42 protein-coding genes and 6 pseudogenes (1 of these 48 running past the window's edge) are annotated in these 57,671 nt (G+C 53.9%); 25 read left to right on the top strand and 23 right to left on the bottom strand.

All coding sequences use genetic code 11. The annotated features are described in order from the left end of the window. Nucleotides 1-861: 861 nt before the first annotated feature. The 5 genes from hyoA to ACMTA2_RS12990 all read right to left on the bottom strand — a co-directional run bounded on the left by hyoA (nt 862) and on the right by ACMTA2_RS12990 (nt 12,892). The gene (gene hyoA, locus ACMTA2_RS13010) at nt 862-5,226 is read right to left on the bottom strand and encodes an NACHT domain-containing antiphage protein HyoA (RefSeq protein WP_413795159.1); all 4,365 of its coding nucleotides are present in this window, start codon (nt 5,224-5,226) and stop codon (nt 862-864) included. A gap of 262 nt (nt 5,227-5,488) precedes the next feature. Further along, complete coding sequence (locus tag ACMTA2_RS13005) at nt 5,489-6,502, bottom strand: HNH endonuclease family protein (protein WP_003200332.1); 1,014 nt, start codon at nt 6,500-6,502, stop codon at nt 5,489-5,491. Between the two features lie 3 nt (nt 6,503-6,505). Then, on the bottom strand, nt 6,506-8,524 hold the full coding sequence (locus ACMTA2_RS13000) for an AAA family ATPase (RefSeq protein ID WP_413795158.1): 2,019 nt from the start codon (nt 8,522-8,524) through the stop codon (nt 6,506-6,508). A gap of 750 nt (nt 8,525-9,274) precedes the next feature. Continuing rightward, on the bottom strand, nt 9,275-12,154 hold the full coding sequence (locus ACMTA2_RS12995) for a UvrD-helicase domain-containing protein (RefSeq protein WP_413795157.1): 2,880 nt from the start codon (nt 12,152-12,154) through the stop codon (nt 9,275-9,277). Nucleotides 12,155-12,475: 321 nt separating this feature from the next. Beyond that, nucleotides 12,476-12,892 carry a hypothetical protein gene (locus ACMTA2_RS12990; RefSeq protein WP_413795156.1) on the bottom strand — a complete coding sequence of 139 codons (417 nt, stop codon included), beginning with the start codon at nt 12,890-12,892 and terminating at the stop codon, nt 12,476-12,478. A gap of 284 nt (nt 12,893-13,176) precedes the next feature. Here ACMTA2_RS12990 and ACMTA2_RS12985 point away from each other — a divergent pair, with 284 nt between their 5' ends. Further along, the gene (locus tag ACMTA2_RS12985; RefSeq protein WP_413795155.1) at nt 13,177-13,431 is read left to right on the top strand and encodes a DUF7660 family protein; all 255 of its coding nucleotides are present in this window, start codon (nt 13,177-13,179) and stop codon (nt 13,429-13,431) included. Next, the gene (locus ACMTA2_RS12980; protein ID WP_413795154.1) at nt 13,424-14,260 is read left to right on the top strand and encodes an SEL1-like repeat protein; all 837 of its coding nucleotides are present in this window, start codon (nt 13,424-13,426) and stop codon (nt 14,258-14,260) included. The genes ACMTA2_RS12985 and ACMTA2_RS12980 overlap by 8 nt, the downstream gene beginning before the upstream one ends. A gap of 108 nt (nt 14,261-14,368) precedes the next feature. Here ACMTA2_RS12980 and ACMTA2_RS12975 read toward each other — a convergent pair whose 3' ends face one another. Next, on the bottom strand, nt 14,369-15,088 hold the full coding sequence (locus tag ACMTA2_RS12975; protein WP_413795153.1) for a hypothetical protein: 720 nt from the start codon (nt 15,086-15,088) through the stop codon (nt 14,369-14,371). Between the two features lie 313 nt (nt 15,089-15,401). Between ACMTA2_RS12975 and ACMTA2_RS12970 the strand changes: the two are divergent. The 3 genes and pseudogenes from ACMTA2_RS12970 to ACMTA2_RS12960 all read left to right on the top strand — a co-directional run. Continuing rightward, a pseudogene (locus tag ACMTA2_RS12970) lies at nt 15,402-15,764 on the top strand (type II toxin-antitoxin system RelE/ParE family toxin). A 103-nt stretch (nt 15,765-15,867) separates the two neighbouring features. Further along, nucleotides 15,868-17,058 carry a hypothetical protein gene (locus tag ACMTA2_RS12965; protein WP_413795152.1) on the top strand — a complete coding sequence of 397 codons (1,191 nt, stop codon included), beginning with the start codon at nt 15,868-15,870 and terminating at the stop codon, nt 17,056-17,058. A gap of 160 nt (nt 17,059-17,218) precedes the next feature. Further along, nucleotides 17,219-17,291, top strand: a pseudogene (locus tag ACMTA2_RS12960) (hypothetical protein); the annotation flags it as partial. Nucleotides 17,292-17,624: 333 nt separating this feature from the next. Here ACMTA2_RS12960 and ACMTA2_RS12955 read toward each other — a convergent pair. Further along, on the bottom strand, nt 17,625-18,998 hold the full coding sequence (locus ACMTA2_RS12955) for a transposase (RefSeq protein WP_413794108.1): 1,374 nt from the start codon (nt 18,996-18,998) through the stop codon (nt 17,625-17,627). Nucleotides 18,999-19,338: 340 nt separating this feature from the next. Between ACMTA2_RS12955 and ACMTA2_RS12950 the strand changes: the two genes are divergently transcribed. After that, a complete protein-coding gene (locus ACMTA2_RS12950; protein ID WP_413795151.1) occupies nt 19,339-21,003 on the top strand; it encodes a TIGR04141 family sporadically distributed protein in 1,665 nt (554 codons plus the stop codon). A 255-nt stretch (nt 21,004-21,258) separates the two neighbouring features. On the opposite strand, the gene ACMTA2_RS12945 is transcribed toward ACMTA2_RS12950, so the two are convergent. The 3 genes from ACMTA2_RS12945 to ACMTA2_RS12935 form a co-directional block, all read right to left on the bottom strand. Further along, nucleotides 21,259-22,101, bottom strand: coding sequence for an HNH endonuclease (locus tag ACMTA2_RS12945; RefSeq protein WP_165887832.1), 843 nt, complete (start codon nt 22,099-22,101; stop codon nt 21,259-21,261). Between the two features lie 145 nt (nt 22,102-22,246). After that, nucleotides 22,247-22,786 (bottom strand): hypothetical protein, encoded by a 540-nt coding sequence (locus ACMTA2_RS12940; RefSeq protein ID WP_413795150.1) that lies wholly within the window; start codon nt 22,784-22,786, stop codon nt 22,247-22,249. 283 nt (nt 22,787-23,069) lie between these two features. Then, complete coding sequence (locus ACMTA2_RS12935) at nt 23,070-24,140, bottom strand: hypothetical protein (protein WP_413795642.1); 1,071 nt, start codon at nt 24,138-24,140, stop codon at nt 23,070-23,072. Between the two features lie 593 nt (nt 24,141-24,733). Here ACMTA2_RS12935 and ACMTA2_RS12930 point away from each other — a divergent pair. Together ACMTA2_RS12930 and ACMTA2_RS12925 are read left to right on the top strand one after the other, a co-directional pair. After that, nucleotides 24,734-25,576 carry a hypothetical protein gene (locus ACMTA2_RS12930; protein WP_413795149.1) on the top strand — a complete coding sequence of 281 codons (843 nt, stop codon included), beginning with the start codon at nt 24,734-24,736 and terminating at the stop codon, nt 25,574-25,576. 201 nt (nt 25,577-25,777) lie between these two features. Beyond that, nucleotides 25,778-25,990 carry a hypothetical protein gene (locus ACMTA2_RS12925; RefSeq protein WP_039011490.1) on the top strand — a complete coding sequence of 71 codons (213 nt, stop codon included), beginning with the start codon at nt 25,778-25,780 and terminating at the stop codon, nt 25,988-25,990. Between the two features lie 130 nt (nt 25,991-26,120). Here the strand turns inward: ACMTA2_RS12925 and ACMTA2_RS12920 are convergent, their stop codons facing one another. From ACMTA2_RS12920 to ACMTA2_RS12910, 3 genes are all read right to left on the bottom strand, one after another. Beyond that, complete coding sequence (locus tag ACMTA2_RS12920; protein ID WP_413795148.1) at nt 26,121-26,369, bottom strand: hypothetical protein; 249 nt, start codon at nt 26,367-26,369, stop codon at nt 26,121-26,123. Nucleotides 26,370-26,615: 246 nt separating this feature from the next. Further along, the gene (locus ACMTA2_RS12915) at nt 26,616-27,323 is read right to left on the bottom strand and encodes an RES family NAD+ phosphorylase (protein ID WP_413795147.1); all 708 of its coding nucleotides are present in this window, start codon (nt 27,321-27,323) and stop codon (nt 26,616-26,618) included. Continuing rightward, nucleotides 27,316-27,987: a hypothetical protein gene (locus tag ACMTA2_RS12910; RefSeq protein ID WP_047882825.1), complete on the bottom strand. Its 672-nt coding sequence runs from the start codon at nt 27,985-27,987 to the stop codon at nt 27,316-27,318. Before ACMTA2_RS12910 ends, ACMTA2_RS12915 begins: the two co-directional genes overlap by 8 nt. Before the next feature lie 173 nt (nt 27,988-28,160). Between ACMTA2_RS12910 and ACMTA2_RS12905 the strand changes: the two are divergent. Then, nucleotides 28,161-29,126 (top strand): annotated as a pseudogene (locus ACMTA2_RS12905) (AAA family ATPase); the annotation flags it as partial. Here ACMTA2_RS12905 and ACMTA2_RS12900 read toward each other — a convergent pair. Next, nucleotides 29,113-29,679 carry a LysR family transcriptional regulator gene (locus ACMTA2_RS12900; protein ID WP_413795146.1) on the bottom strand — a complete coding sequence of 189 codons (567 nt, stop codon included), beginning with the start codon at nt 29,677-29,679 and terminating at the stop codon, nt 29,113-29,115. The pseudogene ACMTA2_RS12905 and the gene ACMTA2_RS12900 sit on opposite strands and share 14 nt — an antisense overlap. A 318-nt stretch (nt 29,680-29,997) precedes the next feature. On the opposite strand from ACMTA2_RS12900, the gene ACMTA2_RS12895 reads away from it, so the two are divergent. Beyond that, a complete protein-coding gene (locus ACMTA2_RS12895; RefSeq protein WP_413795145.1) occupies nt 29,998-30,774 on the top strand; it encodes a substrate binding domain-containing protein in 777 nt (258 codons plus the stop codon). 58 nt (nt 30,775-30,832) lie between these two features. On the opposite strand, the pseudogene ACMTA2_RS12890 reads toward ACMTA2_RS12895, so the two are convergent. From ACMTA2_RS12890 to ACMTA2_RS12870, 5 genes and pseudogenes are all read right to left on the bottom strand, one after another. Then, nucleotides 30,833-31,745 (bottom strand): annotated as a pseudogene (locus tag ACMTA2_RS12890) (glutamate synthase-related protein); the annotation flags it as partial. Between the two features lie 154 nt (nt 31,746-31,899). Further along, on the bottom strand, nt 31,900-32,835 hold the full coding sequence (locus ACMTA2_RS12885; RefSeq protein ID WP_413795144.1) for an ornithine cyclodeaminase family protein: 936 nt from the start codon (nt 32,833-32,835) through the stop codon (nt 31,900-31,902). 123 nt (nt 32,836-32,958) lie between these two features. Beyond that, nucleotides 32,959-33,108, bottom strand: a complete 150-nt coding sequence (locus ACMTA2_RS12880; RefSeq protein ID WP_413795143.1) for a hypothetical protein — start codon at nt 33,106-33,108, stop codon at nt 32,959-32,961. A gap of 133 nt (nt 33,109-33,241) precedes the next feature. Further along, nucleotides 33,242-34,348 (bottom strand): mandelate racemase/muconate lactonizing enzyme family protein, encoded by a 1,107-nt coding sequence (locus ACMTA2_RS12875; RefSeq protein WP_413795142.1) that lies wholly within the window; start codon nt 34,346-34,348, stop codon nt 33,242-33,244. A 173-nt stretch (nt 34,349-34,521) separates the two neighbouring features. After that, nucleotides 34,522-35,625 (bottom strand): cis-3-hydroxy-L-proline dehydratase, encoded by a 1,104-nt coding sequence (locus ACMTA2_RS12870; protein ID WP_413795141.1) that lies wholly within the window; start codon nt 35,623-35,625, stop codon nt 34,522-34,524. Between the two features lie 119 nt (nt 35,626-35,744). Here ACMTA2_RS12870 and ACMTA2_RS12865 point away from each other — a divergent pair, with 119 nt between their 5' ends. The 6 genes and pseudogenes from ACMTA2_RS12865 to ACMTA2_RS12840 all read left to right on the top strand — a co-directional run bounded on the left by ACMTA2_RS12865 (nt 35,745) and on the right by ACMTA2_RS12840 (nt 42,598). Further along, entirely contained in the window at nt 35,745-36,773 is a 1,029-nt protein-coding gene (locus ACMTA2_RS12865) for a GlxA family transcriptional regulator (protein WP_413795140.1), read from the top strand. Nucleotides 36,774-36,926: 153 nt separating this feature from the next. Continuing rightward, a pseudogene (locus tag ACMTA2_RS12860) lies at nt 36,927-37,664 on the top strand (aldehyde dehydrogenase family protein); the annotation flags it as partial. A 586-nt stretch (nt 37,665-38,250) separates the two neighbouring features. Further along, the gene (locus ACMTA2_RS12855) at nt 38,251-39,369 is read left to right on the top strand and encodes an alcohol dehydrogenase family protein (protein ID WP_413795139.1); all 1,119 of its coding nucleotides are present in this window, start codon (nt 38,251-38,253) and stop codon (nt 39,367-39,369) included. Next, on the top strand, nt 39,356-40,477 hold the full coding sequence (locus ACMTA2_RS12850; RefSeq protein ID WP_413795138.1) for a mandelate racemase/muconate lactonizing enzyme family protein: 1,122 nt from the start codon (nt 39,356-39,358) through the stop codon (nt 40,475-40,477). Before ACMTA2_RS12855 ends, ACMTA2_RS12850 begins: the two co-directional genes overlap by 14 nt. A gap of 144 nt (nt 40,478-40,621) precedes the next feature. Then, nucleotides 40,622-41,632, top strand: a complete 1,011-nt coding sequence (proX, locus tag ACMTA2_RS12845) for a glycine betaine/L-proline ABC transporter substrate-binding protein ProX (RefSeq protein WP_413795137.1) — start codon at nt 40,622-40,624, stop codon at nt 41,630-41,632. 81 nt (nt 41,633-41,713) lie between these two features. Next, a complete protein-coding gene (locus ACMTA2_RS12840) occupies nt 41,714-42,598 on the top strand; it encodes a DMT family transporter (protein WP_413795136.1) in 885 nt (294 codons plus the stop codon). 331 nt (nt 42,599-42,929) lie between these two features. Here the strand turns inward: ACMTA2_RS12840 and ACMTA2_RS12835 are convergent. Further along, nucleotides 42,930-43,084 (bottom strand): annotated as a pseudogene (locus ACMTA2_RS12835) (helix-turn-helix domain-containing protein); the annotation flags it as partial. 378 nt (nt 43,085-43,462) lie between these two features. Here ACMTA2_RS12835 and ACMTA2_RS12830 point away from each other — a divergent pair. The 4 genes from ACMTA2_RS12830 (at nt 43,463) to ACMTA2_RS12815 (ending at nt 47,442) form a co-directional block, all read left to right on the top strand. Further along, entirely contained in the window at nt 43,463-44,239 is a 777-nt protein-coding gene (locus tag ACMTA2_RS12830) for an SDR family NAD(P)-dependent oxidoreductase (protein ID WP_413795135.1), read from the top strand. A 3-nt stretch (nt 44,240-44,242) separates the two neighbouring features. Beyond that, a complete protein-coding gene (locus tag ACMTA2_RS12825) occupies nt 44,243-44,944 on the top strand; it encodes a FadR/GntR family transcriptional regulator (protein ID WP_413795134.1) in 702 nt (233 codons plus the stop codon). Between the two features lie 207 nt (nt 44,945-45,151). Beyond that, nucleotides 45,152-45,928 (top strand): SDR family NAD(P)-dependent oxidoreductase, encoded by a 777-nt coding sequence (locus ACMTA2_RS12820; protein ID WP_413795133.1) that lies wholly within the window; start codon nt 45,152-45,154, stop codon nt 45,926-45,928. Between the two features lie 44 nt (nt 45,929-45,972). Next, nucleotides 45,973-47,442, top strand: a complete 1,470-nt coding sequence (locus ACMTA2_RS12815; protein WP_413795132.1) for an amino acid permease — start codon at nt 45,973-45,975, stop codon at nt 47,440-47,442. 186 nt (nt 47,443-47,628) lie between these two features. Here ACMTA2_RS12815 and ACMTA2_RS12810 read toward each other — a convergent pair whose 3' ends face one another. The 3 genes from ACMTA2_RS12810 to ACMTA2_RS12800 all read right to left on the bottom strand — a co-directional run bounded on the left by ACMTA2_RS12810 (nt 47,629) and on the right by ACMTA2_RS12800 (nt 51,600). Continuing rightward, a complete protein-coding gene (locus tag ACMTA2_RS12810) occupies nt 47,629-48,672 on the bottom strand; it encodes a GlxA family transcriptional regulator (protein WP_413795131.1) in 1,044 nt (347 codons plus the stop codon). Nucleotides 48,673-49,124: 452 nt separating this feature from the next. Beyond that, entirely contained in the window at nt 49,125-50,360 is a 1,236-nt protein-coding gene (locus ACMTA2_RS12805; RefSeq protein ID WP_413795130.1) for an aromatic ring-hydroxylating oxygenase subunit alpha, read from the bottom strand. Between the two features lie 271 nt (nt 50,361-50,631). Then, complete coding sequence (locus tag ACMTA2_RS12800) at nt 50,632-51,600, bottom strand: LysR family transcriptional regulator (RefSeq protein ID WP_413795129.1); 969 nt, start codon at nt 51,598-51,600, stop codon at nt 50,632-50,634. Nucleotides 51,601-51,932: 332 nt separating this feature from the next. Here ACMTA2_RS12800 and ACMTA2_RS12795 point away from each other — a divergent pair, with 332 nt between their 5' ends. From ACMTA2_RS12795 to ACMTA2_RS12775, 5 genes are all read left to right on the top strand, one after another. After that, the gene (locus ACMTA2_RS12795) at nt 51,933-53,093 is read left to right on the top strand and encodes a quaternary amine ABC transporter ATP-binding protein (RefSeq protein WP_413795128.1); all 1,161 of its coding nucleotides are present in this window, start codon (nt 51,933-51,935) and stop codon (nt 53,091-53,093) included. A 91-nt stretch (nt 53,094-53,184) separates the two neighbouring features. Then, nucleotides 53,185-54,138 (top strand): glycine betaine/L-proline ABC transporter permease ProW, encoded by a 954-nt coding sequence (proW, locus tag ACMTA2_RS12790; RefSeq protein WP_413795127.1) that lies wholly within the window; start codon nt 53,185-53,187, stop codon nt 54,136-54,138. 56 nt (nt 54,139-54,194) lie between these two features. Continuing rightward, complete coding sequence (proX, locus tag ACMTA2_RS12785; RefSeq protein WP_413795126.1) at nt 54,195-55,211, top strand: glycine betaine/L-proline ABC transporter substrate-binding protein ProX; 1,017 nt, start codon at nt 54,195-54,197, stop codon at nt 55,209-55,211. A gap of 519 nt (nt 55,212-55,730) precedes the next feature. Continuing rightward, nucleotides 55,731-57,050: an NAD(P)/FAD-dependent oxidoreductase gene (locus tag ACMTA2_RS12780; RefSeq protein WP_413795125.1), complete on the top strand. Its 1,320-nt coding sequence runs from the start codon at nt 55,731-55,733 to the stop codon at nt 57,048-57,050. Nucleotides 57,051-57,173: 123 nt separating this feature from the next. After that, on the top strand, nt 57,174-57,671 hold the 5' portion of the coding sequence (locus ACMTA2_RS12775) for a dihydrodipicolinate synthase family protein (protein WP_413795124.1). It continues 405 nt past the right edge of the window; only the first 498 of its 903 coding nucleotides appear in the window; its start codon is at nt 57,174-57,176; the stop codon falls past the right edge of the window.

Below are 57,671 nucleotides of genomic sequence, written 5' to 3'. Positions count from 1 at the left end.
TACGGTTTTGCCGGATTGAACGATCATCGAATCATCGCGACGACGGTTATGGCCCAACAGACCTGACAGTAAAACGCACAGAAATCTTGGCGCTGGTCGAGGCACGGACTCACCTGTGTGAACCTCGACCAAGCCAACGCAAATACTTCATGCGGGATCGCTAAGGGCCATCCGGTGTATCCGGTTTTTGGATTTTTTTCTTCGATATCCACGCCCATGGAAAATGACGGATTCTGACCAGTTGTGGAGGCGACCGGCCAAGCTTCACCACTACCAACGGTTCGCCACGGCAGCGGCGATAAGCGCGAAAAATCAAATCCCGGTACGCCGGACCGTTCAACCTACACAACCTTGCTGAATCAAATCGGACCGACAAAGCCTCGAAAATCTCTGTTCCTCACGAATGACCACCACCCATCGCCCACAAATTGAAAACCTTCGCTTGCACATATGCTGTATTTGTACAGCATATGGTGTGACGGCAGTGCAAGACAATTTAATTGATGACACCGGGTTTGAGCTGGGACCGCCTACCCGTGAGGAAATGCTTAAGCATCAATACGACCTTCTATGCAGCGACCTGGAGGTGACCCGCCGTAACCTCAGAACGGCCCCCAGGGAGCTTGCCGGGCTTATCGTGATGTACCGGAGTGCGTTGAAGAAGGTTGGCGCGCTTAAGACTGAGGTGCACCGGTTGAAATGGACCCTCAGTGACATCTATCTCAGACAGAGCCAAGAAGCGAACCAGAGGATGATCTACGCCTACGGAGATCATCCTCTGAAGCCTCATCACACACCGTGAGATAAAATGAAAAAACAAAGCGGAGCAGCACTGGCATCCGCTAAGTCCGGTAAGCAACGTCATTTCAAAGGTGCGTCCGTGGTCGTTTTCTTCTTGCGAGGTGTTCTCTCCTTAGTATTTTTTTCAGACTTGACCGCGCCAGCACCTCTTCGCTTAGTAAGGTCGATGCCGATGACCTGTATATCTTCAACGTTGGGGTACTTAGAGGCCAGGAACAGCCAGTGTTGCTGCAGTGCAGTGACGAGATTATTAAAGGCTACCCGTTGCTTACCAGGAAGTGCCCAGGCCTTTTTGCCGCCGTGGTTGACCAACAAGAAGATGCCGCAACTGGATCGAACGTCGCGCAGATAGTCACCACACAACTGATTCTCAAGGCGTTCGAAAAGCTGCAGTCCAGTCCATTTATCAGCAAGCTTCAGTTCTACAGGTACGGGCCCATCAAATATACTGCTCTGGACTCTGAAATCTGGACGCTTGTCGTCCGCAAGCTGCTCCTCTTGCGGAATGACGTATCTCCCTGCAGCGCGATCACGGCACCAATTACCTATGAATTTGCGGATAGAGGTTTCTTGGCTAAAAGGTATCAGAATTTCTGCAATGCTTGAGTCGCCATCCTCCAGGTCGTGTTTCAGGTCACACAGCCGATCAATGGCAAGGCTCCAGAGATCACGATGATTGGATGGCGTGCTTTCCAGAGCTTCGTGAAACTCTACGACTTTCGCTGGTTCCCATGGAGGTGTCCGAGCATCAGCTGTAGCTTTTTGCTCAGCGTAAAAGGCGCTCCAGGGCCGAAGGCGTTCTGCGGGGTGCTCACGAGCAATTTCTCCTAAGGCGAGAAATGCTTCCTTGCCCGGTGTTTCTCGAATGAAAGCTAGAAGTGCGTCTCGAGCATGCTGAGCATCGTCTCTAAGGCCTGGTGAGTAGACTCCTTTGCCAGCACGGTCGATATCATCAGCCAAACGAACGTGGGTGTGGATCAGCAGATACAGAGACTTCGCATGCTCGACCGTTTTGTAGTTCTGCCGACAGCGGCTGGCAAACCGGTTGCCCACGATAACGGTTAAGCAAAGCATGGCGAATTTCGCCTTATCCTCGTCACAGGAAATCGTGTCGAGGCGTGCTGCCAGTGCTGGGATAGCAAGGGCAGGATCCGTTCCTATCCACGCTGCGTACCATGTGGGAGCTAACTCAGGATTGGTTTCCTCAATAGCTCGCTTACTCGCTAACTTGGCCAGAACTTCATCGCCGATAGGAGAGTCCTGCACGATGCTCACCGCTAGCTGAAGGGCCTCCAGGCTTTTCGTGGGTCTTTCGAGGCGTGCCAGAAGCGGCATTGCGAGCGACTCGTACATCCAGCCCCCACCCCAGCGCGCTTTTCGCAATATGTAGTAAGCGGAGGACTCCGTATGCTCCGTATCGAGCTCGTACTCGATTTCACGCAGCACAATCCTCAGTACGGACTCTCGGAAGCGTCCAAACAACGTCGTAATCCACTCAGGGAAACCGTTGAGCTCAAGTAGGCCGTAACGAGCCGCAAATTCAGCGTTTTCGGCAGACATTTGCAAGAAGCGCGAGGGATCTTCTTTGGCTTCGATGGCAATTCCTGTCAGTCCGAAGATCACTTCATACGGCGTCGAATTGACGGCTGCGCCCTCAGAGGGCAGCGTTGGGCGGCAACCACGCCAAAAACTGAGGGCGCCTTCGCGAAACGCTTGAGCGACGGGTAAGCCGAACTCTTCTATTAGCGATTGCCAATCATCACTGCCCCAGGTGTTTGATGTCGACGAGCCCTCTCGCATCCGATCCATCAAATAAGCTTGGCTGCGAGTCATCACGCCTGGCTTACTGCTGTTTAATCGCTCTAGGTCTACAGCGAGCCCTTCCCTCCAAGATCGACGGCGATCTTCTTCTAGAGCTTGACGCTGAGCCGCTTCCTCTTTCCATTGGGCCTGTTTGAGCTCCCATTCCTGGACTATTCGCTCCGGTGGGTTTCTGAGCATCTCTAACTTTTCGACCAGAAGCGGATCGAGCCCGACTGCCTTCTCCAGCCGTTTCTTCCAAGAGATCGGACGATCATTTTCCTTATAGATTTGGAATGCCAGGCTGAGCGCCATGAGACGATCTTCCGTGATCAGGCGACTGACGATGTCATCGCAGATGAGATCGAAATTCTCTTTGTTCAATGTCCAGAATGGGTGGAAGCCGGTCAACTGCCAGACGTTAACCACTGACTCTCCGCGATGGACTCTACTTTTACGAGCCAATGCAACGTCATGCCAGAACAATTGATAGTCGAGCTGCGGCCAGGTCGGCACGATTTTCCTGATACTGTCGAACAGTTCCCGAGCGTTCAGCTCATCAAAAATATGTGCTTGAGGGAGCACGCACAAAATCGACAGCACGGATGAGTCGAGCGCAAAGGCATCTCTCGCTTCAAGGATACGAAGTATCGCCATCCCAGTCAGTTCCGCAAGCCAGCCATATTTTTTGGAGATGGTACAGATACCGCGTTCAACAACAGGTGGCTTACCCAAAAGTATGCTGAGCCCGGAGATTAAGGTTGGAAGGCCTCCCTGTGGACATTCCGTGACCAAAGTGGAAAGTTGAGATGCCAACTTATCACCACTACTGTAGCGCGGTTTCTCTGCGGATCGCTCCACTGCCTCCAACAACCATCGGATCCATTGCTCGTCGAACGGAAGCTTATCCAGCATTTCGGCTAGCCAGTCGCGATTAACTTCGCCGGTTCCTGCTAACAATGCTTCACGTACGTGTGCAATATCCTGAGGCGTTCCTAAGTCCATTACTGCGCAGATTGCTGCAGAGCGGGTGTGCTTATTCTGTGCGTTGAGGGCGAATTTTTTCGCCTCTTGCAAGGCGCCCACGACCTCCCCCTGCCATACCATTCTAAGCAGGAACCAAACAATGTCGTCATTGGTGCAGTAGTGCTCCAGCAGCTCTTTGATGTCTTGGGTGAGGTCGGTATGAGCGAATCGCTGAACGGCGGAGTAGTCAGTCAGCCCCCAGCTATGTGCTGGCTGTGCCAATTGCTCGCATGCTCTACGTAACACCCCGCGCCTCGTACTCAGATGGAGCTGAGCAGGATCGCCACCTTCAAAAAATACTTCCGGGGCGACTCGTGCCACTCGGGCGCAAAGTCGCTCGTCCAGTAGCGCGAGCCACGGCAATATCGGGCGCATCGTTGGGTCGATGACCTCAAGTCCGTACTGCGTCCTGAAAAACAGATTCTCGATCCTGACACGAGATGCTTCGTCGAGAATTAACTGATGCAACCACTCCGCTGTCAGATACTCGCGTACTGAACGGTGATGGAAGCGAACCGTGCCGTAGATACCTTCGTCGAAAACCGGACGACTTAGCAACGCCGCACATTCTCCGTCATTCCAGTGTTTGAGCACCGCTCGAATGGGAATTCCTTTCTTGTTGTCCTCACCGTCAGGGACGCAAATGGCGGATGTCTGCCCTAGCGTTGTCGCCGCTGCAATGAGTCGTACGCCTTCCCTCAGCTTCTCCGCAGAAATGGGCCGAAGCTCAGAACGATTCTGGTCCCTCTCTTCAAGGCGACGATCAATACTACTCTTCATCAGTTCGAAACGCGTGCCGATACGGTGGTGTTTGTGCCAGAAGTCGACCAGCTCCAAAAAATCCTGTGGCCGCGTGGTAAGCGACCATGCCTCCTTTCGCTCTACTGCGGCTCGAAAGGCTTTGATGTCTTGGACACCAGCAGCATTCAAAAAGCGATCGATCTGCCCACCATGGATATCATCCAAGGTGACAAGGAGGAACGGGTCGTCTGGCTCAACCTTGCTTTGAGCTCTCTGAGAAGTGCCCTTAGTGGGCGCGTCTTGCATCTCAACTACCTGCCGGTTGTCTGGCTCGTAGGGAAACGCCTGCTTACAGAGCAGAAGATCCGTTCTAGCCCTCCATGCTGTACTCCGACCCGTAATAAGAATGTGTGCCTGGGCGCCAACGCTCCTAGTCATCAAACCAAGTTTCCGAATCGCCAGATCGAAATCTCGAGGATCACGGAGTCGAGCTTCATCTACTGAATCCATAAGAAGCCAGCCCTCCGTGCCGGAGGCGCACCAGCTCTGGAACTCCTCGAACGTACCTTCTTCGAAAGCACCCTCTAAGAACTCCATGACGTATTCGATCCGCAGGAAGAAAGCTGATTTACCTTCACTACGAAGCTGTCGGGCGACATTTCGGATTTCCGCAGTCTTACCTGAACCCGCCTCTGAGAGCACAATCACTCGATGATGTCTAAGCAAATCAGGCCATTGCAGTACCCCCTGCCTGCCCGGCCCAGCACTTAGATCCGCATCGTCGTTGGCGTCGGAGTCGATAATGATTTTGGAAAAGGTGCGCTCGAGGGAAATGAAGGCGTCCAGGTGCCCGGTCATAGCAGAATCTCAAGAGTATGAAGAGGAGCCACGAGTGGCCCGCCGTAGCCTACCCCATCCTACATGAGCCACCTCTTGCTCGCGGTACAACAGCCGTGTTTTTACTCGGTGGTAGCGGGGTTGCCTCAGTGGGAGACTGGCCAATTTCACCAATGCCTGCGCTTGCGACAACCTACGCCATATAGCAGAGGCGCAGACATGGCTAACAAAACGTTCCTGATTCACTTAAGTCAACGCTTGGCTTTGCAGATTCGCTCAGTAGTCAGCCAAGCAGGCGCGCTTTGAATCCTTCAATCCAAGTCCGCACCATGGCCGAATATGGTGCTTCCGGATTCGCCATGCGTTTCATTTCTCGCAGAACTTGCTCCTGCAGCAAATTTAGTCGCCGGACAATACCCTCATCACGGGCATCAGTAGACTTGGGCTGAGCCGGATCAGGCTTGAGCTCTTGAGCCATAACACCGACATCCAGAGCCAACGTTTCTAGGAACTCCAATTGACGTAACAGGCGCGTTCGCTCCTGTACGAGCCCAAGACGATTGAGTCCATAGACGTGAATTGACACTACCCCCTTCAGACTCAGCCCAATCTCTAGAGCTTCGTCGATCACGGCCCTAGTCGCCTCATCTGCCCCGTTAACGCCCATCACCGGAAGGTCTGCCCCTGCATGAGCCTGGGGAAGGACCAAGCTAATAAGGTTGGTTCGATCAATGTGGAATCGCAGGTGCTCGTCCGGCTTGTCGCGACAGGGATCAAGGAGCAAGGGATACTCGTTGGCGATAGCCGAGGCTTCGGTCATTGCACGCGTTCCCAACACCGGAAAGCTATCTTTCTTTCCGCTAGACATCAGCACGCCTTGGCTGAAGCCGCGCCCCACCTCCTGCAGGGTCAGTAGCTTGGCCGATAGCTTTGGCATCATTTGCTTGCGTTTGCGGTTGCAGTCTATGCAGCTAGGCAAAAGGTTGTCCCAGTCCATACCAAGCCACCAGTAACCTTGGTGCGTCGCGTCTTCATGGACTGCACCCTTCGGTCTGTAGTGCTCGACGTCCACGGGGGCTGTAGAGGCATAGAAGCTTTCGCAGTAGGCACATTTACCGTGGAATAGCTCATCGAGCCGTTTCTTTACACTGTCGGACTTGTACACCGCGAACGACGGAGCCTTGTCATCCGGCGCCTCGAAATATCGTCTGAACTTGTCCAATTCACGTGCGGCCGGTGAATCGTCCCCAGTCATCGCGTCAGGCTTTTGGGCTTTTTTACGGATGACGAAACGCATTCTCTAGAGCGCCTCCAAGATAGCGACAATGTCCCGTCGGGACTGCTCCCGCAACTTCCCGAGATTTTCGGTAGACATCTGCCGACGATTCCTCAGATATTCCGTCACTGCTTCTTGCACCAGGCGCTGCACTTCAGTAGCTCCCACCGGCAAGGCCTCGCGGATATCCTGCTCAAAGCGTGTCCAAGCCAGTTGCTGGTCCGCGGTGAGCGGTTCACCCCTCTCTTTTGCTGCCAGCAGGTCGGCAAACATGGCCAGCTCGCGTTCGGTACCCGGCTGATCCGTAGACGCTAGACCGAAGAAGTCCGAAGTCAGCAGCTGCTCAATGGTCAGTTGGCTTAGGTCCGGCAAACTTACCACCTGCTCCACCATCACAGGCCACTCGCTGTCGACGCCTTGCTGGCTAGCAACCCGCTGTATGACAATTACCTCGCCAGGCTCCATACCTCGTAGGCACAGAGGATCGTGAGTCGTAACAATAAAGGTGACATTCGGCAGGGCACTGCGTAAGGCCTGCATAATTTGAATCTTCCAACGAGGGTGAAGATGCGCTTCCACTTCGTCGATCAGCACAACCGCCCTCGCCGTTTCCAGGCTCTCGACAAACGTATGAAGGTGCGGGCTCATCAGGCCTTGGATGATGTCGCAGACCATCGCCAACATCGATCGGTAGCCCGAGGATGCGAGGCTCAGAGGCGTCCGATTATGCGTATGATGGCCAGGGGCAGCAGTGACGATCAGGCACCGTTGGTTGTTGAAATCACGCTCCATCACCTCAAACTCGCCCTCAATGGAGAGGATGACGCGCAGCGCCCGCACCACATTGTTGAAATTTTCCTGGTCCAACCCCAACAACCATTTTTCGGGATTGGAAAGCAGTTTGTCAGACTGGAACAGGTTCGAGATCGACTTACCATAACTGTAGCGCCGTATCTGCTTCTGATATTGCCGGAAGGCACCATAGGCGAACACAGGGGGCACCTCAGAACCACCCTCCATCGAGAAGCGCGCATCGGAGATGGTCAACGTTCGGCTCGAACCGTCGTCGAATCTGAGATCCACTGTGGCCAACCCGCGCCGGGCAGCCGAACGCTCACCCAACAGTTCTGGGTCAAGCGGCAAAGCCGACACATCAAGTTTCAACTCGGCGCGCGCCTCATCGCTCGACAATGCTAAAGCGATGGCTTCCAGGATGGAGCTTTTGCCTGCGGCATTTTCCCCCAAAATCAGCAAGCCGGGTTTGAGCGGGGCTGCCTGTTCTGCGCTAGAGGCCTCTGCCGATGGCACGATTAACTCGAGTCGCTCAATCCCTTTGAAGTTCGTCAGCGAAATGGCGACCAAGGTGGGAGGAGACTCTGTAAAGGCTCGTCCCAGTTGAGAGTCTTCAGTGAACATGTCACGCAACGGGTCGTTGAGCCATTCCTCCAGAGCATCGCGGTCGACTTCTTGACCAATCACGCTTTTAGCAACCTTCTGAAATGCCTGCTCTATGCGGATAGGTGACAACGACAAACGTTGCGGGTTATTTCCCGTCAAAAAGATAATGATCTGGCGACACATTAGATACCACAGCCCACCAAACTCCAGCTCGGCAAAATCGAACAGTCGAATCCTTCGATCCTGCCCCTCCCGCATCTGAGGCAGCACCCTATCAATTAATTCGTCGAAATACGCCCTAACTCGCTGGCCCCGTATTTCATACAACTCATCGCGATTGAGGTCAAAATGGTTAATGGTTTCTTGGGCACGGTCCGTATGAGGGAACAAATAGCCGTCAAGATCGACCGTCAGATGACGAACAAACGAGCCCGACTCGCAAGGGTCAAGCAGGAGGTTTTTTTCCTTAGGGGGGTGGTCACGCCATAGCCCGAGAGCTTCCTCCGCGAATGTTTGTAATTGAATCGCGGTGGGCAGTGCAGCTCGTTTACCTTTGACAGGAAAATGCTCGGGGCGCTCGGGATAACATCCCTTACAGATTGGATAGAGATTTTCCCATGCATTGCTCAACCAAGCGTAATACATGTGAGCGTCCGGACTACGCCTCATCGGCAACGCATCGCTAGTAGGACGAAAGCGGTAAGGGGTAGTGCTTGTTGAGCTTTCGCAAAAAGCGCATTTACCACGAAAGAGCCTTTTAAGCGCCCCTTTGATTGACTCATGATCCAATCCAAGCCGGAAACTTGGAACACGAGTTTGGGCCCTCCTCTCCTCATCCATTCGGAAATAATTGACTAGCTCCTGACGCTGAGCGTTGAACTCTTCACTCTGCAACAGGCCGGGTGGCGGCTCACTACTGCGTTCGAATCGTTGCACTACATTCCTCCCCTGAAGCACGCTTCCATTTTGAATCAGGCAATGACCTTACTATCGCTTCGTCAGGCTCAAATTACGATCTTAACCGACTAATTAACCTTTTCGATGGGCAATCTTGACGCCTTTAGTCTCTGGTTGTAACTGAACCTCGAGAGTCACCCGATCAAGTCGGCCTTTCAGCGTATCCGCATCGAACAGGGCCTTGGCTTGGTGATCGGATTACCGCTAGAAATCACGTTGGCGGGCACGACGGCTGTGTTGGTTGTCGAGGTTGGCAAACCATTCCGCCGGTGCAGTCGCCATCTCGGCCTGAATCATCAGCTATTCGCTCGAGCATCTGCACTTCGCGGTACAACCCGAACCTATTCGCCGGGCAAACTCCAGAAAATCCTCATCACATAGACATAGCACCAGGATCGGACGCTCAGACAGCGCCAATGTTAAAGTTCATTGAGAGGTTCAAGTAAGCGCTCGGGCCTTACACCCCTTTGGCGGCGCAATCCTTGTCTCCGTATGAGAGCAAGAATCCGCACCATCCCGACGATAATCTGAACACCCCCAGAATTTCTTTCCAGTCCCGCGCGACACCATCCTGCCCCCAGTCAACGGACACAACGCAACCCAACCACCACAGTTCCCTTTACAGATTAGGTACCGCCCCTCCCTACGCATCGGAGACTGACAACCTGGACAGGCCGTTTCGGTATAATCACAACGCGGGGAAAGGGAACAGAAGAAAAACGCCCCCGTACCGTTCTTCTTCGTCCGCAGCATCAACTCCCCCGCCTGACACACAGGGCATGCCGGCCCCCGCACAACCGCCGCCGACTCACCGAATTCATTGAGCTCCACGTCATACTGATCATCAAGTAGTTCCTTGATGAAGCTAGACGCCTTCCCCTTCCCAACCACTAGATAAACACGCCGCTTGGCCCTAGTCAGCGCCACATAAAACAAACGCCGCTCCTCAGCATGAACGAACGTCTCACGTGGCGGCAGAAGCGCCTCCAACAGAGGATGGCTCGTTTTCTGAGGAGGCATTCCAAACTTACCCGTCTTATTTCCGAGCACCACAATGTAGTCAGCCTCCTGCCCCTTGGAGGTGTGGATGCTGTAGGTCTTGATTGTCAAATGCGGATGACTGCTATGGAGCTGCTTGAGACTTGCAGGATCCGGGAGCAGGAAATTGAACCGAGCCAAGATGTAGACGACCGATCCCGACTTGGCTCGCGCTGCAATCCGTGTCAGGACATGAGGCAACGCCTCATCATCGTCCAGCTCAGTTCTGAACAGCGAAACCGCCGGCGCCTCCTCTTGCGTATGGGTATGAATGTCCTTCTTCAACTGCGACGGGTTGCGCATTACAAACCGGCTGGCCACCGCGTTGATTCTGTCGTTAAAGCGAAAGGTTTTATCCAGGGCACTGATAGCAGTCGCACCAAAGAATGACTCGAACTGGGACGTCAGACGGATGTCACTGCCTGCGAATCGATAAATCGACTGCCAATCATCCCCCACGCAAAACAACGAGCCATCGGGTTGCGACCGTCGAAGTGCTTTGACCAGACGCGCGCGCGGCTCGGAGATGTCCTGATATTCATCCACGAGCACAAATCGCCATGAAGCCTTGAAATCCCCCTGCTCCGCCAGGCGCACCGCCTTTACAATCATGTCGTCGAAATCGATCTGCCCTTTGCCTTCCAGGTCATCTTGATAGCGTTGATAAATGGGCATCAGCAACTCAAGCGCCGCCCGCATCTGATCCGGCGAGGGTGCTGCGTTAATACGCGCCTCCAGATCAACCTTGGCTAAATCCGCCGCCTTGTAACCGGTCAGCAGCTTCTCCAGCAGCTCGGCGAACTCGGTGACTACACCGAACTCACGAAGCGTTTCCAACATCGCTTCATCTGGCAGTGGATTGAAGATTACACCGGCGGACCGCAAGCGCTGCTCCAGCAATGGAAGTAACTGACCTTCCTGCTGCTCAAAATGAAACGTTTCGATCAACCGAGTCTGATGCTGCTTGTGCAGATCACGCTTCCACACCATGTCTTGATGGTAGGCCTTGCGGTCGACGTAGGGCGCTGTATTGCCATGGCGGTCCGTGCCGAAATGTTCGATATAAATATCGAACGCCGGCAGGTAAAAATCTGGATGGTAGTCCCGCCGCTCAGCCGTTCGGGTCGACACCTTGTAGCGCGGTTCGTATTGGTAATCCACGCCCATCTTGAACAGGAAATTGGCAATACGGCACTCAGCCATGCTTTTGACCAGCTCACCCTTGAGAGTCCGGACCTCATGCTCTGCCAGGTAAGCGAAGTACTCGCCCAGGGAAGCAAAGTCGAATGGGTTCTTGATCGGGAACAGGTAATTCTCGAAGTACTGCAGTAGGCGCTTGCGATAGCCTGGCTCTGATTGAAAATCTTCAAAGGCCAATTGGATAAATCGCTTACGGGCAGCCTTATCCTCAGCCATTGGCGTGAGGGACGGTTGACCCAGCATGTCCTTACCAAGGGAGTGGAAGGTGGAGGCCTTAATGCCCTTTATACCCACACGCGCCTCCAACCGCTCACGCATCTCCTCAGCAGCGTCACTGCCGTAGGCGAGCAACAAGATGTCTTCAGGTTTCGCTTGTCCACTGCGGACCAGGAAGGCGACACGCCCCATCGTCGTGCTGGTCTTGCCGGTACCAGCCCCGGCCAGAACCAGATTGTTGTCCTCATCCACAATACAGGCTAAGCGTTGGTTGAGCGTGAGGGGCATGGACTCAATCGTATCGAACATCTGAGCATGCTTGGCGAGGCAGAGCTTCACATAGTGCTTACGCCACCGACGCAGACATTTCTCGCCGTCGTGAACCCATGACCAAGCCCGAGTCAGGATCTTGCGCTCAGGCCCCGATAAAACTCCCAAGCCCCTGGCAGGTAGCGTTGGCCATTGTTGGGCTAGCAGAACCAAACGGCCGTGCAAAGCCGTCCACTGTGAGCGACGGCAGTAACCTCGGGCTTGGACATTTTTGTAGAAGGCATTCAACGTCTGTGCGATGGCCAACACGCGGTCGCCATACCATTCACGCAACGCAGCACGCCAAATATTATCGGCACGACTGACGCCCCATCCGATGGCCTTTAACTGGCCGGATGGCAACGTGAGCGTCAAACAAGAAAAACCCAACCATTGGTTGAGTTGAGGAGGTTTGGGCATACCGGTCACCAAGACCTTCGATGCCTGCCCTTCCCAGTCGACGGCTATCAACCCGTTGGAAGCGATGTCCAATGACGCACAGGTGGAGCCCAACCATTTCGCCAAGCGAAAACTACGAAAAGCTCCCTGAGTCATTGAGACTTCCCGCTATACCAGCACTGCAAAGCAGGTGCTGCCTTCATCCTTGTCATGCAAGTCAATCCTTGTCCCAATCCTAATCTAGGCACGAACCAGTGCCACTACAGAGCCAGTATCGCATACAGCACGTTGTCTCTGTCAGAACGGGATTGTTATCAAGGTCATCGGGCGACAAGAGGTTTGGCCTATCGGGCGAGAATGACGCTCTCCATGAATGAGCGCCCCCATCCAGAGCAACGTCAACCGAAGAAAACGACGGTACAGACCCCGGTCATCTTGCCCACGATCCCGAACGGTCCCTTGGAGCGCAATCGACGTTTAGCAGGATTGATCTCCTTTGATCCACGAACGAAGCCTATCCAACGTAGGCGCCTTTACCCCAATCGTGCTCCAACCCTTGAGGGTGTAAAGCTTTATCTCAGCGAGCCCCTCAGGTTTGGGTTCAATGGTGATGATTGCCAAACTGAGTCTCACGCCTTGAGCCACCATACGCTGAGTGATCTGCCCGCTACCGAATTCCGAATCGAACTCGCTTTCTGTTGTGACCGGAGTCTCCAGCGGCGAGTGCTCCAAACAAAGTTTGCTTGCCTGACGAATGCTGCGATAAGCGATTTGAGCAGTAACGTTCGCCTGTATCGTGCCATCGTAACTGTTTGGGTCAGACATGAGGTTTGCGGGTGTATTTGTGCATCCCGCCAGCAATACTCCAAAGCCAATAGCCCATATAAATTTCAAAAAAAACTCCAGTGGTCGACAGAATGAGCATGCATGCAATGACGCCAATCTAGCGCGGAACAAAAAATCTTGATAGCTTAACGCCATCAAAAAAATAGCCACTCCGTCTCACTAAAGACACCCAATTGCACGTTCGCTCTTGGCTATTTGCGCCTTTCCAGCACAGCTCTCTGAGCAGGCGAAAATCTCGCTGGAATGGGCGCGTTGAAACACGAGGAGTATCAACCGTCGCAGTAGATGGTCAACCTTTCGTGCTCTGGGTCAGATTTAAAGGATAAATGACAGTGGAACTTCACGATATTCTAGATCAGGTCAATGACGATCAAACCTTCTTACGTTTTGCCCGTGCACTGACGGCAGATAGGGCTGGAGCCTCTTCCGACAGCATGGATTGGGAGAACAACACGATAGAGGGATTCTTGGAAAACGCCATTGCTTGGGCGGAAGACACTGACTTTGGTATCAGACAAGGGCTTGAGCAGTCTAATCCCTGGCAACAGTTTGCGGTCTTTCTGTACTGCGGCAAGATCTATGAATAACGTAACGGCCATCCGCGCAGCATACAATCCAGAAACCGTCGCTTGTGGGGACATTGTCCTCCTACATGGAGACAAATACTCTCAACGGTCAGGCTCGGAAGGTGTGTTCGCCGGTCTCTTACAATCGGTGTATCTAAAACGTTGGGGCTATATTCTACTAACCTGTCTGCTGCCACAGTTGAGCCTGGCCAGCACACTGCATATAGACCCTGGGGCTGAGAGCCTTTACCAGGAAGCTCTCCCATACCTACTACAGGCGAATGAAAAGCTCGAAGCAGTGACCGCTGATACCCCAACTACAAGCGAAGAGGAAAGGCAGCGCTCCCTAACCCTAGCTGAAGAAGGGGGCGCGCTACTCAAACCAGCCTTTACTCTGCTTGAACAAGCAGCGGCCCTCGATCATCCCGTAGCCCAATATCGTCTCGGATTGATTTACGCGATGCTGTCTCCGAGCGAAGTGATCAAAGAGAAAGCTTGCCCCTTGTTCGAACGAAGCCTCTCCCAAGGCTTCGCTCCACCGGCACTTGAAATTGCCTACTGGTGTTTGGCGTTCACCGATACACCCGAGTACCAAAAAGCCCTGCTGGCCACAGAAAGCGGCATGCCACTCTACGAAAAATATTTCCCACAGCCTGTTGTCAGGCTTGAGTGCAAGCGTGAAGAACCTGTGGGCTTCGCTATGCAGTGGGGCGACGGCCGGGACTATCAAGCGGAAATCTACCGGCTACAAGGTGATAGCAATCGTGCGCGGCGTTTGGAGTACTACCAGAAGGCCATTGACACCAATGACTGTTACAGGGCCAAACAACGCATGGAATATCTTAAATAATTTTTCGTGCGCGACTGGTTCCGATGCATGTTGCTTGCTTTGGAACCAGGCGCAGACGACAGACCCAACTTAAGATTGTGTGAGACGGCCTCAGCAGACAACCACAACTCATCTAAAGAAATGATCGGGGCCTTTCGGTAGCACCTCTTCGTTGAGAATTTTATCACTAAGCTTCTTAATTTTTTCTTTGACCATTAACTGAACGTGCTCAAGAAGCTCTATAAACCACAGCTCTTCATCTTTGCTGTGCCACGCCAAATCTGGCTGATTAATTTCGGTGTAAAGATTTATAGATATCTTCCTTCCAGGCTTGACCTTCAACGGAGCGACCAACGCAATTTTTGCATACTCCAAGCGCTTCGCACCGCTATGCGCCGCAAAGTTATGTCGATAAGAAATCGCCACATCATGAATATCTCTATATTTCTCTTCCAGTTGATTACGCTCTAGCTTCACTGGTCGCCCGTCGCACTTGGAAAAACATTTCCCGTAAAAAGTTAAGGACGCTACGAACAAGCCTTTCACAAGGTTAAATTTTTCTCGGTCCCTGTTAATACTAAATGAGCTGTCTTTTTTGCCATCATAGTCACCGACGAGATCCTTGATCTTGCGGAGCCACACCAACGAGCTTCGAATATCTTTTTCAATCAACGCATACCCCGCCATATGCTCACTTAAGCGTGACTTCAGATAAACGCTTTTACATGGCTTATTCTTGTACTTATAAATCCGATGAAACTTTCCTGTGCTTTTATCCACATAATCAACCGAGGTCCAGCCGCTAGGAACTTCTTTAATATTTACAGCTATTAACGCAATTTTTTTCATCTGGACATCCTTGTTAAAGATTTGGCATATCAAACACTAACCAGAAGCAAATTGCCGCCATGGGTGGCGTGGACGCTTGGCCTAAGTCATACAAGAGAAGGTTCAATCCCATCCGGCTCCCAAAACGCAAAAATTCTTGGCCGCACTTGCCGGCCAGCGGAATTGAAGAGGTAGGCCATGGCCGAGGAAAAGGAACTGACGGAGGAAGCCAAGAAGCAGCGCAGGAAGCGCGAGAAGGCTGCAGCAAAGGAGGATCTGGAGCACTACCTCGAGGGCTTGAGCCTGGAGGCCACCCCCTCGCGCGCGAGAAACACTGAGCACGCCGCAATATCGGATTTCCAACGCGGCGCGCGTCGACATTGTCGGCATCCTCACACTCTCCCAGACGCAGTTCGGCGATCAAGCACGCCAGCGCTACCAGGCGCTGATCCTCTCCGCATTACAAGCTATCGCCGACACGCCCTATCGCATTGGCAGCCACGACCGCGATGAGCTTGCACCGGACCTTTGCAGCTATTACCTCATCTACTCACGCTAGCAGGCTAAACACCCCCATGGAACGGTCAAAAGCCCGCGCCATGTCGTGTTCTATCGCGTGGCAAACGACGACGTGATCGAGGTCGTCCGACTCCTTCCCGACACCATGGAAGTGCAGCTGCACTTGCCCAATGATTGATCACCGACCTGACCCAAACGCTTATCCCCGGGTTCTCCGAAATTTAACATCCGCTCCGAACAGGTTGGCCTAAACTCGCGATAGATGGAGAGTGGCGGACTGTATGTACACATTAGTGAGCTTCACCATTGCGGAACTTTTCGAAAAGGTATGGGAAACGCCGATGGTCAAATTGGCTCAGGACATCGGTGTGTCTGACGTTGCCGTCGCCAAGGCTTGCCGCAAAGCAGGCATCCCTCTCCCTGGCCGTGGCTACTGGGCGAAGCAGGAAAAGCAGCGACCACGCAAACCCAAGCTTCCTGCAATCGAGGGCGAGATCCAATTCCAAGTTTTCGACCGTGCCCCCCTACCCGCTGCGAATAACGCAGAGACGAACTCACCTACAGTCCGGCGGATGATTGAAGTCCCGTCTCAATTGACCGAGCCCCACACTCTGGTGAGTCAGTGGTTAAAAAGCGCAAAGGCAGTAAAGCTCAAAGAGGGCTACCTCGATTACGCAGGCAAGCGTGTCCTGAATGCAATGATCTCCTCGTCATTGATCGAACGCAGCGCAATCCTGTTTGATGCGCTGATCAAAGAGAGTGAAGCTGAGGGCTATTCATGGAAGGTCAACGCTGAAGGAAAAACCATCGTCACCGTCGACAACGAGCCCATAGCCGTGCGACTCGTGGAACGGTTAGACAAACATCCGATACTGCCCCCGCCTTCGCCCAAGCGCCGGCCCGGTTCCCCATGGGAACCTGATTTTATGTCGCTGCGAAGGCCACAGGTTGAATGGTCCTCAACGGGTGAGCTGACGTTTCAGATTGAAGCGCGGATGGATTATGGGGAACGGAAAAATTGGAAGGACACCAAGACCGCACCGCTCGAGAAAAAACTACCTAGCATTCTGTCCGGCCTCACGTCGGCCTCGGTTTCAATAAAAGCCCTTCGGGACAAGGAGGAGGCGAGAAAACGTCAATGGGATGAGGATGAAAAACGTCGCCTTGAACGCGCCCGAGAAGCGGAAACACAACGTCGTCTCAGGCGGTCACTCGTTAAACATACCGAGTGCTGGGAACGCGCCGAGCGCTTACGGGCCTTCATAAACGGCGTTGAAGGTCGCCTTAAATCTGCTTCTCTGGCGGATCCGGCAATGGCCAAGAGATGGATTGATTGGGCGCACAAGCAGGCTGACCTCTTAGATCCACTTCAGGAGAATCTCGCGCAGATCACCAATTTGGACGTGCAGCTGGAAAGCTGGTTCAGTGGTTTACAGTACGGCCAAGTGGAAAAAGGTTGGTGGTCAGAGTAAGCGCTGAAAGGAGCATTCCGTTCATACCCGCCGGGCTTAAATTGTTGATTCGCATTCACCAGCATATTAGCCTCTTACATTTCTATCTGAGCACCAGGCTCTATCATCCGGTTCAACGGCTTGGCATCCTCAACAGGAACGCAAACTGAATCGTGCCCCCATGGCCTGGCTGGGCCTGATGACCTTGATGGTGCTGGAGCTGGTGCTCGGCATCGATAACCTCGTATTCAATCATGGAAGACAACGTCCCCCAGCAGCACGACCGTACCTGTGTGATCCGCTTGTCCTTCACATTGCTGTGCACCTTGGCTTGCTGGCGAGCATCTTCTAGATGTGAAGCGGCTCAACGTCCGTTCTTACACTACTCTGGATCGTTCGCGCCCCGTCACGACAGGCAGAAAACGGCCGATTCTGTTGAAAAAGTCGGATTTTCAGCTGGCCCAAACTCAGGCACGACCACCACCGGAGAACCTACTCACCACATTGAGTGGTTTTTCGGCCCTTCGGTGACCTTTGCTGCTCTGCTATTGGGTTAATTTGAGGTTTTTTGCTTGGTGCAGGCGCACCTATCCCGTGACTGGTGGCCCTTGAGATGAAAATTTGGCCAGCCGTCGCAGGTTCTGCACCGCTGCGGCCAGCGTGAACTCATCCGTCGCGCCACTCATGCCACGTAGCCGCAGGCGATCCAATTTCAGGATGCGTTTGAGGTGGGCAAACAACATTTCGACCTTTTTACGTTCGTGGCGAGAGCGCTGATATGCCGGCGTTGCTGCAATGCGCCGAGCCACATCGCGAGCGGCTTCATGGACGCTGCGAGCGATCTTGCGAATCGAAGTGTTCGGGCAGCACTTGGCTTTCATCGGACACGTAGCGCAGTCGGTCTGCCGGGATCGGAAGATGATGGTGTTGGCTTTGGTGACGTGTGAACGCTCATTCTTGAAGGCTCGCCATTCGCTGCGCAATGGGTTGCCGGCCGGGCAGCGGTATTCCTCAGCCTCTTCATTCCAGTGGAAATCGTTGCTCGAAAAACTGTCGTTCTTGCGCTCGGTTTTGTCCCACACCGGCACATGCGGCTCGATGTCTTTTTCCTCCACCATCCAGGCCAGCATCGGCGCGGTACCGTAAGCGGTATCGCCAATGAGGCGCTCCGGCTTGATGTCGAACTGCGCTTCGACCCGATCGATCATCGTCTTGGTGCTCTCGACTTCTGCGGTTCGATGAGCCGGTGTGGGTTCCACATCCATGATCACGCCGTGCTCGGTATCGATCAGATAATTCGTGGCGTAAGCGTAGAACGCTGGGCCACCTGGAGCTGCGGTCCAGCGGGCTTGAGGATCAGTCAGCGATAGGCGCTTCGGTAGCGTTTCGGCCAGAGCCTCTTCATCGAGTGCCTCGAGATACTCACGCACGGCGCGGGTGCTCAGGGCCAGATCGCTCCAGTTGACCTGTTCATCACCCGGTACACCGCGCTGCCGGCTGGCATCCGCTTTGATGATGCTGGCGTCTACGGCAAAGCCTTCACCTTTGACCAAGCCTGCGTCCATGCAACGACGCAGCACTTCATTGAACAGCCAGCGAAAGAGATCGCTGTCCCGAAAACGGCCGTGTCGATTTTTGGAAAAGGTCGAGTGATTGGGGACTTCATCTTCAAGGCTTAACCGGCAGAACCAGCGATACGCCAGGTTCAAATGGGCCTCTTCGCACAGTCGGCGCTCTGAGCGAATGCCGTAGCAATAGCCCACGATCAGCATACGAATCATCAGTTCTGGATCAATCGACGGACGCCCAATCGGGCTGTAGAAATCGGCGAGGTAATGGCGCAGGTCGCTCAGATCGAGACATTGATCAATGCTGCGCAGAAGGTGATTGGCGGGGATGTGATCTTCAAGGTTGAACGAGTAAAACAGCCGCTCCTGCCCACTCGATAACTGTCCCATCATGCTGCGTGCTTCCCTGCTGGCCAATGCAGCGATTTTGCCGCAGGCCAGAAAGGGGAGCTACTTTTTCAACAGAATCGGCCATAAGCAGACGTTCGTGAGGCAGCCATATGGTCGAAGATGAAAGTTTTTGAACAGTCAGTTTTCTATCGAATCATTTCAGATGGTTTAAAGAAAGGGCGATGATTCGTAGGTGCTGGTCTATGCTTGCCTTAGGAGCGGTCAGAGGTAGGACTTTCAGGGCGCCCAGCAGCTAAAAAAGCAGAAATTAAATTGCAAACCGAATGTTTACTATATTTAGAACAATAAACAGGTAGAAGATTTAACGCTAGGAGAAGTTGCTATGCTGATAGGAAGCATTGTCGCAACCGCGTCTAGTTATCCAGCTGCTAGCGCACGAAAAATAAAAAATGAACGAAAAGAAAAACTATCCATTTACCTAGCAAAAAATCCGAAAGTTGCAGACTTCGATCTATTGAAACTAGAAAATACCAATCCGCCAATTGAGCTTTATATTTCCGGATTAGAAGCAGCGAAATTATATATAAAAAAGGAACCTCCAAAGCACTCACCACCATGGACCCAATTGTTCACATCTAGACCTGAAGTTCCTTTTGATGCCTTTGGAAACAGCAGTAGCGTTGGAGCCGTTCTTTGCATTACAGTGCATCAGAATAAATTTTTGCTAACATTTGGTACAGGCTTTCACCTTTTACAAGAAGAGGCAATTGAACGCGACTTTGGATTGCGCGTTACCTTGAACTCAGTTGATCCAGACAAGCTTAGAAGCTTAGATAAGTCAAGTTACGACCATAATCCTCTAAACTCACGAACTCAGAGCACCAAAGAAGTTGATATATTCGACCTGCATATAGATTCTGACTTGGAAATGCTGTACGCCGTCACTGGTATTTCAACAGTTGAGCTGTTCGGATCTCACGTTACTGGGAGAGACGCGCTAACAGTAATCACTAATACAGAGCTAAATGAACTAGAAAAAATTCTTGAGGAAGCGATCAAGAGGTATAAGCAGAAACTTCCAGATAGCTTTGAATGGGTGGACAATGTAAATAAGGTTAGAGATCAAGATGATATTAATATTCTCGATCTCGAATTAGAAAAAATACTTTGCGGTCCAGACTTGTCCTGCTTGTGGCTTGGGGAACCAGAAATTGTAGACTGGGAAGAACAGATCGGCTACTCGTTTGATTTGTACGCGCGCAGTGAACGACACGCAGTACTTGAGCTGCCACAACTTCTATCGTACCTCAATAGTAAATCGCTACCGATTTCTGTTGAAAGTCTTAAGCACACCTCAATCCACGTGAATGACTCACAGTACCATGCTATAAAAAGCTGGAGTGCTTACAAGTGTCTATATGCTGAGCTAAAGTATGGCGCTGATCAATTTATCCTGCGAAGTTCGACTTGGTATAAAGTTAATAGTGATTTTCTAACAACTGTCGATGCGAGTTTGTCAAACATTGAGACGTATAAGCATTGCTTCCCAATTTACAATGAAGATAGAGAGGAGGATTACAATCGGGCTTTAACCAGTGATCCATCATTTGAGTTGCTTGACAAGAAAAATATTAAGATAGGGGGAGCATATGACAAGCTAGAATTTTGTGATTTAGTTCGAGATGGAAAGGATTTAATTCACGTTAAATACTATAGAAGTTCAAGCACGCTAAGTCATTTATTCTCACAGGGTTGCGTGTCGGCCGAAGCATTCGTTAGGGATGCTGAGTTTAGAAAAAAACTTAACTCAAAACTTCCAAAATCAGTACAGTTGGCAGACCCCATCCCGCGCCCAGACCCCGCAAGCTATAAAATAGTTTACGCTATTGCGACTACAAAAAAACTGCCTCTAGAATTGCCTTTTTTTTCAAAAGTCACTTTGAAAAATGCCCTAAAAGTTCTTCGAGGATTGAACTACTCAGTAGAAATTATTGCGATTGATATTGATCCAGCCCTTAAGGTAAGAAAAAAATACAAACCAAAGTAACAGCTTTAAGGATCCAAGTGTGAGGGGGAGATCCTACGCCCTCAATTGTTAAGTTCAGGATCCGAATAGTAATCCGAGGTTCGCTAGGGTCGTATTATTGAACGTTACCGTTATCTACCTGTGGCATCCTCGGCGGATAGATGCCGCTCGTGGACAATCGATTTCGGCTGTAAGCGGACTACCAGCAGCGTTTGCGAGACTCGGAGTGGTTTACTATTCTATGGTGCCTAGGACTCTAGCTCCATAATAACGCAATCATTTTTTTGCTTCCAAGTAATCCGCTAACTTTGTCGCAACGTGGCGAAACGACATGCGCTTCACCTTTCCGTTTTGCAGAAATATGCAGTGCCCAAGGTCATAGTCGCCCTCATTTGGAAATCCGGCAGTATCGGCCGGGATGTTAAGCATTCCCATAAACTCGCCAAGGACGCCGACAACTACTCCAAAGCAGTCTTTGCCAGGAATAATGAGCACGCAGGAGCAACTGCTTAGCTGCACTATCATTTTGAACATCTGAAAATCACCCGGATCAGGTAGCTCTTGCTCGCTTTGGAAACGGGTATAAAGTCGGACGTCTGGCCGAATATCCATCAGAGAATTAGCGTTTATTATCTTTCGGGGCTCTGAATGCATAACCCCTGTTCGAAATAGATCCCCATAGGCATAGAAACCCGCAGCTAGAGCAACCTTTGCCACAAATTTGATGTCCGCGTTTAGATCCAGCGTCAGGCCATCGATTTTCACCTCGCCTCCGCGGCGATCCTTCTTTTCCAAATATCTACGTTGCTTCAAGTCATAAATCTGTAGCCCATTTTTTGAAAAAGTTACTTGTACGGGGGAGCCATCAATTAGCGTCGCACGGCGTGCTATTGGCTGAGGTTGGGACCCAGAGTGTCCTTTGGCGTTCGCCTTATCGCGGTTGAAAAGCATCAAAAAATCGTTGGCAACAGCTCCATCTACTTTGGATCCCACGGTATTGTTGAACTGCCTATCCGCTTGAATGCAGAATCCGTCGAGGCCACCGAGCGAAATCGGGATGATGTGTTCTTTGCTCAAATCAGCACTGGGGCCGTCTAAATAGATACAGTAGTCGCTCATTATATGAACTCCGTGTCTCACTTCGCCTCGAGTGGCTTACCATCCGCTCCAAACCGACTTCCGCCGGTCGAGGCTTGCGAAAGGTGGCTAACACTAGGCAGCGAATATAGATCAACCTGCCGCAACGATCCGTCTCAGTAAACTGTTATCGTAGCTTGATGGCACGTACAGATTTACGTACTGTTTCGGCATAGATAGGCGCGGCACCGCATTCAATAGATAGTTTGAAGAACTCATCTGCAGCATCATGAGGATCTAAACCGTTTGATCGTACGCATGATCTCGCGAAGGGTGTCAGATCATTTATGTCTCCCCCTGACAGATAACCCGAGCATGAAGTCTCCCTCTTGAATGTCTCGATTACAACTGGAGGGAGCTTAGGCCCGCACAGAAAGTATTCGAGGTATTTCAGAAAGTGTGGGTGGCAGAGGATATCATCGCCAGAAGTTCCGTTTCCCTCAAAAATATCTTTGCGCGATTTACCCCGTCCACCAGGATTGAAGTCTGGGTCAGTGAAGTAGGCAATACGAATGTCGGGAATCGCAGCTCTTTCGAGAAGGCTTGTGGCGAGCGATCTCATCGGCTCAAGTGAAAGACGGAGCTCATCGTGGCTCTTCCAATTAAATTCTATCGACGAAAAAAGTTCCTGCTCTTTGTTCGTTAATATTATGTCCGTATCTCTCATTAGCAATCCTAACTCCAAGATTTATTCAGGCTTAAAAGCAATATATTATTAAAGGTTAATAGGCTATTGCATAAGCGTTGTACTTTCGATGGAAAACTGTGCCTGAGTATGGCTGTAACAGACTCTATATCACGTCTTGAGTGATATTGACTAGCCACCAAGGGCATATGGACTAATGCGAACGGCGGCTTCTGGCCGATTGCGGCCCGTCACGAACGCCAGGAATCGGCCAATAACGGCCAGCCGAACCATCTGGAGTGAGTTGCAACGAACCATCAGGCCATCATTCAAGAATCAACTCGGACCGGAAAATGTTTCCGATTTGCAACGTCGCGGTTTTCTCGTCATCGTCAATAGTGTTTATTCCCATCATATCGATCCAATGGTTACGGGATGGGTCGATCAGCGTCTCGATGGTAGGTTGCTCTCGGAGCAGATCGAGTGCATCTAGATTGATACCTTGTCTTACGGTAACTTTTGAAATCGCAGCGCCATGAATATAGATTGACCTCGGCAACTGGAAAGTAACCTCTCGACCACGATAGCGACCATCGAAAAGGTGACGTCTTGAGGTACTTTCCAGCAGCTCCTCTCGTGCGCGACGGTCTCGATCCGCCAAGTACTCGACGCGTTTCTTATCCGCTTTTCTTGTCGAGGGGGGCATGGCTTGTGGTTTGCCAAACGGTGCAGCTACCGCCTCTGCCGCAATTTCGAAGCCTGTCGACCGAAGCAGTTTGGCCATTACGCCACGGATTGCGGCGTCCTTGGCAAACTCCAGTTCACTTTCGGCAATTGTTACAGGCTCGTCGGGTACCGGATCAATGATCCTCAGGTGACTGGGATTGCCATCTTCAATGCCGATGCTGAGACCTGAGACCAACCGCTGGCCTGTGTGCCCGGGCGGGAACATGATTGAGAGTTTCTGGGATCTGCCCGAATCGATTTGACGCTTCCTGAAAGCCTCGCCAGATTGAGTGCCCTTGCATTCCATAATGTGCCAGTTGCCATCGCGGTCTCGTGCCACGAAATCAGGTGTCTTGTTCGGCCCTCGCTTTGCGGTGCGATGTTGGTGTGCGCCATGACTCGCGCCGTAGCGCTGCAAAAAATAGCGACCATCGACAATTTCAACCAATGGCAAATGCTTCATGAGCCAGACCATCGGCACTCCCATTCCGAAGTCATCGCTCAGAATGGTTTTCTGATGTGCATCGAGATCTGCATAGCTTCTTGTCAAACGCAGGTCCGCATCACGGGGGGTGATCGCTGCCAGATACCTCACCCACGCCCAGAATTCTGCAAGCGAAACGCCAGTGACAGAAATCGGTGTTGTCAGGTAGCCAATCATCAATAACATCGAATTGATGTTCAGGTCGAAACTGTGGGTACCTGCAGTGAAAGCAGCTGGGAAACTTGGAATCTTGCCAACACCAGGCCAACTGGAGTCATCGACATGAACGTTGATCGTACGGTACATCGCGGGTGGTCGTCCTTGAAAAGTTGGGCATCGATCTTAGCCATGGCCGACGAGAACTGTCGACCGATACTCGCATGTCGCCCATGGAGAAATATAACGCCATCGTGCAGTCGAACCAGAGATCACGACACCACGATCCCTGCAGGAGATCACCTATCTCTTCGGACTGCGCTGTCATTTAGGCAGAGCACAACTTGTGTCTGAATAGTGTGAGCTCTTGGCCGATTGCCAACCCGAATTGATCGGCAGAGAGCGGCCCCAATCTGCCCTTCCCAAAAGGCGTCAACAGGTCAGGAGCGTCTGAAACCAGGCGTCCCAAGAGCTTTCTTGGGGGGTGTCAAAATGATATCTTGCGTTCTCAAATAAAGTCCCCGTCGCTGAGCACTAAGATATCGATGGCAATAGCGGCTTTACAGAAGCCGACTGATCTATTCCTAGGAGAATCAGGCCATATTTATTGGATTTCGAAGACAATGCCACATAAAGGTCACAAAAAATTGGTAGCTGAAAAAAATAATGCTGATGAAGTAGCAAGAATTGATCGATTTGTCCTTTACTTTTTGCTCATATGCTCGTTCGTAGTGCCGATATTTTCTATTTTTATTTGTGCTGATAAAAAAGATTGGGCGGCTTGGATTCAAGCAGTTGGAAGTGTTGAGGCTATAATTGCCGCCGCCCTTATTTCGATCGGCACACATAGAATGAATATCAAGGCTCAGCATGCTAGGCAGGCCGAAGAGCATGTGCGCGTCCTCGCCAATCTAAAAAGCTTGATTGAGGAAACCTACTCCTACTTGGTGTATATTCGTGATCATGCTGAAGGTGGGCTTGCTAAAAAAGATACGGCGATGCTTTTTCCACCTAGACTTGGAAGCTCAAAGAGCCACTGGTCGAATTATGGCTGGAAGTCAGCAGATATACGAAGAAGCCTGTCATTGTTTGAAAAAAATCTTGAGCAGCTATCGACAATTAGCTTCACCAGTATGGGTGACCCATTCATTGCGAGGAACATATTAGCCTTCATCGCCTATAGCAAAACGCTACTTGAGGAGGTAAGTACTGGCTGGGATATATTGGACAATCGGGAAGAGGTCCAGGCGGTAGATTACGAGCGTGGCGACCTAGATCCATTTAAATATCGCCCTGGCACCCCAAACCTATCACCGGCCCAGAAAAAAATCGGCTTATCTCATACTATCGCGCGAGGCTTTATGGTTTTTTACTTTAAAAATGATCTCCCAGAGTTAATTGGCGACGTCTACCAGAAGCTGATGGTCAGGTTTGATGCAGAATGTGGCGCCTCATGTTCTCCATAGACTGGGAAGACATCAGGTATCGCGACCGTCGGTATGGGCGCAAGCGGTCAGTCGTTTGCATTCCAGAGCGGCTATACACGAGCGCCCGCTATTGGCCGATTGCTGCCACTGAGTCTCAGCAAGTACTCTCTCGGCCTACCTCCCTTTGGTTTCCGTCCCTTCCGCTGCTACGCTCTTGAGTCCTCGATTGGAGTCGAAACAATGCCCACCGAATATTCACTTTCTGATGTTCTCGAGCGGCTGTACCAAAATCAGCTCGCCTTGGAGGCCGCGGTGATGGAGCTGACCTTGAAGGTAGAAGACCAAGGTGCAGCGGAGATAGGTGCCAACGTCCGAGGTGCACTTCACACCATCGGAGAAAATGCCGGACACATCAAGCAGGGCTTGGCTAAGCTGAGAACCCAGGGTCACTGATTTAACGGCCCATGCGATGGCGAGCTTGGCGGTTATCCTGCACAGCATAAAGGCTGGACTCGCCGAAGTGCCAGAACTCCCGCGCGCTGCGCGGCGACAGCGTGAAGATGCGGGCGCCCTCAACCTTTCGTTATGAAAAGCGGCGCACCTTGATAATCATGTCCGAAGCTACCTTATGCTTGGGCTTGGCCGCTCGAATAACCTTGTGCTGACCATCGGCCATTGTTTCAACGAGCATGCCATTCCTGATTTCCATCACACTGAGTCCGGCCGCCAGCATATTGATATAAGCCGCATGAATTGCGCCCTTCGCCATGGCTGGAATTTTCTCTTCCCACCGGCTCACCAGTTCATCACTTAACCTCTGGTTGACCTTCATAACGAGCTCCGCATTCTAGGCCAGCACGGCACCAGCCATCGTTGTTGCTGCGCTCTGTGGCAAGCACCACCAATTCCTTGGGATGTGCGCGAGACGTGTCTGGCCGTCAACGCCACATAAAATTTGTACGGAATCCTATCAATGCCCCATCAAAGCCCGCCGACTTCAGCAAGATCTAATGACTGGTGAGTGACGATTTCAGTCTCAGAGAGCGGATTCCAGGGGCCACTGTTCAGTCATTTTGACTCAGCTTTTTCCCGCGATGATAACGACCCCAATCCGCTCTGCCAGATCTAGCACCGTGTCGAACGCAGTCGAGTCGCCGGTCAAGCTGCGTGACACCCCCTGCGGATGGAGTGCGCCGTCAGGAACCCGGTCACCAAAGAGCACCACCGCCCGTGCCGAATCATCTTGTCGCGACACCCAAGACAGCCCTTGGGCATCTGGACACTGACGGTGGATTGCCTCGGCCCATTTGCGTGTCGCAGGATATTGATCTTTCTCGGTGTCGATCAGTTGTTTGCGCGTGATGCCCAGTTTCCGCAGTGGCACGCTGGACAGATCAACCAGGTGCAGCGGTTGGCTAACCTGGACGGCAGAATGCACCTGTCCAGTCAGCTTGCCTTTGTCGAAGCTCTTAAACCCAGCCGTATGGGGAACGTCGTGGAAGACGGTCTCCATCAAGGCGCAATCGACTGTCGTGCCGCCATACAAGGTGGGAATCGCCCGCCCCTGATCATTCTGGATCGGGCTGAAGCGTGCGTTGCCGTGCACACCAGGATTGAATTGATCAGGCTGATACTTATCCTGGTGCACACGGTGAAGCACATCGCCTTTGGCGATCACGGTGAACGTGACGTGCAACGTAGCCGCAGGCACTGGGGTAACGGACGCTGCCAAATCCGTGGGAGGCGTCGCCCTACCCTCACTGGACTCGGTACGCTGCTTAGCCATGGACAATACCTTGGATTTCATCCAGTGCTGCAGCAATCACCCGATCAGGCGCCGATGCCAACAGGTCCTGAGGTCTTTTGCCGCCCAGAAAACTGTTATCGGAGCGAAACCAGTAAGCCATCCCCCAGCCGTCCTTGTGGCCAGCGAAAGCCTCAATGATTTTGGCCAGTGCCTTGAACGGCCGATAGCCCGCGTCCGGGTCCAAGCCGTAGCCAGGGAAATAGTCGACCCCACCGTGGCTGATGGCAAAGATCTGCCCCTGCTTTTTCCATTTGTTGGGCTGGGCACTCGGGTTTCTAGTACTCAACTGTGCCACCTGGGCGATGTCTGCGGCGGTCAGCCAGTCACCGCTTTCCAACACCGCTTTGCGGGCTTGGACCAGCATTGCCGCTTCCTTGAGCAGGCGAGGCGAAGGCGGCTTACGCGTCACAAACACCTCGGCCAGTCGCTCCAGCGACTTCGGGTCCTGACGCTCCTGCAGCACCTCGTACATCGAAGAAGCCACATTGGCGAAGTTTTCCGCCAATGCCTCAAATACGCTGAGGTTGACCTGATCGAAAGACACGACCAGCACCCGGTCCGCATGCGAGCGGCTTAAGCTCGCCCGAATTTCCTTAGGCGTACCGACCAAGGTGGAGACGCCCGACTGCTCTGTAACGCTCATGGAAATCTCCTCATCAGTTATCTGCGCTATCCAATCCTAGCATATCTTGGATAACCCTAGCTCTGACCTAACAAGAAGCGCTCTCTCAACACAACTTTTCGTAGCAGCACACTGGCAAATGGGCGCATTGAGCAATACCCTGCCCGTACCGACCCAACGTTACGAGCTGAAACATGTCAGGGATTGCCATATTTGAAAGCCCACGTTGGCTACGAGATCTTCTGCGCTTCTTGCCGCTGAAGAGCCAATTCGTCCTGTCCGGCAACATCCGCGACCTGCAGGCCAGTGAAGTGGCGCCCGGCACGGTGACTGCGCAGAGCTTCAACCAAACTCTTTGTAATGCCTTGCTCGATGCCGGCTACACCCAGGTCATCGCCTGGGATCCCGTGTCGGGTTTCCGGGCAGTCGACAAACCCGGCTCCGCCCCTGAAGCCGGCCAGACGTTGCTTCAGGAACTTGGCCTGACTCCGATAAATGGCGCAGCACCCGCAGGTATCGATCTGCTGGGCGCCACCCTGCCACGGCTGGTGGGGCGTGCTGGCGAACCTATCGCGCTGATCATCGATTTCGCCTCACGCCTGGTGGTTCGCAACGACTCCCTCAGCGCGGCTGAACACCAACTCTTCACCCAAGCCCTGATGCAATCCCATCAGGCTCGCAGCCGTCCGGCCACGGAGCTGCGCAAACCTTTCTTCAATACCCTGCTCTGGCTGGTGGAAAAAGAAGGCGACTTGCCCGACTGGTTGCTGGTCGACAACCCGCGCCTGCGCCACATTCCCGTGTCCAAACCCGATCAATTGTCCCGCCGTGCATTGGCACCAGCGTTGCTCAAAGGGCTCAGTGGCAGCCAGGGCGCCAGTGAGGTGGTCATGCATCAGGCTGTGGAAGTCTTCGTTCAGAACACCGAGGGGTTGCTGCTGCTCGATCTCAGCGCCATTGCGCAACTGGCGCGGGTCGAGGGTGTAGCCATGGAGCAGATTGCCGATGCGGTGCGCCGCTACAAGATCGGTGTCACCGAGGACCCGTGGCTGAAGATCGACCGTCAGCGTATCCGGCATGCGGACGCGCTCGTCCACCAGCGGGTCAAAGGCCAGGAGCATGCGGTGACGCACATGCTCGACATCGTCAAGCGTGCTTTGCGCATCGAGGCCAGCCTCGATGTTCGAGCAACCCCGCCGTCGCATACAGGCCCACGCGTAAATCGCCCACATGCCGAGTGACGACGGAGGCCTCGGCCGGACGACGAATGCGTACGGCCACATCGGCCTCCTGCAATGCCAGGTCTTCCAGGCGATTCGACACGCTCAGTTCGAGCGCCAATTGGGGCTGGGCGGCGCGGATCTCGTACAGCATTGAAGGAAGCACTTCCACGCCCAGCAACTGATTGCAGGTGACCCGTACCGTGCCGCCAGGCACATTGGCCTGCGCGGACGCCGCACGAGCGAACGCTTCGGCGGCCAATGCCATCGATTGCGCATGGCCAATCAGCTCTCGGGCGGTGTCCGTGGGCATCAACCCCGCTGGCGAACGCACAAACAAACTCGTTCCCACGCTGGCCTCCAGTGCGTCAATACGTCGTCTGGCGGTGGCTTGGGCAATGCCCAGCGCTCGTGCCGCAGCGGACAGGCTTCCGGTTCGAAGAACAGCCAGGAAAACCCGTTGGGTTTCCCATTGAAATTGCGGGCGGCTCATATATTTCCTGTGAGCGGACAGGAAGATTTGATCAATTTTAATCAGGCAGAATCTTGTGCATGCTTTACCCGTATTGATGCGTTGCATCAACATTCAGTCGCTTAACACGAGACTTTACTCATGAAACTTGCCGGTGGTTGCCGTTGCGGCGCCGTATCCTACATCTGGGTCAAGCACAAACAGCCGTGGCTGAGCTTGCCCGCCACTCTCGCAACCTGGCCGGAAAGCCCCACGCCCGAGGCATTCGCGGCAGCGTTGAGCGCTAGAGATTGAGCAACGATCAGCGGTTGGATCAAGCCGGGATTCAACTGCGCGACAGTGATCTCAACCCTGTCACGTGTGAAGCAACATGCCCTTCGTCGCTTTTTTGCTGAGGCTGAAGCAATCGAGCAGAGGGCTCTTGCGGCCAGATCTGGGCCGTCTGGCGTGCTGAAAGTCACAGCAGCTGTCACGTTAGGCACTTACGTAATTGCACCTCAGCTTGTGCGTTTTCGAGAGCGTTTTCCTGAAGTCACTATAGATTTTCGGCTGAGCGATACGCTCACAGATCTCGTTGAAGAGGGCATCGATGTCGCGGTACCCATAGGCCAGTTAGCCGACTCCCGGCTGATTGCCCGAAAGTTAGCGGCCAATCGGGTTTGCGCTTTTGCTTCGCCCTCCTATATGAAGTGCTATGGAACCCACCAGCACCCTGACGACCTTTTCCACCATCAATGCATCAACGTCAGATTCAAAAGCTCAGGGCAAGACCTGCGATGGCCTTTTACCTGTAACGGGAAGCCATATCACATTGAGCCACGCTCAATAATCGTTGCGAACAATAACGAAGCCGTCGCGACCATCATCGCAAGCGGCGCAGGCATTGGAGTATCTCCAAGCTACCTAGCGGCGGCTTATGTCAAGCGTGGAGAGCTCGTGGCAGTGATGCCTGAATGTTGGGCGGAGCCGAATCACATCACGGCCCTATGGCCCGAAAACCGTCGTGGCAATCCAACAGTCCAAGCCCTTGTCTCATTTCTGGATGAGATTTTTCCCGATCCGACTCTATGGAACTTGACCATTTTTGGTGGGGAGTCCAGTCGCACAGCAGATTGAAGTTGAGGGTCTGAATGATACACCTCTATCGCGAGCAAGCCCGCTCCCACAGTTTGTGTCAGTAACCGGTACCGGAGCCCGGAATCCAACTGGTCCCCGCCAGCGGCACCCGCGCCATGGCCGCCGACTCCACCGTCAGCGCGACCAAATCCTCGGGATCTAGGTTGTGCAGGTGCGAGTTACCGCAAGCTCAGGTCATGGTATGGACTTCCAGCACCAGGATGCGCAGGTGTTGGCCAAGCGGCGCCCCCCACCGGATCCAGTCGCTTGGACATTTCCGGGTCCTGTGTGGTGTTCCCAGCTGGGCCGCGCCGTTCTGCCAGCCATCGTAGAACCATCGGCCGAGCCGATTTTCTTCAATTCCTCGCCCAGGCGTGGATGGTATCACCCCAAGGTAATCAGCGCCGCCGTCCCGATGGCCCACCGCATCCGCCCCCAGCGCCATCGCCTTGGCGAGGTCGGCACCATTGCGAATCCGTTGGGAAACGATCAACTGAACCTAGCGATGCATGCCCATTTCCTGCAAAGCCTGTATCGCTTGCGGGATGGCCGACAAGATAGGGATCCCCACGTGCTCGATAAAGGCTTCCTGCGTCGCCGCCGTCCCACCTTGCATGCCATTGAGCACAATCACATCCGTCCCAGCCTTCACGGCCAACTTGACATGGTAGTACGGCCGGCTGGCGTCGATTTCATGTAGATCGGCTTTTTCAATCCGGTGATTTCGCGAATCTCGGCAATCTTGATCACCAAGTTGTCCGGGCCGGTCCGGTCGGGGTGACGGCGGGGGCAATGCACTGATCGACACCACCGGCAAGCATGCGGCAACACGCTCGGTGACTTTCACCCCCCAGCAACATACCGCCGCCACTGGGTTTGGCGCCCTGCCCCAGGACGATTTCGATCGCTTCAACTTATGGAAAATACTGATAGACCGAATGCTGCGACTGGCCGCGCTCTTCCGGAGTCAAACTGGGCGCTTTTCTGATGTCCACCGGGCACCACGTCGCGGCGTGGCCACAGGTAGATAGCTACCTTTGATGAGGTCTAAGTTCACTGATCCCTGACACTTGCAGAAGTCAAGTGAGCTTCACGGACTTTGAACATAACCCAGGACAGCCTCCATCAATCCAATTGAAGTTCATTCAAACGCCGCATCACAAACAAGCTGACAATCAGGTCCAAGTGCCCACCACCCGCATTTTTGTACACAGTGATTTCCTTTGTCCTCCGCTCAAAGTCCGTTAATTGGCACAGATCGAAGAGATCCCCCTCGATCTGCGCGTCGCTGATTGCTCCCTCTTTCAGAGGAATCAAAATATCTCCTGCCACTGCCGCCGACTGGGAGTCATCGACAAAGATCCGCCCCTTGCCCAACAACGCACTATCCGCTTCTCGCATGTCCGGACGGAAGCTGCCGACCAGGTCAACATGAGTACCCGGCCGCACGTGGCACCCAAGAATTATAGGGGTAGATGAACTGGTGGCCGAGCTAATGATATCGGCTCGGGCTACCGCCTCGTTCAGATCTTGCACGATGAACGCGGCAAATCCCCGGTTCTGTAAATCGATGCGGGCATCCTGCAGTTTCTCCGGCGAACGATTCCACAGGAGCACTTGGCGAATCGAAGGCCGAATGTGCAGATAGGCGTCTGTGAGCGCCCGAGCGACCGGCCCTGCACCAAGCACTAGCAGCACCTCACTGTCCTCGCGGCTCAGTCGGCACGCGGCAAGAGTCGAATCAGCGGCGGTCTTAATGCTGGTAATGGCCGGGCCATTGAGTATGGCAGCGATGGCCTTGGTGGTTTGGTCGATCACCACGAACGCAGCATGTTCGGTGGGCAGTGGAGGTGCACATTTGGCGTTGGCGGGAAAAATCGAGGCGAGCTTTATACCCGCGCCTACCCCCGGCAGAATCACACCACGGCTGAACAACCCGTAGTCGGCGTCGCCTATGAAGTAGCTGTCTCCCAGAGGGCGTGAACCGAGGTGGGCCTCGTGCAGGGCCTGCAGTACGCCTTCCCAATCCAGTACTGACTGAATCTGTTGTGCGCTGATCATTCGCATTGTGTTCCCCAAGCGTAAAAAAGACAGGTCCAACTGTTCGCAGGTCCTGCCTGATTATTAGGTTGAAGCTGGTCGTCCTCACTATCGACACTGGCAAAATCCGAAGATCCTCCCGAGTTAGTGCCCCCTTTGATCTGTTTCGAGTACCAGCCCATCCGGGTGTTTATTGTCGGTGTTATTAATTCCCCGCAGCACCGAACTCAATCGACACTTCTCCAGCGCCAGGACGAGGAACTGGAATATCTGTACGATATTCAACTGTTCCATGCCACCGTGTCCATTCAAACCACCGCATGCGTCGTTTCAGGCAAATGTGACATTCAAAAAGCTCAACCTTTCAGGATTAACAAATCGATTTTAACTCTTCTTATTAGATGCGGAGTACCTAGTCCGGCTTCTATCAGTTAAAAGAAATCAGCGGAGCTCCCAGCAGGCTCTCTTCCGGGACGACGCCCAAACCGGGTCCCGTGGGTATTTTGATATGACCATTTTCGACCTTGACCCCATGATCAGGATCGTAGTGTCTATCAATGTAAGGCTCTGAGATCCATACTCCCTCAAGGAGATGCGGCATTACGGTCGCTCCCACATGAGCGCACGCCGCAGCCACAATGTCTCCGCCCCAAGAATCGTCACAGGTATGTGGAAGATTACGCGCTGCGCAGATATCTCTGAACGCTCGCATCGGATGTAACCCGCCAAGCCGGGACACCTTCATCCCAAAGCCATCCACTAAGCCCGTTCCGGCTGCCGTAATAGCAGTGTTGAGATTGACGCTGTTTTCATCCATGTAAAGGCTATGTCTTAGAAGTGGCCGGATTACCTGTAAATCTTCCAACGTATTGCAGGGCTGCTCCATCACAAAGGGAATGTGCGCGCATGCCTGGCTGATTATCAACGCATCTCGTGTGAGTAAACTCCTATTCGCATCCACGGCCAACCTGACAGCACTCCCTCGGATTGTTTCCCAAACTTTCTCGATGGTCGCGACATCTTCTTCCACTGATCGACCACCGATCTTCAGCTGAAGCCGAAGGTAACCTTCCGCCTTTTTTTCAGCCGCTTGACGGCTCGCTTCGTCAGGGGTCGCAACGCTGAGTGCGTAATATGACGGAACGCGATCAACCAAGGCACCACCCAAGAGGTCGGAGACGCTGACGCCTAGGTGTTTACCCAAAAGATCATGAGCAGCTATGTCGACTGCTGACTTCGCGTAGTTATGGCCCTGAAGAAGCATGTCCATGTGGCGATGCAAAGGTACCGGCAGCAGTGGAGCGCCGATTAGCCCTTTCCCCATTTCCTTTAGGGCTGCTACTGCCCCACCGGGAAATGATTCCGCGTACGTAGAACCCAGAGGACAAGTCTCACCCCAGCCAACCTGACCATTATCTGCGACAAGTTTTACCAAAATTGAGGAGAGCGCCCATATCTCCGAGTGAGCCATTTTATAGGGCCCATTTCGCACGGGTAAATCGACTTGATAAATATGAACTTCAGAAATCTTCATATGACAATTCTCTGACAGGTTTTCCGCTGTTTAGGTTAGAAAAATTGCTGACGAACACGCTACAGGAAACTTCACCAATCAAACTTCCGACTCAGCCATCAAAGCCAAGACTAAAATATTTAAAACCCTAGATACGTGGTTCCCTAGCAGTTCGTTATTCGGCACATTCTTGATCATGCTGCGACTACACACACCGGCTTGCCTAAGACATCCATGTCAGGAGTTACGCCAAGACCCGGGAGGGTAGAGGCTGTCATGAAGCCGTCCTTGATAACCGGAGCACCGTCGGCAATTTTCAGGCTGTGATACTCATGAAAGGCCGACGATTGGAAGTGAAAACCCTGAGGGGTCGAATGCGCGAGGTGCGCCAGGGCTGCCGTGGCTATCTCCCCTCCCCACGAATCTTCTATTGTCATGGTGATGCCGAAACTCACGCACAGATCACGGAATTGCCGTGCTCGGGTCAGCCCGCCTAAGCGACTGACTTTGAGGTTGACTACATCCATTGCGCTATCCTGGTAGCCTCGTATCAGGACACGTATATCGTCCATGCATTCGTCTAGGATAAAAGGATGGTCGGTGTGACGCCGTACCGCTAAACATTCCTCATAAGACAAGCAGGGCTGCTCTATATAGATATCGACATCTCGGATAGCTTTCACCACCCGTATCGCTTCATGCTGTTTCCAGCCGGTGTTTGCGTCGGCTGCCAGGATGTTGCCCGCTTGAAGTACCTCAGAGACCGCGTGGATTCGCTCGATGTCCTGGCTCGCCCCCGCTCCTACCTTCATCTGAAATTGGCGAAAGCCTTGCCGTTGATAGTCGGTGAGTTTGCTAGCCATGGCCTGTGGGTCCTGACGGCTGATCACCTTGAACAAAGTGATTTTATCTTGCAGGAGGCCACCCAGCAGGTTGTACACCGGTTGTTCGGTCGCCTTACCGAGTAAATCCCAGCAGGCCATATCAATGGCGGATTTCACATAGGGGTGGCCTTTGAGTAATTCATCCATTCGGTGATTAATTCGGCCAATCTGCAACGGATCCTCACCAAGCAGCCCCTGGGCGATCTGTGCCAGTCCGGCCCGCGCACCCTCTGCGTATGCTGGTAAGTAGGAAGGGCCAAGGGGACAGACTTCACCAACGCCAACCAAGCCGCTATCCGTCTCGATAATGAGAACTGTGCTGTCGAAAGAGGCAAAGCTTTGGGTCGACCAACTGTAGGAACCCTCCCTTAGCGGCAGGTCAACCTGGTAGATCGCGATTTTTGTGATTTTCAAAGATGCTACCTCTTGGCAGAAATACGAAGGACTGAGCACCACTTTATTTGTAATCTTTGCCTCCAGATTGTAGATTTAGGTCAGATCATGGTACGCCCCGGCATCTGGAGAAGAGCAGCATGCAATCGGACTTCACTTACCTCGGTCCCACAAGGCCCTCGCCCCAATTTGAAGCCCCTCTGAAGATTGGAATTGCTCCAACCCCCGACTTCACTTTGATGTCGCTTTCTTGTTTCGTAGAGTTTTTGCGGCTATCGGCTGACGAACGTGATTACAGTCGGCAGATATACTGCGCATGGGAACTGCTCTCTCATGACGACCAACCTATCGTCTCCAGTTGCGGCTTCTCGATGTTGCCGACTCAGCGCTTCGGCGACCCTAGCGACTATGACTACATCGTCGTACACGGGGGAATATTACATTCCACCAAACCCATTCCTGAAGCTTTGCCAGCCTTCATCAAGAAGGCTGTAAACGCGGGAATACCTGTAATTGGGCTATGTACCGGCCAATTCACCCTTGCCCGGCTTGGCCTGCTCAACGGCCTCCGCTGCGCGGTGCATTTTTCAATGGCTGCTGCACTGGAGCAGCTGCACCCTGACGTGATCCCCATCACCGACCAACCGGTTGTCCGTGATGGAGGTTTTATCACTTGTCCAGGAGGTTTAGCGTCTATTAACCTGGCAATGGAACTTGTCACCGACCACTGCGGGCGGGTGCGCTCAGACAAAACGCTGCATTATCTAATGGCCGACCGAGGCTTTGATAAAATGCAGGCATTTAAAGAGAATGATGAGATAGGCCTCAGATGCTCTGACCACAGGATTACCAACGCAGTCGGTTTGATGCGACAGCGAATCTATGAAACCGGCTCAGTGAACAGCATTGCCCGAGCTGTAGGTGTAAATGAGCGGGAATTGACCCGACTCTTCAATCAACATTTACGAACATCACCAGCACTATACTGGCGGCAGATTCGCCTTAAAGCCGCTCACTGGCTGGTGCTTAACAGTAATAGATCAATAACTCAAATCGCTCACGAGTGCGGCTTCACCGACAGTTCTCACCTCATCCACTGGTTCAAACGCACCTATCAAGTCACACCTTCCCGATTGAGGAGTATTCACAAAGAGTTTGGCGCTCACTGAAATATCTTCAGCGAATACCACCGGAATACCGCCAGACGGCAGAACTGCGTCGGAGGACCACGTTCTACCGCGTGGGCGAAAGTGTGCATCGAAATATAAGCATCACATCTCATGCAGACAACCGTTCTGCAATCGAACGCATAATCCATTTGCCTCAGCGTCCTGTGCGTGGCCGAGCTGGCACATGAAGCCGGTGTGCCCGCTGGTGTGTTCAACTTGGAACCTGGCGGTGGCGGTGACGTGGGCGAAGCGGCCGCCACATGGACATCCCGACGGTCAGCTTCACTGGCTCCCCCAGTTCCTGAAATTCAATGCCGAGTCCAACCTCAAGCGCATCGTCCTAGAGGCGGGCGGCAAGAACTATGCGGTCGTCATGAACCACTGCGAAGACTTCGACGAGGGCGCCCAGTTCGCACCACCGATGCGTTCTGGAGCATAGGCTAGAACTGCTCGGCCTCCTCATGCCTGATCGCTCACGAGGACGTCAAGGACGACCTACTGGCGTTGATCATGGTGCTGACCGAGCAACGCGTGTTGCGCAGCGACCATCTTCGATGGTATGGCCCACGACAGCATGATGTTCATCTAGGATATCTTTCAGCAGTGCTGAGGGCGACCAGTTTCGAGACCATCGACGAGGCGATCTAGCCGGCCAACGACACCATCTACGGTCTGGCCGCGTCTACCCAGACCGGCAGCCTGCGCAATGCCCTGCACCTGTCGCGGGAAATCCTCGTGGACGTATTCATCGCCAATTGCTTCGGTTAGGGAGATGCCTCGGCGCCATTTGGTAGTACAAAGAGTCCGGCTTTGGTGGGTATGACAGGCCCATCTGGCCTTGTGATCAGCCACACGGGGCTGAAGGCCATCTGGATCAAGGATTCCTGGTGAGCAAGACCGGTGTTGTCCTGACGAAGTTCGGCACCAACTTCCATCTGCAAAAGGTGGAGGTCCCCAAGGTACTGCACCAAGTATGGGCTAGCATTAGACCCATAGAGTCCGGCAGGCGCCTTCTAGATAACTAGAGATTATCGTTTATAGGCAGTAAAAGTGATTATACAGGCTTTGGGCGAAATGCTAGTTTCCATCCAGCACCACAAAGAGTTATTAAAATTCAGCACGATGGTCGCTTCTGCTCATCAAGGAGAGAGAACACGTGACAAATAACACCAATCAGATGACTCGCTTCCCTACTCTCACGGGACTGGTTCACATTTCTCACTTCATCCCGAGCAATATCAAAGTTGTCACTGGGGATGGAACTTCCCTTCTCAAATAAGCGTACTGAGTGTCTTACTGACACAGAAGCGTTTGTGCCTTCGTCTTGACTAAAAGACCTCGTTCTCCTGTTTATTCACAAAAATCACGCTCAGTTTAGGCTGTGAATTGATGCGACCCTACGTTCATTGAATGGGTTGCACTCGATTATCACTGTCGTGGCTGACGTCGTGCGGTTCCGTCAATAGAGAGGCAAATAATGATCTCCGTAATACCCGAAAGTATGCATGCCGTTCTACTCATGGGTCATGGTGGGCCCGATAAACTCCAGTACCACACTGACGTTAAGGTCCCACGTCCCGCCAAAGATGAGGTTCTGGTGCGCGTGGCCGCTGCCGCGGTCAACAACACCGACATCAATACCCGGATTGGCTGGTACTCGAAGAAGGTCAGTAGTGACACTCAAGCTGGCAACGCCGGGGGCTTCGCCGAGGTCGACAACGAAGACGCCTCGTGGTCAGGCGTGCCCCTGAGGTTCCCGCTGATTCAAGGTGCTGATTGCTGCGGATACATTGTCGCCGTCGGCGAAGGTGTAGCGCCGACTCGCGTTGGGCAACGCGTTCTGATTCGCAACATGCTCAGGGCTCCGGTGGGTCACGAGCAGTACCAGTGCTGGACGTATGGCTCCGATTGCAATGGCTCCTTCGCTCAATACACCGTCGCCCCCGATGCCGATACCTGGTCGGTGGATAGTGACTGGAGCGACATCGAGCTGGCATCCATCCCCTGCTCTTATTCCACAGCTGAATTGATGATGCAGCGCGCGGGCGTGAACGCAGATGATATCGTGCTGATTACTGGTGCCAGTGGCGGTGTCGGTTCTGCTGCCGTGCAGTTGGCCAAATGCAGGGGCGCGCGCGTTATTGCGATTACGACCAATAGCAAGCGTAGCCAGATACTCGAACTGGGTGCGGATGAAGTCATTGACCGTAATGACAACTTGCTTGAGCGCCTGGGGAAAAACAGCGTCACAGTGGTTATTGATCTTGTCGGTGGTAACGCCTGGCCACCCCTTCTCGATGCTCTGAAAACAGGAGGACGCTATGCGATCTCCGGCGCCATTGCCGGTCCGCTGGTGGAATTGGACTTACGTACTCTGTACTTAAAAGACCTGACCTTCTACGGCTGTACCTGGCAAGACGATAACGTCTTTCAGGCACTGATCAATTACATCGAGTCGGGTCGCATCCGGCCATTGGTCAGCAAACACTATCCACTTAGCGATATAGCCCAGGCACAAGAAGACTTTCTCAGTAAAAAACACGTGGGCAAGCTTGTCTTGGTGCCGCCTCAGGAGACTCGCGATGAAAATTCGTGAAATTGAAGTTTATCAAGTAGACCTGCCCTATGCTGGTGGTATTTATAAACTTTCGGGGGGCCGCACTTACACCACATTCGATGCCACTATCGTTTGCATACGAACCGACACGGGCCTGGAAGGCTGGGGTGAATCGACACCCTTTGGCCCTAACTACATTGCCGCGCACGCGCTTGGCGTTCGTGCGGGCATCGAGGAAATGGCTGACATGCTGATCGGGCGAGATCCTCGGCAGGTCGACCGCATCAACGACATAATGGACAGTACGCTCTTGGGCCACCTGCATGCCAAGGCCGCGATCGACATTGCCTGCTGGGATATCTTTGGCAAGGCAGTGAACCTGCCGGTCTGCGAGTTGCTGGGAGGAAGCACCGGGCTGTCCATGCCGATCATTGATTCGACCTACGCAGGCGACCCTGAAGACATGCGTCGGCGCATCGATGCCACCCGCAAGCAAGGCTACCTGGGCCACTCGGTCAAGGTTGGCGCAACGCCCGAGGAAGGCGGACCGGCCCTGGATGCTGCACGCATCGAAGCCTCCCTTGCCGATGCCCGTCCCGGCGAATACTTCATCGTCGACGCCAATGGCGGCCTCACCGTGGAACATGCGCTGAGAATGCTCAACCTGCTGCCTTCGGGCCTGGACTTTGTCCTTGAGGCGCCTTGTGCCACCTGGCGTGAACACATGGCCTTACGGCAGAAAACCAGCATTCCACTGATCCTGGATGAACTGGCTACGGATGATGCCTCCGTTTTGCAGCTAATTCGCGACGATGCCGCAGACGGCATTGGCATGAAGGTCTCCAAGCAAGGCGGCCTGACCCGAGCACGGCGTCAGCGCGATATGTGCCTTACCGCCGGGCTGACCATGAGCATTCAGGAGACGGCCGGATCTTATGTCTCCTTTGCTTCGTTGACCCACCTGGGACAGACCATCCCTCATCGCAACCTGCGCTGCGTGCTCGATCTGCGTCACATGTACACGCCTGTTACCGCGAACCTGGACATCCCGGTGATCGACGGCCGCATCCGCGCGCCGCTGACACCTGGCCTGGGTATAGAAATCAACCGGGATGTGATCGGCTCACCGGTAGCTATCTATCGTTGAGTCAACGCGTTACTTACCGCTCGAAAAGAATCGGGCGTGTATGCAATGAGTGTTCGAACGCGGCAGATCTTACGACCTCCCCGCTTGGACATTGAATATCCGCCAAGGCCGGCCAACAAATAAACTAAAAGAAAGGTGGTCAGTATGAAACGTTCCCTGATTGCACGATGGGCAGCAAGCAGCTTAGCAGTATTCAGCATTCTCTCAGGCCATGCGGCGGATGCCAGCAAACCTGGCGCTGGCGTTTCCATTACCCCGATATTCCCAACCATTGCTGAAGAGCGCTTTCGAGGCGAGATTGCTGTCGCCGGTCTGAAAGAGCTTGGGTACAACGTTAAGGAGCCCAAGGAAACAGAGTTTCCCACTATCTATGTCGCCTTGGCTTACGGCGATGCCGACTTCACCGTACATAACTGGAAAGCCCTGCACGCGTCGTTCTACGAGAAAGCAGGAGGTGACAAGTCCATGGAGAAGGTCGGCCAGGTCATGACGGGAGTGCTGCAGGGCTACATGATCGATAAGAAGACTGCCGAGCAATACCATATCAAGGATCTCTCCGACCTTAAGCGCCCGGAAATTGCCAAGGTCTTTGATACCAACGGCGATGGCAAGGCCGACCTGACCGCCTGCAACCCCGGCTGGGGCTGCGAGCTGATCATCCAGCATCACCTGAAAGCGTATGGCCTGGAACCTACCGTGGTTGATAACCGCGGCTCCTACTTCGCGTTGATGGCCGATACGATCGCGCGCTTCAAGCAAGGGCAACCGGTCTTTTTCTATACCTGGGTTCCGCAATGGATCGCTAACGTCCTGGTCGAGGGGCGCGATGTGGTGTGGCTACCGGTACCGTTTACCTCCCTTCCTGACGGGAACAACGAACAAGACACTCAGTATCAAGGGCAGAACCTTGGCTTCCCCTTGGACGTCGTGGAAGCGGTCATGAACAGAAAGTTTGCCGAGAATAATCCGGCGGCGAAGAAGTTCCTTTCCGAATATCGCCTCAGCTCCAAGGCCGAGAGTGAGCAGAATTACCGGATGCAGCAAGGGGAAAAATCCACTGCGGACATCAAGCGCCATGCTGCGGAGTGGATAGCGCAGAACCGCCAGACTTTCGATGGCTGGCTACAAGATGCCAGAGCTGCTGCCCAGCAATAACGAATCACTTCTGATCGGTAGGTATTACCGCTGCACGTGCAGCAATCGATTTCTTTTGTTGAGTGTAAGCAGGTATATGCGATGACAACCCTCCGATCAGAAGCCGCGCTGGACAATACTTTCTACAAAGGTTTTATATTGATCATCGTGGCGACGTTTCTGTTTTCCTCACACGATACGATCTCTAAATACCTGACATCGGCCTACCCCGTGATATTTATTGTCTGGGCACGCTACGCTGTGCACACCGCGCTGATGACCACTCTGTTTCTACCGAAAACCGGCCCAGCACTGTTCAAAACGGCAAACCTCAAGTTGCAAATCCTGCGTGGAATCTGCCTGGTTGCAACGAGTTTATTTTTTACTTCCAGCCTGCATTACCTGCCCTTGGCAGAAGCCACGGCCATCCACTTTCTCGCCCCCCTGCTGGTGATTCTCCTGTCGGTTCCACTCCTGGGGGAGCGAGTGTCACCCCGGCAGATTTCTGCGGCACTGGCAGGATTCCTGGGGACGCTTTTCATCGTAAGGCCAGGCGGTGATCTGTTCACCCTGGCGGTTCTCCTGCCCTTCTGTTCAGCACTGTGCTTTGCGCTGTACCAGTTGCTTACGCGTAAACTCAGCGAGTATGACAGCGCGATCACCAGCAATTTCCTGGGTGGGTTGTTCGCAACCGCAGTCATGTCGTTATTGGTTCCCTTTTTCTGGGTTACCCCGACCATGAGTGATGCGGTTCTGATGGGAGCATTGGGCACTTTTGGGATGATCTCACACCTGTTGTTCTCGCAGTCCTTCCGCTATGCGGCACCGGCGGTCCTAGTTCCGTTCAGTTACTGCCAAATTCTCTTTTCAACGATTCTGGGAGCTATCATTTTCCAACACATCCCGGAAACGCTTAGCCTCTACGGTATGCTGATCATTGCCATGAGTGGGGCCTGGGCGTTGTTCAAAGGGAGCAAGGCCGCATAACGAGCACAGTCAACCGCTGTATCAAAGTGCGCCCCACTTTCATGCGGTCAGCTCGCAAGCGCGGACCCTGGCCGGCGGCAGCGGTCTGGTCAGCATCACTGGCAAACCGAAACCTCATGCAGCCAAGGCAAGCCTTCCTGTACCCCCCAACACCCTGCTCCGAACAGACAAAGCGTCGACTGTTTCCCCAAGTGATTGATGGCGCATCTGGTGGAGACAGTCGACGTGATCGTCATGGGCCAAGGATAGTCTTGATACCCGATAGCAAAGCGCAAGGCGCGCTTAATACAGTGACAAAGGGCTGACTCCCACGAGGCGCGAGGCCCGCAGCTTACTTGCGTGTAAATGTCGAACGATAACTACCAGGCAGTACACCAAAAAATTCCGAAAACGACGCTGGAATTGCGGCGAGCTGACGAAGCCTGTCGCCACGGCGATTTCGGTCACGGACCGATTGGTTTGCTGGATAAGTTGGCGGGCCCGCGTGAATACAGACGCGACGCGGATCGGCGCCTGACTGGCGGGCGCCGCTCCGAGCGGGTGATAAACCATGTTGCTATTTTTGAGTACGCTCTCGAATGCGCTTGGCATAGGGCCTCGTTAATAAATAAAGACATCATAGCCTTTTCCACCTTGCGCCTTGAGCCCTACGTGAAGGTATGCAGCGCATTACACGCCATCCTCCAGATTAGCTGCGCGGCCTGCAATCACCTTGCTTGGCTCAAGCCGACTGTGCAACTTACCGAAAACGAACGGCTCGATCTGCGGAGCCAAGCGCAGGGAATGGGAGGGTTATCACCCTTATATTGATCGACTGTCAGCCCACGCGTACCATGGTCCGCTCCCTCCTTCAGGCTGTGATGCATGACCCACTCTCAAGGTCGACTCGTCGGTCGCGTAGCCCTCATCTCCGGCGGCGCCAATGGTGCAGGTGCAGCATCGGCACGCTTGTTTGCACGCCAATCAGCTAAGGTAGCCATCGTTGATCGCGATGCGGAGGCCGGGCTCAAGCTTGAGCAGGAACTCGATGCGCAGGGGTTCAGCGTGTTCTTCGTTTGTGCCGATGTTTCCAAGGCCGATGAAGCAGAGTTCGCCGTCAAGGCCACGATCGAGAAGTTCGGCTGTATCGACATCCTGTTCAATCATGCCGGCATCATCATTGTGAAGCCCTTCCTCGAATTCAGTATCGAGGAATGGGACGAGATGATGGAAAATAATGCAAAAAGCGCATTCCTCATGACCCGTCTTGTATTGCCGGGCATGCTAAAGAGAGGCTACGGCGTTCTTATCAGTACCAGCTCCTCCGCCGTGCGCGCCGCCACTCACCTCGAATCCCTGTACTGCGCCTCGAAAGCTGCCATGCACCAATTGGCCCGAGCGATTGCGGTCGAGTACCGCGACAAGGGCATCCGCAGCAATACCATTTGCCCCAGCTTTGTTCGCACTCGCCATGGTGAGCATGAAATTGCTCAACTGCGCGCCTACGGCGTTTTCGCCTCGGAACAGGATGTGAACATCATGCAGGGGAGAATCTGTGAGCCCGAAGAAGTTGCCAATGTCGCGTTGTTCCTGGCCAGTGAAGAATCCAGCTTCATCAATGGCGCTGAAATTTTCGTGGACAACACGTTTACGGCAGTTTGACGAATGCTTTGGGGTCTTCAACCAGTAGAGCAACAATCCGCCTACGGCCTGACCGTCGAGGCACTGCGCCGCCATGTCCATCTGGGACTGCTGCTCCCGGGTGAGCAATTACCACCCGAACGAGCCCTGGCCATTCAATTGGGCGTGTCTCGGGTGACGCTGCGCGAAGCACTGCGCGTCATGGAAACCGAAGACTACTTTGTGGTGCGCAGAGGTGCGCGAGGAGGCGTCTTCCTCAACGAGATCGATGTGCTGCGGGAGCTGTCTTCTCGACGCATCAGCCGAGATCCATCCATGGTCATGCGAGTCCTGGAGTTTCGGGAGGCCAATGAACCCCCGGCGGCTCGCCACGCTGCCGCTCGCCGCACCCCAACAGATATCGCTGCACTCGAATCGGCCTTCAATTCAATCAAGAGTGCGGACAATGCCGCCACCTTGCGCCGTGCCGAGTCGGTATTTTACCTGGCGCTCGGCGCCGCATCGCACAACCCGCTTTTATACAAGTCCATCGAAGACGCCTTGGTTGCACTTTTCGTGCTGCCAGACCTGACGCAAAGCGACAACGAGCCCCCCTCGAACATCGAAGCGGCGCAGCGCCTGCTTGAATCCATACGAAATCGGCAAGGTGTCAAAGCCGAACACGCTGCCCGCGAATTAATCTCAACGGATCGAATCCGCCTGCGTGACATAGTCGGTTTTACCTGAGCGGCAACGCGGAACTTTCCCCCCTCCCCTGTTATTCATTTTTAAAATCAGTTGCTTGCGCGGCCGCACCGAATAGGTGCCGCAGCGCTGGATGCCTGATCGCGACACGCAGGTTGCCGCCGATTGACAGCTTTTTTTCGCCATGGTCTATTGGTATTTAATAAATACCAATAGACCGATGCGGATAAAAAGAAGAGGCACTGCTAGATGGCAAACAAACCCAGATTGGACAATCAGAACGTACTGATCACCGGAGGCGCGGGCGGAATTGGTCGAGCGGCGGCCCTGCTGTTCGCAAAACAGGGGGCGAATCTCGCGATCATCGACAGGGACCCGATTGCTGGCACTGAACTGGTCGAAACACTGATCGCCTTGGATGCACGGGCTACGTTTTTTCAGGCAGACGTGAGCGATGCGCCGAAACTCATCGCGGCCATCGAAGCGGCCACGGCGACCCTGGGCTGGATAGACGCCCTCTTCAATCACGCCGGCACCATCGTCGTGAAGCCGCTGCATGAAACCACGCTCGAAGAATACGACAGCTTGATGGCGATCAACGCCCGATCCGCTTTTGTAACCTGCAAGGCAGTGCTGCCAGGCATGTTGAAGAGAGGCAAAGGCAGCATCGTAATCACCTCGTCGATTGGAGGCGAAAAGGGCTTCGCCCTGGAGAGCGTCTATTGCATGACCAAGGGTGCCGTCCTGCAGTTGGCCCGTTCGATCTCCGCCGAATACCGCGAACACGGCATTCGCTGCAACGCTATCTGTCCTGGGTTCGTGCGCACCGCCCACGGCTTGCGTGAACTCGACCAACTCGACGCCCAAGGCCAAACCTGGGAAGACGCCGGCCTGACAGCCACCCAGGTGCGAATCTGCGAGGCCGAAGAGGCTGCCACCGCCGCACTGTTTTTATTGTCCGATGACGCCAGCTTCGTCAACGGCGCCGCTCTCTATGTCGACAATGGTTGGGCCTCGAAGGGCTGAACCAACCTTGTCCTCGACACTAAAAAACATAAGGGGAGTTCAACATGTCAAAACACACTGATCACAACTCGGGGAACACCAGCGAAGACGCACGTCTCCTGGCTTTGGGTTATCGTCCCGAATTCAATCGAGTCCTTGGGTTGTTTGCCGACTTTTCCCTGGGCTATTCCTACATGAGCCCGATGGCGGGCATGTTCGCACTCTTCGCTACCGCACTCGTTGCAGTGGGGCCGCCCTTTTTCTGGACCATGCTGGTCGTTTTGCTGGGCCAGTTGTTTGTCTGCCTCGTCTTCGCCGAGGCTGCCTCCGCTTATCCAATCGCCGGTGGCATCTATCAATGGGCCCGACGCTTGGGCGGCCAACGCTGGGGATTCCTGACGGCCTGGATCTACCTGTTCGCACTGATTGGCACAGGCGCCGGCATTTCGGCTGGCGGCGCGCCCTTCCTGTCGGTGCTCCTGGATGTGACGCCCTCTGCGCAGTTCAATACCCTGGCCGGTATTTCCATCGCACTGATTGCCATCCTGGCCAACTTCGCCGGCACCAAGATATTGGCTCGCACCACTGAAATCGGGGTGTGGGCAGGCTTGATCGGGTTGGCCATTTGCGGCGGATACATGCTGGTATTTGGACAGGTACAGCCAGTATCAGTGCTATGGGATAACTTCGGCCGCGGGGATGGCAACTATACGTCGGCGCTGTTCTTCGCGAGCCTGATCGGCGTCTGGATTTTCTACGGATTCGAAGCCTGCGGGGACTTGGCCGAAGAAGTCACCGGTGCGTCGAAAGCAGTCCCACGTGCCATGTTGATGACCATCATCTGCGGCGGTGGTTCTGCGTTGTTGATGACCCTGGGCCTGCTACTCGCACTGCCAGACATGCAAAGCGCAGTGGACGGAACCTTGGCCGACCCGGCAGGAGCTGCGGTTCTGCAGGTCATGGGCCCGGTGGGCATGAAGCTTACATTGGTCTGTCTGCTGGCCGTGGTCATCAGCGCGGTCACCTCGGTGATTGCGTCTACCAGCCGACTGCTTTTCTCCTTGGGTCGGGACAAGATGATTGTCGGGGCCGGTCTGTTGGGTACGCTTAAAGGTTCTCGTCGCCTACCGGTAAGCGCCCTCTGGGTCACCGCCATATTGACCATTCTGATCTTGTCGATCGGCTTCGTGTCCAGCAACGCAGTCACTCAAATCATCAGCTTCGCGACAACCGGCGTCTATGTCTCCTTCCAGATGGTCGTCATTGCGTCGTTGCTGGCAGGTCTTCGCGGATGGCGTGCCGATGGAGAGTTCAAGTTGGGATCGGCGGGACTTGTGGTCAAAGTGATTGCGCTGGTGTTCGGCATCGCTTCCATCATCAACCTGATGTGGCCGCGCACGCCGGAAGCAGGCTGGCTGAACAACTGGCTTATTCTGATCTCCATTGTCGTCATCGTTGCGTTCGGGCTGATCCAGATGCTGACGCTCAACATGTCCAAAGACCCCATGCAGGGGCAATCCAGCCCAGGCGTTTGAGGCAACTGTGCAGGTTTCGCTCCATTTGAATGTTGGGGGCCGGTTAACCGGTCCCCAGTTTTTTGGCCGGACTCAGCCACAACCGTCCCTGATATTGCGGCTCAATACAACAAGGCTAACGTGGGTTTGGTCGCGAAAGCGGAGTATCCGCTTACAAGAAATCACCATGATTGGACACCCCACTTCTTATCGCATGGCTTGCTTACGCTCCGATTTCGGACGGTAGCTTCCAGGCGGCACACCAAAGAAATCCCTGAAACGACGCTGGAAGTGCGGGGAACTGACGAAGCCTGTCGCCACGGCGATCTCCGTCACGGACCGATTGGTTTGTTGGAGAAGTTGGCGGGCACGCGTCAGGCGCAATTCCAGGTAATACCGTGTTGGAGTCGCTCCGAGAAAACTGCAGAACCGCCGCTCCAACTGCCGCTTGGAAATCTTCACGCACACCGCCAGCTCATCAATGGTCAAGGGCTCTTCGACGTTCTGCCACATCAGTTCCAACGCCAACTTGAGGCTTTCCGGCAGCGTCGGGTCGGTCTCAACGAAAACCGGCGGCAAGTCCGTCGCGTCGTCGCCGGACTCATCACAACGCAGAATTTCCTCGATGGCTCCCACCAGCGCCGCTCCACCCGTCTGGCGAATCAACTGGAGCATCATGCGCAACGAACTGTTGGCGCCTGCGCAACTGACCCGCTCCCGATCAACCACATAGGCCCGGCTGGACACCTTCACGTGGGGAAACACCTCCGCCATCATGGCACGGCTTTCCGGGTGGACAGCGCATTCGAAACCATCCAGCAGATTGGCATCGGCCACGAAGAAAGCACCATTCCACAACCCGCCCAGGATCGCCCCGGACGCCGCATGGGCGCGCAGCTTGCGGCGCAGCAAGGGATGGCCTTGCAACTTCACGCGAAAGCCCCCGGCGACGATTAGCACGTCCTGATTTTCCGGCATCTGCGCCAGTTCGATGTCGGTGGAGATGACAATGCCCAGGTCGCTCGTCACCTGCCCATCTGATACCCCCACCGTCAGCACCTCATAGAGCGGCATGTCGCTCATCAGGTTGGCGGTCACCAGGGCATCCACCGCGCCGGTAAAGGACATCATCGAGAAGTTGTTCATCAATACAAGCGCAACGCGGGTCGGCGCCTCGTTTGGGGGCGCCGATCCGAGTGGCCGATAAGCCATGTTCTTGTTTTTGAGTACGCTCTCGAATGCGCTTGGCATAGGGCCTCGTTAAGATATTAAGATGATGAGGATTGGCTGCACATGGGAGCCCTAAGCCGCAAGGCAAACCACGCTATCTTCCAGACTAGTCAAGCCGGCTACAATCGCGCCTGCGCCGCCTACCGATCGGCCCGCGCTCACCTGTCTAGGAGCTCGCCGACTACCAACAGGCCAATCAGCATGGCAAACATCAACAGCATGTAGTCAAACGGCTGGAGTGTGGCCGCCGTTGTATGCTTCAGTGCCTGGAAATAATAGCTGGGCCACGATGAACTCGCCCCAATCAATCCCCCAGCCAACGCTATACACTCGCTGAACGCTTGAGGCGCATGTTGCCGTTCAGGCAGGGAAGAGGCTGGGTATGATCATAATCAATATACATATGATCATTCTGTCGCAGCCCTTCTCTAGCGATGGCCAGTGCGTAACGCGCCGGCCATTGTTGTGAGGAATCAAACCACCGATTTAAGCGGAATTTGGGCCTGGAGGCGCGTCAGCATGGTTTCGCAATACCAATCATCAAACTGGCACACACCATTTTCCGCAATGTCCGAAAAGGGTCCCGGTTCGTAAGTCGGCGAGGTGACACCGGCCTGCGTTCCTTCCACCAAACGACGGTCTTGATCGTTAGTGGCAAGCCAGACCTTCGTCAGCCGGTCAATCTCGTAGTCAACACCTTCAACCGCGGTATTGGGCACCAGCCATTTGGTGGTCACCAGTGTTTCGCCAGGTCCGATCGGGAGGACCCGGAAGCTCAATGCATGATCACCGAGGAAGTGGTTCCAGGTAGACGGGTAGTTAAAGTAGAGCAAGGCACCAATATCCGGCTCGCCGCTTTTATCCAGGCGTCCCGTCACAGCCGGTTTACCATCCATCGTGTAGCTCACCGCGCCCGCGGAAAGCGGAATGCGTGTCATACGAAAACGGCCATTCGGGTCCATGACCAGTTTGCTGGGCATACCCGCGGTCTCGCAGCGATTCCAGTGTGCGCTCAGTTCTGGATCATCTTCGCCGCCCACCCCGGCCACCGAAAGGTTCTCGACAAAGGAGTTCATTAATTCGGGATGCGTACCGTCACAGTGGAAGCACTCGCGATTGTTTTCAAAGACAAGTTTCCAGTTACCCTTTTCGACAAGGTTGGACTCGAAAGCGACTTTGCAATTGTCCAGGAAATGCGGGGCTATAAACGGACTTACAGCGTTCCTGAAACTTCCAAATTCCGGCGCCTTATCAGCGACGCAGACATAAATGTAGGTATGAACAATTTCACAATGAACAGGTTTCAGGCTGTATTGCGACCTGTCGAAGTCGGCGCCCATGTTACCGGCAAATAAAAGACTGCCGTCCAGTTCGAAAGTCCACTTATGATAAGGACAGACCAGTTTTGCAACTTTGCCCTGGGCGTGTTCGCACACTTTAGAGCCACGGTGACGACAGGCATTGTGAAAAGCCCGGACCTGTCCACTTTTATCCCTGACGATCAGGACTGGATAATCACCAATCTGCAACGTCAGGTATTGCCCGGGCTTTTCAAGCTCAAAGGTATGCCCGGCAAAAATCCAATCCTTGTGCCAGATCTGCTCGAGATCCTGACGAAAAACCTCAGGCTCGATATACAGTTCACGGGGAAGCGCGTGGCGGGCCTTGCGCTTTTTAATCAGGTCGATCACGGATGCTTTGATATTCATTATTATCCTCTACACATCAATCTGGCGGTTAATGGCAATACGCTCAGAAACGTGTCATGGCCAATGGCATATGCGCGATAAATCGCCCATTGCAGCCGCTGAAACGCATGTATCAGCCATATTTAACACGAAGGGTACGATAGCCAATCCGCTCGGCAAAACTACATTTTCGTTGCTCAACTGATAACTTGGCGTTATGACCCGGTCAATCCGGACAATACTTCAGCTACAATCGCGCTACCAACCGAGAAGATTTAAATGGAGAAAAAGTTCACACACCCCACCTGGAAAACTTCGAAAGAATCCAGTCCCGCACTCTCCGACAGGCATCTTCGTATTCGGTCCTTTCATTGCAGGCAACATAATGAAGGCTGTTTCGAAGCGTCACCTGATGCTCGACGGGACGAACGAGCTGGCCTTTCTCGACCATGGCCCCGACCAGCTGGTTCCAGCCCAGTGCGACGCCTTGATGGGTCAAGACCATGTTCATGATCAGGTTGTAATCATTGGCATGAAAAACAGGTGGACAGTCGGAAGGACGCTCATCGATATCCACGTTCAGAAAAGCCAGCCATACCCCCCAATCCACATGCTCAGCCACCCCCGACCGGCCATAGGGACTTAGATTGAGTAACGAAGAATCACGCACACCTTCAAGCGAGGTCAATTCGGGATGCATGTCCAAAAATATTGGGGAGCACACAGGATAAATAATGTCGTGGCACAACTGATAACTCTTATATCCATTCCCCACCTTGCGAATCTTTGAAATAATAATGTCCGGCTCTACGCCCGGTTCCATATTCACAAAGTTCTGTGTGGTAATCAGGTTGAATTCAATATCCGGATTAGCCGCACGAAACTCTGGAAGACGCTCTGACAGCCATAACGCAGAAAAGGCGGGTGAGCAACAAACGGTCAGGATATGTTTCTGCGTCGGCGCGGTACGAATCCTTTCGGCCGCCTGTGCGATATTGACGAACGACAGTTGCGCCGCCTCAAAAAAGATCTTCCCTTCGGCGGTGAGCTCTACAGTCCGCCCGGCACGCATGAACAGTTGAGCGCCCAACGACTCCTCAAGCTCTCGAATCTGGCGACTGATCGCTGCTTGCGATACACACAGTGCCTCGGCTGCCCGAGTGAAGCTTTCATATTTAGCGGCGGCGACGAATGCTCTGACGGCCCGAAGAGAAGGCATTCTAAGCAGCAGTGTATCGGGGTCAACGTGTCTGCTGAGCATGGTAAGTCCTCATCCCCCTTTCATCCGCGAAAGCCGCGGAGCGTAACTCAATAGCCTGGCCCAGGCCATACAAAGCGTCGTGATTGGGCCAAGGCGGTCGTTTCGGCGTGTCTCGATAACGTTAGGTTATCCATAAAGCCCTGTAAATGTTGTTGGATTTAAAATCCGGATACTTATAGATTGAAAAAAAGCCCGAACCCAAGGGCAAACAATAAAAACAAGGTCAATGTCATGCGCACATCAATCATTTATTCCTGCCCCCCTAAATTACCAACGCTCGAGCTCAATTCGATTTCGTGCGCTTGTAGCGTTACACGCAAAGGAGGGACGCGATGACCAGTGCAGACGAAATCATTTCTGTTAAGAACGTTTTTAAAATATTTGGCGCACAACCTGACGCGGCGATGAAAATGCTCGCCGCCGGGGCCAGTAAAAAAGATGTCTTTGAGAAAACAGGCCAAGTTATTGGTGTTTTCGACGCCAGCTTTGCGGTTAAGCGCGGCGAAATTTTTGTGATCATGGGGCTCTCGGGATCCGGGAAGTCGACGATGGTGCGATTGTTCAATCGCCTCATCGAGCCCACCTCGGGCAGCATTTATCTGAACGGCCGCGAAATTACCGGGCTGGCTGATAAAGCCCTTCTGGATGTCCGCCGCAAAGAGATGGGCATGGTGTTCCAATCCTTTGCCTTGATGCCGCACATGAGTGTCTTGGAAAACACCGCCTTTGGGCTGGAAATTTCCGGCCTCGGTGAAAAGGAACGGCATAGCCGCGCCAGGGAGGCCCTCAGCCAAGTCGGTCTTGCTGGACAGGAGCACAGTTATCCGCATCAACTTTCCGGCGGCATGCAGCAACGCGTAGGCCTGGCCCGTGCGCTTGCCAACGACCCGACCATCCTCCTGATGGACGAAGCCTTTTCCGCCCTGGACCCGCTTATCCGCAGCGAGATGCAGGGAGAGCTCATTCGCCTGCAAGCCGAGCAGAAGCGAACCATCATCTTCATTTCCCACGACATCGAGGAAGCCGTTCGTATCGGTCATCGCATCGCGATCATGGAGGGCGGCCAGGTGGTACAGATCGGTACCCCTCAAGAACTGATCAGTCAACCGGCCAACGACTATGTACGCACGTTCTTCAAAGGATTCGACAGCTCCCGGATTCTCAAGGCAGGCGACGTGGCCAGGCTCGATCCTGAATGGGTTCGCAAGCTGAACGGCCAAGCGCCACAGTTCAAGGCCGGCCTACCGTTTGGTTACTTGGTCGATGAAGGCGGGCAACTGCTCGGGGTCGTGGATATCGATACCAGCGGCGCAGGTGGCAGCACGCATTACACCCAGCACCAACAGCATCCCGTATTTACCGATACCCCCCTGCATGAAGTGCTGGAGATTGCGGCCAACCTGCCCTACCCGGTCCCTGTACTCGACCGTTCGGGGGCGCTCACCGGGACCCTTTCAAAGAGTGAGTTACTGCAAACGCTGAGCCGCCACTAATACAGGCGCGCCCCTACGCTGGCGCGTCCCTGACCTGAAGTACCTGCGGCCTTCATAACGCCGCTGCGGTGATGATGAAGAGGTAAGCCTGATGTCCGAGTTCAGTTTTCTCGATCCGTTCCAAGTCGCGACCATTCCATTGGGTGACTGGGTGGAAAGCACCCTGAATTTTCTGGTGCACAACTTTCGCGATGTGTTCCGCGCCATCCGCTGGCCGATTGACCAAGTACTGAACGGCGTCGAGTACACGTTGCAGAGCATCCCACCCAGCATTGGGATCATCCTGTCTTCCTTGCTGGGATGGCAACTCGCGGGTAAGCGCATGGCTCTGCTGTGTTTTGTGACGCTCACATTGCTGGGCCTTATCGGTGTCTGGTCCGAGTCGATGACCACGCTGGCGCTGGTACTGACTTCAGTATTCTTTTGCGCCTTGCTAGGTATCCCCCTGGGTATTCTCTGCGCCCGTAGCGACAACCTGGAGAGGATCTTGCGGCCCGTACTCGATGCCATGCAGACCTTGCCGGCGTTCGTTTATCTGGTCCCTGTCGTCATGCTGTTCGGCATCGGCAACGTGCCGGGCATCCTGGTGACGATTGTCTTCGCCCTCCCCCCTCTGGTGCGCCTGACGAACCTGGGCATCCGCCAGGTACCGGAGGACAAGATAGAAGCGGCCCGCGCGTTTGGTTGCACACCACGGCAGATGCTCACCCGTGTCCAGCTGCCACTGGCGACGCCGACCATCATGGCGGGACTCAATCAGACCCTGATGCTCTCGCTGTCGATGGTGGTCATCGCCTCGATGATCTCGGTGGGCGGCCTGGGACAGATGGTCCTGCGCGGCATCGGTCGCCTGGACATGGGCCTGGCCACGGTCGGCGGGACGGGCCTGGTACTGCTCGCCATCTTCCTTGACCGCCTGACCCAAGCCATGGGCGCGCGCACCGGCGCCGACCCGAGCCTGCGCTGGTATCACACCGGTCCCGTAGGTCTTCTGCTACGCCTGTTCGGCGCAAGACAGCCGGCGGGGCGGAGCAAGACCGCCTGAATCCCACTTTCGATCTGCCGCACTTGAAGAAAAAACCCAAAAAAAGGTACGCGACAATGTCTGAATTCAAGCTCTCCCGCAGCATTCTCAATTGCGCTACAGCCCTCGCCATTGCGGCCATGTCCCTGTGCGCGAACGCCTCGGCCAACCAACCGGGAGACGGGGTAAAGGTCACCCCCATCTTCCCTTCTATCGCCGAGGAACGATTCCGCGGTGAAGTGGCCATGGAGGGTCTCCGCGAGCTGGGTTACAAGGTGCAGGAGCCCAAGGAGACCGAGTACGGCGTCATGATGATGGCCCTGGGTAGTGGTGATGCGGACTTTACGGTGCACTTGTGGGACAAGTTGCACGATAAGTTCTACCAGCAGGCCGGGGGCGATAAGACCATGGTCAAGGCGGGCGACATCATGCCCGGCGTACTCCAGGGTTATTTGATCGACAAAAAGACCGCTGACGCCCATGGCATCAAATACATCACCGATCTGAAAAAACCCGAAATCGCCAAACTGTTCGACACCAATGGCGACGGGAAAGCGGACCTGACGGGATGCAACCCTGGTTGGGGCTGCGAGCTGGTCATCGCACACCACATGAAGGCCTATGGCCTCGAAAAAACGGTAACCGTCAACCAGGGTTCTTATTTCGCACTGATGGCGGACACCATCACTCGTTATAAGGAAGGGCAGCCGATTCTCTACTTCACCTGGGTCCCACAGTGGATCGCCACTGTTTTGGTTGAAGACAAGGACGTGGTCTGGCTGGAAGTACCGAAAACCGACTTGCCTGATGGCAACAATACTGTCGACACGATGTACAAGGGCAAGAACCTTGGCTTTGCAGTAGACAAAGTCCAGGCTGTGTTGAACAAAGACTTCGCTGACAAAAATCCGGCAGCCTTGAAGTTCCTTTCGGTGATGCAGATTACTACCGCTGACGAAAGTGCCCAGAACCTGAGAATGCAACAGGGCGAGAAAAAGCCTGCGGATATTCGCCGTCACGCCAAGGAGTGGGTAGCCGCCCATCGGCAGCAGTTTGATGCGTGGTTGCAAACAGCTCGCGCTGCGGCGAAATAAGCTAGCCATGGCCTGAGGACCTCGGTGGGGCGAGTCGGTGACTGGCTCCACTCTATAAATAGTTTATCCGTTCGGGCGAGCGACTCACACAATGGAGTCTTACCTCGAATCCACTCCCTCTTCCCGCGTGCGTTTCTCTTCAAAAATTTCTTGGTATTTCCGGCTTTTTGAAATGCTTTGTTCGACGCGACTTATAACGAAGGGTTATCGATTCACTCTCGTAAATGTCGTTGGATGTTTCGCAGCAACCCGAATAAGTTTGGGCCAAGCTTTCGATGTAAACCGGTATGGATCGATACCCAAGAACTTCAAAAATACGGTAATAGCGTCTAGCCACGCGATCGATCGAAACTGTAACGATTAATAGCTACGTCTGTTGAACGCTTGGCTTCATGAAATGACAGAGTTTCGGCTGGCAGCATACGGTGTTTCAACTGTTGGACACGATCACCGAACACTTTAGTACCCGGTCTTTTTGCATGACTGGCGTCGGATTGGTTGAATGAACAGGATCTTGAAATGTTGAAAGTCTCTTCGTTACCTGCCGATGATCAATCTTGCGGGTGGTATCACTTGAGCAGGGGGCGCCAGGTCAAGCCCGCCCATCAAGGTCATGGCAGCGCACGTTGGGTGATTGTCGGTGCCGGCTTCACAGGGCTTGCCGCCGCCCGGCAACTCGCGGCTCATTTCCCCGACGATGACATCGTGTTGATCGACGCTCAGGAAGTCGGCTTTGGCACTTCCGGGCGCAACGCCGGGTTTGCAATTGATTTACCCCATGACATCGCCGCAGAAGATTACATCGGTGATATCGCCACTGCCAAAACAACCTTGAAACTTAATTTGAGCGGCCTGAGCTATTTAAAAGAGTTGGTTGAACGCCACAACATCAATTGCCAGATGAAGCATTGCGGTAAATATCAGGCGGCCGTTGAACCACGGGGTATCGCCGTCCTGGAGGCCTACCGTCGCGGACTTGATAAGCTCGATCAGCCCTACCAGATGATCGAGGCTGACGAACTACCCGAACATATCGGCACGCATTTCTACCGCAAGGCCTTATTTACGCCAGGGACTTCCTTGCTTCAGCCGTCGGCGCTGGTCAAAGGTCTTGCCGACAGCCTTCCCAGCAACGTGACACTGTACGAAAACACTGCGATCACTCATGTCGAGTACGGCACCAGGTCGGTGCTCAAGCACGCCGGAGGCTCAATCACCGCCGACAAACTGATCCTGACCAATAATGCCTTTGGCATGAGTTTCGGCTTCCTGAAGGGGCGAATGCTACCGGTGTTCACCTATGCCAGCCTGACCCGCCCCATGACCGAGCAAGAGCAAGCTCGCCTGGGCGGCCTGCCTTATTGGGGGGTGATTCCTGCGGACCCATTCGGCACCACGGTACGTCGCACTCCGGACCACCGCCTGTTGATCCGTAACAGTTTCAGCTTCAACCCGGACGGGCGCAGCGATTCAAAATACTTGAAACGCTTTGTCGCCCGGCACCAGGCCTCTTTCGAACAACGCTTTCCCATGCTGCCTGAAATGAACTTCGACTATACCTGGGGCGGCGCACTGGCTCTTTCACGTAACCATATGGGTTATTTCGGTGAACTTTCACCCCATGTCTATGGAGCACTGTGCTGCAACGGACTGGGTGTTACTCGCGGGACGGCCACCGGCAAACTCTTGGCGGATTGGCTGGCCGGCGAACACTCCGAACTTATTGATTTCGTCTTGAAATCACCCGGCCCCAGCCCTAATCCACCCGCCCCGCTGGTTTCAGCGGGCGTCAATATAAGTTTGCGCTGGGGGCAATACCGCGCTGGAAAAGAAAGTTGACCATATCGAAGAAGACGTGGAGCCGCTCGCTCGATCCTTTGCGAGCGGTTCTCTTGGTTAAAAAGGCTGCGCTGACTGGCTAGCGCCGCTTGATAGGCAGTGACACTAACTGGAGCGAGATCAATGAAGTTTGAAGGCATTTACACACCGGCCGTTACGCCCCTGACCTCAGACGGCAGTATCGATAAGACAGCCTTCGCCGAAGTCCTGGAGTATCTGGTCGACGCCAAGGTACACGGCATCATTATCGGCGGCTCGACCGGCGAATATTATGCCCACACCGCCCAGGAGCGTTTCGACCTGGCCGCCCAGGCCAAGGACGTGCTGCGCGGTCGCCTGCCGCTGATCGTGGGGACCGGCGCCATCCGCACCGAAGACTCGGTCGCCTACGCCGAAGCGGCGAAGGCGATCAAGGCCGATGCGCTGCTGGTGGGCTCACCGCCCTATGCACTGCCAACGCAAAAGGAAATCGCGCTGCACGTCAAGGCAGTGGACCGCGCCGCCAATCTCCCCATCATGCTTTACAACTATCCAGGCCGCATGAGCGTGAGCATGGGCACGGAGTTCTTTGATGAGGTCCGTGATGTGAAAAACATCGTCGCCATCAAGGAAAGCTCCGGT

The organism is Pseudomonas medicaginis (genome assembly GCF_965119365.1).
In the GTDB taxonomy this organism is placed as follows: domain Bacteria; phylum Pseudomonadota; class Gammaproteobacteria; order Pseudomonadales; family Pseudomonadaceae; genus Aquipseudomonas.
This window is presented reverse-complemented; position numbering and strand designations above follow the sequence as displayed.

Excerpts from the sequence above, each read along its gene's own strand:
- hyoA (WP_413795159.1), bottom strand. The coding sequence starts at position 5,226 with ATGACCGGGCACCTGGACGCCTTCATTTCCCTCGAGCGCACCTTTTCC.
- ACMTA2_RS13005 (WP_003200332.1), bottom strand. The coding sequence starts at position 6,502 with ATGCGTTTCGTCATCCGTAAAAAAGCCCAAAAGCCTGACGCGATGACT.
- ACMTA2_RS13000 (WP_413795158.1), bottom strand. The coding sequence starts at position 8,524 with ATGTATTACGCTTGGTTGAGCAATGCATGGGAAAATCTCTATCCAATC.
- ACMTA2_RS12995 (WP_413795157.1), bottom strand. The coding sequence starts at position 12,154 with ATGACTCAGGGAGCTTTTCGTAGTTTTCGCTTGGCGAAATGGTTGGGC.
- ACMTA2_RS12980 (WP_413795154.1), top strand. The coding sequence starts at position 13,424 with ATGAATAACGTAACGGCCATCCGCGCAGCATACAATCCAGAAACCGTC.
- ACMTA2_RS12975 (WP_413795153.1), bottom strand. The coding sequence starts at position 15,088 with ATGAAAAAAATTGCGTTAATAGCTGTAAATATTAAAGAAGTTCCTAGC.
- ACMTA2_RS12965 (WP_413795152.1), top strand. The coding sequence starts at position 15,868 with ATGTACACATTAGTGAGCTTCACCATTGCGGAACTTTTCGAAAAGGTA.
- ACMTA2_RS12955 (WP_413794108.1), bottom strand. The coding sequence starts at position 18,998 with ATGATGGGACAGTTATCGAGTGGGCAGGAGCGGCTGTTTTACTCGTTC.
- ACMTA2_RS12950 (WP_413795151.1), top strand. The coding sequence starts at position 19,339 with ATGCTGATAGGAAGCATTGTCGCAACCGCGTCTAGTTATCCAGCTGCT.
- ACMTA2_RS12945 (WP_165887832.1), bottom strand. The coding sequence starts at position 22,101 with ATGAGCGACTACTGTATCTATTTAGACGGCCCCAGTGCTGATTTGAGC.
- ACMTA2_RS12940 (WP_413795150.1), bottom strand. The coding sequence starts at position 22,786 with ATGAGAGATACGGACATAATATTAACGAACAAAGAGCAGGAACTTTTT.
- ACMTA2_RS12935 (WP_413795642.1), bottom strand. The coding sequence starts at position 24,140 with ATGTTATTGATGATTGGCTACCTGACAACACCGATTTCTGTCACTGGC.
- ACMTA2_RS12930 (WP_413795149.1), top strand. The coding sequence starts at position 24,734 with ATGCCACATAAAGGTCACAAAAAATTGGTAGCTGAAAAAAATAATGCT.
- ACMTA2_RS12925 (WP_039011490.1), top strand. The coding sequence starts at position 25,778 with ATGCCCACCGAATATTCACTTTCTGATGTTCTCGAGCGGCTGTACCAA.
- ACMTA2_RS12920 (WP_413795148.1), bottom strand. The coding sequence starts at position 26,369 with ATGAAGGTCAACCAGAGGTTAAGTGATGAACTGGTGAGCCGGTGGGAA.
- ACMTA2_RS12915 (WP_413795147.1), bottom strand. The coding sequence starts at position 27,323 with ATGGCTAAGCAGCGTACCGAGTCCAGTGAGGGTAGGGCGACGCCTCCC.
- ACMTA2_RS12910 (WP_047882825.1), bottom strand. The coding sequence starts at position 27,987 with ATGAGCGTTACAGAGCAGTCGGGCGTCTCCACCTTGGTCGGTACGCCT.
- ACMTA2_RS12900 (WP_413795146.1), bottom strand. The coding sequence starts at position 29,679 with ATGAGCCGCCCGCAATTTCAATGGGAAACCCAACGGGTTTTCCTGGCT.
- ACMTA2_RS12885 (WP_413795144.1), bottom strand. The coding sequence starts at position 32,835 with ATGATCAGCGCACAACAGATTCAGTCAGTACTGGATTGGGAAGGCGTA.
- ACMTA2_RS12880 (WP_413795143.1), bottom strand. The coding sequence starts at position 33,108 with ATGGAACAGTTGAATATCGTACAGATATTCCAGTTCCTCGTCCTGGCG.
- ACMTA2_RS12875 (WP_413795142.1), bottom strand. The coding sequence starts at position 34,348 with ATGAAGATTTCTGAAGTTCATATTTATCAAGTCGATTTACCCGTGCGA.
- ACMTA2_RS12865 (WP_413795140.1), top strand. The coding sequence starts at position 35,745 with ATGCAATCGGACTTCACTTACCTCGGTCCCACAAGGCCCTCGCCCCAA.
- ACMTA2_RS12855 (WP_413795139.1), top strand. The coding sequence starts at position 38,251 with ATGATCTCCGTAATACCCGAAAGTATGCATGCCGTTCTACTCATGGGT.
- ACMTA2_RS12850 (WP_413795138.1), top strand. The coding sequence starts at position 39,356 with ATGAAAATTCGTGAAATTGAAGTTTATCAAGTAGACCTGCCCTATGCT.
- proX (WP_413795137.1), top strand. The coding sequence starts at position 40,622 with ATGAAACGTTCCCTGATTGCACGATGGGCAGCAAGCAGCTTAGCAGTA.
- ACMTA2_RS12840 (WP_413795136.1), top strand. The coding sequence starts at position 41,714 with ATGACAACCCTCCGATCAGAAGCCGCGCTGGACAATACTTTCTACAAA.
- ACMTA2_RS12830 (WP_413795135.1), top strand. The coding sequence starts at position 43,463 with ATGACCCACTCTCAAGGTCGACTCGTCGGTCGCGTAGCCCTCATCTCC.
- ACMTA2_RS12825 (WP_413795134.1), top strand. The coding sequence starts at position 44,243 with ATGCTTTGGGGTCTTCAACCAGTAGAGCAACAATCCGCCTACGGCCTG.
- ACMTA2_RS12820 (WP_413795133.1), top strand. The coding sequence starts at position 45,152 with ATGGCAAACAAACCCAGATTGGACAATCAGAACGTACTGATCACCGGA.
- ACMTA2_RS12815 (WP_413795132.1), top strand. The coding sequence starts at position 45,973 with ATGTCAAAACACACTGATCACAACTCGGGGAACACCAGCGAAGACGCA.
- ACMTA2_RS12810 (WP_413795131.1), bottom strand. The coding sequence starts at position 48,672 with ATGCCAAGCGCATTCGAGAGCGTACTCAAAAACAAGAACATGGCTTAT.
- ACMTA2_RS12805 (WP_413795130.1), bottom strand. The coding sequence starts at position 50,360 with ATGAATATCAAAGCATCCGTGATCGACCTGATTAAAAAGCGCAAGGCC.
- ACMTA2_RS12800 (WP_413795129.1), bottom strand. The coding sequence starts at position 51,600 with ATGCTCAGCAGACACGTTGACCCCGATACACTGCTGCTTAGAATGCCT.
- ACMTA2_RS12795 (WP_413795128.1), top strand. The coding sequence starts at position 51,933 with ATGACCAGTGCAGACGAAATCATTTCTGTTAAGAACGTTTTTAAAATA.
- proW (WP_413795127.1), top strand. The coding sequence starts at position 53,185 with ATGTCCGAGTTCAGTTTTCTCGATCCGTTCCAAGTCGCGACCATTCCA.
- proX (WP_413795126.1), top strand. The coding sequence starts at position 54,195 with ATGTCTGAATTCAAGCTCTCCCGCAGCATTCTCAATTGCGCTACAGCC.
- ACMTA2_RS12780 (WP_413795125.1), top strand. The coding sequence starts at position 55,731 with ATGTTGAAAGTCTCTTCGTTACCTGCCGATGATCAATCTTGCGGGTGG.